This window comes from Sphaerospermopsis sp. FACHB-1094 (assembly GCF_014696195.1).
Taxonomy (GTDB): domain Bacteria; phylum Cyanobacteriota; class Cyanobacteriia; order Cyanobacteriales; family Nostocaceae; genus Sphaerospermopsis; species Sphaerospermopsis kisseleviana.
Genome location: NZ_JACJPT010000036.1, coordinates 1 through 44,242 on the forward strand (window position 1 = coordinate 1; position 44,242 = coordinate 44,242).

45 protein-coding genes, 1 tRNA gene and 2 pseudogenes are annotated in these 44,242 nt (G+C 38.8%); 14 read left to right on the plus strand and 34 right to left on the minus strand.

All coding sequences use genetic code 11. From position 1 onward, the window contains the following. Positions 1-93: 93 nt before the first annotated feature. Positions 94-222, minus strand: a pseudogene (locus tag H6F47_RS13040) (membrane protein insertion efficiency factor YidD); the annotation flags it as partial. 339 nt (positions 223-561) lie between these two features. Here H6F47_RS13040 and chlP point away from each other — a divergent pair. After that, positions 562-1,782, plus strand: a complete 1,221-nt coding sequence (gene chlP / locus H6F47_RS13045; protein ID WP_347237698.1) for a geranylgeranyl reductase — start codon at positions 562-564, stop codon at positions 1,780-1,782. Between the two features lie 372 nt (positions 1,783-2,154). Here chlP and queA read toward each other — a convergent pair whose 3' ends face one another. Continuing rightward, complete coding sequence (gene queA / locus H6F47_RS13050) at positions 2,155-3,279, minus strand: tRNA preQ1(34) S-adenosylmethionine ribosyltransferase-isomerase QueA (RefSeq protein WP_190346421.1); 1,125 nt, start codon at positions 3,277-3,279, stop codon at positions 2,155-2,157. 228 nt (positions 3,280-3,507) lie between these two features. Here queA and H6F47_RS13055 point away from each other — a divergent pair, with 228 nt between their 5' ends. Then, positions 3,508-3,897 (plus strand): hypothetical protein, encoded by a 390-nt coding sequence (locus H6F47_RS13055; protein ID WP_096565090.1) that lies wholly within the window; start codon positions 3,508-3,510, stop codon positions 3,895-3,897. A gap of 101 nt (positions 3,898-3,998) precedes the next feature. On the opposite strand, the gene H6F47_RS13060 is transcribed toward H6F47_RS13055, so the two are convergent. Continuing rightward, on the minus strand, positions 3,999-4,505 hold the full coding sequence (locus H6F47_RS13060; protein ID WP_096565088.1) for a YraN family protein: 507 nt from the start codon (positions 4,503-4,505) through the stop codon (positions 3,999-4,001). Between the two features lie 29 nt (positions 4,506-4,534). On the opposite strand from H6F47_RS13060, the gene H6F47_RS13065 reads away from it, so the two are divergent. Continuing rightward, complete coding sequence (locus H6F47_RS13065) at positions 4,535-5,038, plus strand: pentapeptide repeat-containing protein (RefSeq protein ID WP_096565086.1); 504 nt, start codon at positions 4,535-4,537, stop codon at positions 5,036-5,038. A 302-nt stretch (positions 5,039-5,340) separates the two neighbouring features. Here H6F47_RS13065 and H6F47_RS13070 read toward each other — a convergent pair whose 3' ends face one another. Beyond that, complete coding sequence (locus H6F47_RS13070; protein ID WP_096565084.1) at positions 5,341-6,276, minus strand: DMT family transporter; 936 nt, start codon at positions 6,274-6,276, stop codon at positions 5,341-5,343. Positions 6,277-6,579: 303 nt separating this feature from the next. On the opposite strand from H6F47_RS13070, the gene H6F47_RS13075 reads away from it, so the two are divergent. Further along, entirely contained in the window at positions 6,580-6,930 is a 351-nt protein-coding gene (locus H6F47_RS13075) for a hypothetical protein (protein ID WP_137668382.1), read from the plus strand. A 101-nt stretch (positions 6,931-7,031) separates the two neighbouring features. Here the strand turns inward: H6F47_RS13075 and H6F47_RS13080 are convergent, their stop codons facing one another. Then, positions 7,032-8,030, minus strand: a complete 999-nt coding sequence (locus tag H6F47_RS13080; RefSeq protein ID WP_137668381.1) for a cyanophycin synthetase — start codon at positions 8,028-8,030, stop codon at positions 7,032-7,034. Positions 8,031-8,424: 394 nt separating this feature from the next. Between H6F47_RS13080 and H6F47_RS13085 the strand changes: the two genes are divergently transcribed. Next, complete coding sequence (locus H6F47_RS13085; protein WP_137668380.1) at positions 8,425-8,661, plus strand: hypothetical protein; 237 nt, start codon at positions 8,425-8,427, stop codon at positions 8,659-8,661. Between the two features lie 189 nt (positions 8,662-8,850). Here H6F47_RS13085 and H6F47_RS13090 read toward each other — a convergent pair whose 3' ends face one another. After that, positions 8,851-9,531 carry a phosphorylase gene (locus H6F47_RS13090; protein WP_096565076.1) on the minus strand — a complete coding sequence of 227 codons (681 nt, stop codon included), beginning with the start codon at positions 9,529-9,531 and terminating at the stop codon, positions 8,851-8,853. 279 nt (positions 9,532-9,810) lie between these two features. Between H6F47_RS13090 and H6F47_RS13095 the strand changes: the two genes are divergently transcribed. From H6F47_RS13095 to H6F47_RS13110, 4 genes are all read left to right on the plus strand, one after another. Next, entirely contained in the window at positions 9,811-11,553 is a 1,743-nt protein-coding gene (locus H6F47_RS13095) for an asparagine synthase-related protein (RefSeq protein ID WP_190649521.1), read from the plus strand. Positions 11,554-11,557: 4 nt separating this feature from the next. Next, complete coding sequence (locus tag H6F47_RS13100) at positions 11,558-12,856, plus strand: AAA family ATPase (RefSeq protein WP_137668378.1); 1,299 nt, start codon at positions 11,558-11,560, stop codon at positions 12,854-12,856. Positions 12,857-12,870: 14 nt separating this feature from the next. Next, positions 12,871-13,455 carry a hypothetical protein gene (locus tag H6F47_RS13105; RefSeq protein WP_137668377.1) on the plus strand — a complete coding sequence of 195 codons (585 nt, stop codon included), beginning with the start codon at positions 12,871-12,873 and terminating at the stop codon, positions 13,453-13,455. A 272-nt stretch (positions 13,456-13,727) separates the two neighbouring features. Beyond that, positions 13,728-14,189 (plus strand): DUF29 domain-containing protein, encoded by a 462-nt coding sequence (locus H6F47_RS13110; protein WP_137666395.1) that lies wholly within the window; start codon positions 13,728-13,730, stop codon positions 14,187-14,189. Positions 14,190-14,205: 16 nt separating this feature from the next. Here H6F47_RS13110 and H6F47_RS13115 read toward each other — a convergent pair whose 3' ends face one another. The 17 genes from H6F47_RS13115 to H6F47_RS13185 form a co-directional block, all read right to left on the minus strand. Then, positions 14,206-15,504, minus strand: a complete 1,299-nt coding sequence (locus H6F47_RS13115; protein WP_190649523.1) for a hypothetical protein — start codon at positions 15,502-15,504, stop codon at positions 14,206-14,208. A 61-nt stretch (positions 15,505-15,565) separates the two neighbouring features. Further along, positions 15,566-16,801, minus strand: coding sequence for a decarboxylase (locus H6F47_RS13120; protein ID WP_190649525.1), 1,236 nt, complete (start codon positions 16,799-16,801; stop codon positions 15,566-15,568). Beyond that, entirely contained in the window at positions 16,768-18,483 is a 1,716-nt protein-coding gene (locus H6F47_RS13125) for an asparagine synthetase B family protein (RefSeq protein WP_190649527.1), read from the minus strand. The genes H6F47_RS13120 and H6F47_RS13125 overlap by 34 nt, the downstream gene beginning before the upstream one ends. 2 nt (positions 18,484-18,485) lie before the next feature. Further along, entirely contained in the window at positions 18,486-19,103 is a 618-nt protein-coding gene (locus H6F47_RS13130; RefSeq protein ID WP_190346427.1) for a DUF3859 domain-containing protein, read from the minus strand. 172 nt (positions 19,104-19,275) lie between these two features. Further along, the gene (locus H6F47_RS13135; protein WP_190649529.1) at positions 19,276-19,464 is read right to left on the minus strand and encodes a hypothetical protein; all 189 of its coding nucleotides are present in this window, start codon (positions 19,462-19,464) and stop codon (positions 19,276-19,278) included. A gap of 103 nt (positions 19,465-19,567) precedes the next feature. Beyond that, positions 19,568-20,329, minus strand: coding sequence for a phycobilisome rod-core linker polypeptide (locus tag H6F47_RS13140; protein WP_096565065.1), 762 nt, complete (start codon positions 20,327-20,329; stop codon positions 19,568-19,570). A gap of 147 nt (positions 20,330-20,476) precedes the next feature. Then, positions 20,477-21,220: a phycobilisome rod-core linker polypeptide gene (locus H6F47_RS13145; protein ID WP_137666390.1), complete on the minus strand. Its 744-nt coding sequence runs from the start codon at positions 21,218-21,220 to the stop codon at positions 20,477-20,479. After that, entirely contained in the window at positions 21,202-21,324 is a 123-nt protein-coding gene (locus H6F47_RS28520; RefSeq protein WP_272110720.1) for a hypothetical protein, read from the minus strand. Before H6F47_RS28520 ends, H6F47_RS13145 begins: the two co-directional genes overlap by 19 nt. A gap of 7 nt (positions 21,325-21,331) precedes the next feature. Next, positions 21,332-22,171, minus strand: a complete 840-nt coding sequence (locus H6F47_RS13150) for a phycobilisome rod-core linker polypeptide (protein WP_096565061.1) — start codon at positions 22,169-22,171, stop codon at positions 21,332-21,334. A 187-nt stretch (positions 22,172-22,358) separates the two neighbouring features. After that, complete coding sequence (locus H6F47_RS13155) at positions 22,359-22,967, minus strand: HEAT repeat domain-containing protein (protein ID WP_190649531.1); 609 nt, start codon at positions 22,965-22,967, stop codon at positions 22,359-22,361. 109 nt (positions 22,968-23,076) lie between these two features. After that, positions 23,077-23,901 (minus strand): HEAT repeat domain-containing protein, encoded by an 825-nt coding sequence (locus H6F47_RS13160; RefSeq protein WP_137666389.1) that lies wholly within the window; start codon positions 23,899-23,901, stop codon positions 23,077-23,079. 10 nt (positions 23,902-23,911) lie between these two features. After that, entirely contained in the window at positions 23,912-24,154 is a 243-nt protein-coding gene (locus H6F47_RS13165; RefSeq protein ID WP_096565055.1) for a phycobilisome linker polypeptide, read from the minus strand. Between the two features lie 50 nt (positions 24,155-24,204). After that, on the minus strand, positions 24,205-25,065 hold the full coding sequence (locus H6F47_RS13170; RefSeq protein WP_190346428.1) for a phycobilisome linker polypeptide: 861 nt from the start codon (positions 25,063-25,065) through the stop codon (positions 24,205-24,207). A 356-nt stretch (positions 25,066-25,421) separates the two neighbouring features. Beyond that, the gene (cpcA, locus tag H6F47_RS13175) at positions 25,422-25,910 is read right to left on the minus strand and encodes a phycocyanin subunit alpha (RefSeq protein WP_096565051.1); all 489 of its coding nucleotides are present in this window, start codon (positions 25,908-25,910) and stop codon (positions 25,422-25,424) included. Between the two features lie 103 nt (positions 25,911-26,013). Continuing rightward, entirely contained in the window at positions 26,014-26,535 is a 522-nt protein-coding gene (locus H6F47_RS13180; protein ID WP_096565049.1) for a phycocyanin subunit beta, read from the minus strand. Between the two features lie 561 nt (positions 26,536-27,096). Then, the gene (locus tag H6F47_RS28525) at positions 27,097-27,228 is read right to left on the minus strand and encodes a hypothetical protein (RefSeq protein WP_277877150.1); all 132 of its coding nucleotides are present in this window, start codon (positions 27,226-27,228) and stop codon (positions 27,097-27,099) included. Between the two features lie 22 nt (positions 27,229-27,250). Beyond that, positions 27,251-28,171 (minus strand): RluA family pseudouridine synthase, encoded by a 921-nt coding sequence (locus tag H6F47_RS13185; protein WP_187041670.1) that lies wholly within the window; start codon positions 28,169-28,171, stop codon positions 27,251-27,253. A 1,061-nt stretch (positions 28,172-29,232) separates the two neighbouring features. Between H6F47_RS13185 and H6F47_RS13190 the strand changes: the two genes are divergently transcribed. After that, the gene (locus tag H6F47_RS13190; protein WP_096565045.1) at positions 29,233-30,312 is read left to right on the plus strand and encodes a response regulator; all 1,080 of its coding nucleotides are present in this window, start codon (positions 29,233-29,235) and stop codon (positions 30,310-30,312) included. A gap of 59 nt (positions 30,313-30,371) precedes the next feature. Here the strand turns inward: H6F47_RS13190 and cobA are convergent, their stop codons facing one another. Together cobA and H6F47_RS13200 are read right to left on the minus strand one after the other, a co-directional pair. Then, on the minus strand, positions 30,372-31,118 hold the full coding sequence (gene cobA, locus H6F47_RS13195) for a uroporphyrinogen-III C-methyltransferase (protein WP_096565043.1): 747 nt from the start codon (positions 31,116-31,118) through the stop codon (positions 30,372-30,374). Continuing rightward, positions 31,111-31,842: a sirohydrochlorin chelatase gene (locus H6F47_RS13200; protein WP_190346431.1), complete on the minus strand. Its 732-nt coding sequence runs from the start codon at positions 31,840-31,842 to the stop codon at positions 31,111-31,113. The genes cobA and H6F47_RS13200 overlap by 8 nt, the downstream gene beginning before the upstream one ends. A gap of 48 nt (positions 31,843-31,890) precedes the next feature. On the opposite strand from H6F47_RS13200, the gene H6F47_RS13205 reads away from it, so the two are divergent. Continuing rightward, complete coding sequence (locus tag H6F47_RS13205; protein WP_096565039.1) at positions 31,891-32,079, plus strand: hypothetical protein; 189 nt, start codon at positions 31,891-31,893, stop codon at positions 32,077-32,079. Positions 32,080-32,195: 116 nt separating this feature from the next. Here H6F47_RS13205 and H6F47_RS13210 read toward each other — a convergent pair whose 3' ends face one another. Further along, complete coding sequence (locus tag H6F47_RS13210; RefSeq protein ID WP_137666386.1) at positions 32,196-32,576, minus strand: DUF4359 domain-containing protein; 381 nt, start codon at positions 32,574-32,576, stop codon at positions 32,196-32,198. Between the two features lie 117 nt (positions 32,577-32,693). Here H6F47_RS13210 and H6F47_RS13215 point away from each other — a divergent pair. Continuing rightward, positions 32,694-32,766, plus strand: a tRNA-His gene (locus tag H6F47_RS13215). 276 nt (positions 32,767-33,042) lie between these two features. Here H6F47_RS13215 and H6F47_RS28530 read toward each other — a convergent pair. Then, positions 33,043-33,177, minus strand: a complete 135-nt coding sequence (locus H6F47_RS28530) for a hypothetical protein (protein WP_277877151.1) — start codon at positions 33,175-33,177, stop codon at positions 33,043-33,045. Next, entirely contained in the window at positions 33,159-33,707 is a 549-nt protein-coding gene (locus H6F47_RS13220; RefSeq protein WP_096565035.1) for a peptidoglycan-binding domain-containing protein, read from the minus strand. Before H6F47_RS13220 ends, H6F47_RS28530 begins: the two co-directional genes overlap by 19 nt. Before the next feature lie 951 nt (positions 33,708-34,658). Between H6F47_RS13220 and glgB the strand changes: the two genes are divergently transcribed. Continuing rightward, positions 34,659-36,950: a 1,4-alpha-glucan branching enzyme gene (gene glgB, locus H6F47_RS13225; RefSeq protein ID WP_190649534.1), complete on the plus strand. Its 2,292-nt coding sequence runs from the start codon at positions 34,659-34,661 to the stop codon at positions 36,948-36,950. Here glgB and H6F47_RS13230 read toward each other — a convergent pair. From H6F47_RS13230 to tyrS, 5 genes and pseudogenes are all read right to left on the minus strand, one after another. Beyond that, the gene (locus H6F47_RS13230) at positions 36,910-37,608 is read right to left on the minus strand and encodes a hypothetical protein (RefSeq protein ID WP_242027393.1); all 699 of its coding nucleotides are present in this window, start codon (positions 37,606-37,608) and stop codon (positions 36,910-36,912) included. The genes glgB and H6F47_RS13230 overlap by 41 nt on opposite strands. Positions 37,609-37,814: 206 nt before the next feature. Further along, positions 37,815-38,528 (minus strand): orotidine-5'-phosphate decarboxylase, encoded by a 714-nt coding sequence (pyrF, locus tag H6F47_RS13235; protein WP_190649536.1) that lies wholly within the window; start codon positions 38,526-38,528, stop codon positions 37,815-37,817. Positions 38,529-38,979: 451 nt separating this feature from the next. Then, on the minus strand, positions 38,980-39,600 hold the full coding sequence (locus H6F47_RS13240; protein WP_190649538.1) for a Uma2 family endonuclease: 621 nt from the start codon (positions 39,598-39,600) through the stop codon (positions 38,980-38,982). A 99-nt stretch (positions 39,601-39,699) separates the two neighbouring features. After that, positions 39,700-39,828 (minus strand): hypothetical protein, encoded by a 129-nt coding sequence (locus tag H6F47_RS28535; RefSeq protein WP_277877152.1) that lies wholly within the window; start codon positions 39,826-39,828, stop codon positions 39,700-39,702. A gap of 371 nt (positions 39,829-40,199) precedes the next feature. After that, a pseudogene (tyrS, locus tag H6F47_RS13245) lies at positions 40,200-41,390 on the minus strand (tyrosine--tRNA ligase); the annotation flags it as partial. A gap of 182 nt (positions 41,391-41,572) precedes the next feature. Here tyrS and H6F47_RS13250 point away from each other — a divergent pair. Continuing rightward, complete coding sequence (locus tag H6F47_RS13250) at positions 41,573-43,495, plus strand: PBP1A family penicillin-binding protein (RefSeq protein WP_190649540.1); 1,923 nt, start codon at positions 41,573-41,575, stop codon at positions 43,493-43,495. A gap of 177 nt (positions 43,496-43,672) precedes the next feature. On the opposite strand, the gene H6F47_RS13255 is transcribed toward H6F47_RS13250, so the two are convergent. After that, the gene (locus H6F47_RS13255; protein ID WP_096565025.1) at positions 43,673-43,996 is read right to left on the minus strand and encodes a DUF1825 family protein; all 324 of its coding nucleotides are present in this window, start codon (positions 43,994-43,996) and stop codon (positions 43,673-43,675) included. Positions 43,997-44,242 lie beyond the last annotated feature (246 nt).

The following is a 44,242-nucleotide window of genomic DNA, read 5'->3' on the forward strand; positions in this document are numbered from 1 at the left end:
TGTCGTACTGGTAGTTGTTTTGAGCGCGTAGGGGGATAATTGACTATCCCTTTTGAGCAAGTCTTAAAGAATCTGCGTGTCTTTAGACCGCAGAGTGTCAACACCATACAAAACGCGATGAGCGCAAGCAAAACCTTTATGGGGAGAAAGGTATTTTTGATATCCGCTAATTGCAGAAACACTAATGTTTCTACTCACAGCATCCCATAGAGAAATTTGCATATAAAAATCCCGTTTTTATGTGGGGATATAGTGAAGAAGCAGGTTAGCAGGGAGCAGGGGAAATTATTTGTATTTTTCCCAGTTCCCAGTCCCCAGTTCCCAGTCCCCAGTCCCCAGCCTAAACCAGAAAACCAACAACTTAGTTAATATTAGAATTTTTTGTAGTTATCATTTACAAAAATCTACTCATAACCCCTGATTGAGTATTTTTACTTGCGTTTTTATGACGAAATGTTAAGGAATATTGCAATTCTGTCAAAACATTAAGCTTGAGCGTCATATCAGCCGAAACTCCATGATAGGATGCTTTCGGTAAATGTGAAGATTGGGAGTAAACCTTTGACATTACGGGTTGCTGTTGTGGGTTCGGGCCCAGCCGGTTCATGCGCTGCTGAGACATTAGCAAAAGCTGGCATTGAAACATATTTATTTGAGCGCAAGCTAGATAACGCTAAACCTTGCGGGGGTGCTATTCCCCTGTGTATGGTGAGTGAATTTGATCTACCTCCAGAAATCATTGACCGTCAAGTGCGGAAAATGAAAATGATTTCTCCCTCTAATCGTGAGGTAGATATCAATCTGGTAAATGAAGAAGAATATATAGGAATGTGCCGTCGTGAGGTTCTGGATGGTTTTCTCCGTAACCGTGCGGCTAAATTAGGCGCAAACTTAATTAACGGTACAGTTCAAAAACTGGATATACCCACCAATAACAATGATCCCTATACAATTCATTATTTTGATCATGCCGTAGGTGGTGATAGGGGAGAACCTAAAACCCTAAAGGTAGATTTGATTATTGGTGCTGATGGTGCTAACTCCCGCATTGCTAAGGAAATGGATGCAGGGGATTACAATTATGCGATCGCCTTCCAAGAAAGAATTCGCATTCCTGAAGACAAAATGGCCTACTACCATGACTTAGCGGAAATGTATGTAGGTGATGATGTTTCTACTGACTTCTACGCTTGGGTATTTCCCAAATACGATCACGTAGCAGTTGGTACTGGCACAATGCACGTTAACCAACGAGACATCAAGAAATTACAAGCTGGTATTCGCGCCCGTGCTGCGGAAAAATTAGCTGGTGGTAAAATCATCAAGGTAGAAGCTCACCCCATTCCTGAACATCCCCGTCCTCGTCGTGTAGTTGGCCGGATCGCTTTGGTTGGTGATGCTGCGGGTTATGTTACCAAGTCTTCTGGTGAAGGTATTTATTTTGCAGCGAAGTCTGGGCGGATGTGTGCAGAAACCATTGTTGAGGTTTCTAACAATGGTGCGCGTATTCCTTCTGAGAAAGAGTTGAAACTTTACATCAAACGTTGGGATAAGAAATACGGACTCACTTACAAAGTGTTGGATATTCTGCAAACCGTGTTCTACCGTTCCGATGCTACCCGCGAAGCGTTTGTAGAAATGTGTGATGACATGGATGTACAACGGCTAACTTTTGATAGCTATTTGTATAAAACTGTTGTTCCAGCTAACCCCATTACACAATTGAAAATTACAGCGAAAACCATAGGTAGTTTGTTACGTGGTAACGCACTTGCTCCTTAATGGGTGACTGGGGACTTGGGACTGGGGACTGGGGACTGGGAATGTTAATTTTTTATTTTTTCTCATTCCTGGATATCCTGATTGCTGTAGGGGTTTAGCAAAAGCTGATTTTTCTCAACTTGAGGTTAAAACCATCACCGGACTGGGAATAAATTCCCAGTCTCATAGTAAAAAGCATTTGGGTGATAATTTGACGGAAAAATAAGACATCTAGATAACCCAAGTTGCTAGTTATGGGGAAGAGCGATAGCTACGCTGCACTTCGTGAACGCTAGGGTGAAGTTTGGGAAATAATTAGGGAATAGGGAATAGGGAATAAATCAAGTCAAAAGTCAAAATTAATAAGTTTTGCCTCCTGCCTCCTGCTTCCTATCACCAATCACCAGCATTAATAGTTGCTTGAGGTAAGATCAGCATGGCATCACCAAAGGAATAAAAACGATATCGAGATGCGATCGCTTGTTCATAAATTTTTAACAATCTTTCTCTACCAATCAACGCACTTACCAGCATCAATAAACTAGAACGGGGTAAGTGAAAATTCGTAATCAAACCTTGTACCACTCGCCATTGATAACCAGGATAGATAAATAAATTTACCTTGCCCACATAAGGTTGTAAATCCCCTGATTGTGCCGCACCTTCTAACGCCCGGACTACTGTAGTACCAACGGCAATAATTCGCCCTCCAGCAGCCTTAGTAGCCTTAATTTGTTCTACTGTAGCATTACTAACTTCAATCCATTCTTCGTGCATTTGGTGAGTTGTTACATCTTCTACTTCCACTGGACGAAAAGTACCCACACCGACGTGCAAAGTTAAAAAAGCTTGATTAATGCCAATATCGCGTAATTTTTGTAAAAGTTCTGGTGTAAAGTGTAACCCGGCTGTGGGTGCAGCGATCGCCCCCTGTTCCTGGGCATAGACAGTTTGATATTGTTCATCAGCAGCAGAGGAAGCATTAATATAAGGAGGTAAAGGTATTTCCCCGAACTTCTCCAATACTTGCACCAAAGGCACATTTTCCGGTAAATCAAACTGCAATAACCGCCCCCCAGTGGCTTCATCTCTTTCTACAACTGTGGCTGTTAGTTCATTACCCGCAGCTAATTTTTGCCCATCAAAAATAATCTGAGTTCCTGGTTTAAAGTATTTTCCCGGCTTCACCAAAGCCAACCAACGGTTATGCTGTCGTTCTTCCAACAGCAAAACCTCTACCTCCGCACCCGTAGATTTGCGGCCATATAACCTGGCTGGAATAACTTTCGTATTATTCATCACTAACAAATCCCCAGATTTGAGTATTTCCACTAAATCTCGGAAAATGTAATCAAGTGCTGGTTTTTCTACTCCCGTACTCAGGGAATCTATCACCAACAAACGAGAACTATCTCTAGGAACAGCCGGGTTTTGGGCAATTAATTCCGTCGGTAGTTCATAATCATAGCCAGATAAAGAACGGTCTAAATCCACACCTTGATTTTCTAAGTTAGACATTTTTCTAAAAGGTAAACAGGGAATAGGTAATGGGTAATGGGCATTGGGCATTGGGCATTGGGTTATTCATCCTCCCAGTCACCAGTCACCAGTCCCCAATCACCAATCACCAATCATCAAAATTGGGTAAATCTCCCCATATAAAAACGGGGACTTTTACCCTAGCAGGAACTATCCTTGAACCAGGAAGATATAGATGTAGGATTAGATTTGATCCCAAACACCATCATGGAATATTTATATTACCTGGCAAATGCTAGTCTAACGCTCAGGGTAGTTCAACACCTGCACAACAGACCCCAAACTCCTGTTTCTTTTATCACCGTAATTCATCAAATTGATGGTTGGGTAGTGAGGATTAAACTTAGAGAACCGATCTCAGCCCAAGAAGACGGTGATTTTCGGGCTTTCTTCAATGAATTAGGAATTAGTTATGAGCCACCTATGAGGATACAAATGGCACTTTGGAGCTTGGAGGCGGGACAGTATCCCGTGGACGTAATGCGTCGCTACCAAGTAGCTATTGTATCTCATGGTAGTCCAGAAAAAGAAGAAATCGAAGCATTCAGACAACAGTTTGTCCAAGGTTTGGGCTATTGTCCAGAAACTTTGGCTTGAAAATAGGTGACAGGTGACAGGTGACAGGTGACAGGTGACAGGTGACAGGTGACAGAAGGAAGTTTACCAATTACCAATTACCAATTACCAATTACTAATTATCAATTTATGGTTGATAGATCAAAAGCTGCTGGAATGTATTCGAGCAGCTTAAAGTCATATCCTGGTATTGATAAATTAGCTAGGGTTTCTGGGGTAAATCTTGCCCCCTGAAGATTTTGGGACAAGGGTTGACAAAAGACAATAGCGACATCAAAACGACAAGAATAATCAGCTTTTTCAGGATACTGATCTAAAAATATTCCTGCTGTGTGACAGAGTTTTGCTTGTTTTTTTGGGGTGATAGCGTTTCTACCTCCAGCATCCCAACTACCAGCACTGCGGGTTTTTACCTCTACAAATGCCAGTATTGAGTTTTGATGATTGGTAGTTTGCTTGTTTGCTGTTTCTTTTGTATCATGGTACTGGGCAATAATATCAATTTCTCCCCAGCGACAAGAAAAGCGACGGTGCAGAATTTCCCAACCTGTAGATTTTAACCACTGTGCTACTAGGTCTTCTCCTATGTTACCAATATCAGCATAATTAGATGGAGGAGGTTTAGACATGAATTAATAAACCCAATACAAAAAATACCATGAATATTAAGTATCGTTTTTTGTCACTTATCCTCAGTTTACTGCTTTGGGCGCTCATTCCCATAACGGCATTAATAGGTTTAGCATCACCAGCTTTAGCACTAGAATACAACAAAGAAATTTTGATAGAAGCAGATTTTTCTGGACGTGATTTAACAGACTCTAGCTTTACTAAGGCTAACCTTCGTCAGAGTAATTTTAGTGGTGCTAACTTGCGTGGTGTGAGCTTTTTTGCTGCAAATCTAGAATCAGCAAATTTAACGGGGGCTGATTTAACTAATGCTACCTTGGATTCTGCACGTTTGATTAAAGCCAATTTAACTAATGCTGTTTTGGAAGGTGCATTTGCGGCTAGTGCCAAATTTGATGGTGCTATAATTGACGGAGCAGATTTTACTGATGTGTTGCTGCGTTCAGATGAGCAAAAAAAATTATGCAAGTTGGCTAAAGGTACTAATCCTGTCACGGGTAGGGATACAAGAGATACTTTATTCTGTCCGTAGTTACTACTATTCGGCTATCAGCAGTCAGGAGTTAATGGTCAGCTTGATCAAACATTGTGACTCCTGTGTAGGGGTTTAGCAATGCTCATTGGTGTCAACTCAGACCACAAATAGCTTTTTTGTTTAGCTTCCAAACCCGCCCGGAACTTAAGTTCCGGTATAAGCTAGAACGTCGATTCAGTAATGCTAGGTAATCTGTTTTTACCTTGTAGGGGCGAAGCATTCGGGTGATAACCTATCGCTGAAAGCAGTTCATATTCTGTCCGAATGCTATACGCCCTTACGATTAATAAATCGGTGTTCTAGAGAATGTTTCTAACTGAGATGGGTGAAGTGATGGAAGCTAATAAACTAATTCCGAAAATTGCAATTATTACCCCTATAATAGCTCTCAAACTGACTTTTTCACCCATAAAGATAGCAATGGGAATTACAAGTATAGGGCTGGTTTGCATGAGGGTTGAGGCAATACCCACGTTAGTTAATTTAATGGCTGTTTGTTGTAACCAAATTCCTAAATAAGTGCCTAAAAAAGCAGCTAAAAAACTGGCTAATATAACTCGTTTTGACTGCCAATAAGGATATACAAAGACGTTATTTCTCTGATTGGGCAAAAATGCCCAAATTAAAATTATTAATACTCCGGCAATTAATCTGAATAATGCTGCCCACAAAGGGGAAATATTCGTACCTGTAAATGCTGCACGGGAAAAAACAGCACCGATGGCGTTAGCTACTGCTGCTAACAAACCTAACCCTATTCCTGGCCATAGTTGTGTGGTTGCACCTTCACCATTATTACTGACTCTTTCGGTAACAACCCAAGCAACACCCAAAATAGTGAGTAAAATACCACACCAAGCATTGATGTTCAGACTTTCTTGGAGAAAAATTGTAGCAGCGATCGCACTCATGGGAGGGGCTAAAGTTCCCAACAGCAAAACCCGACGTGCGCCTAGTCTGTTAATAGCTGCTAAAAAAGCTGTATCTCCTAAACCAATACCTGCTGCACCACTGAGGAGTAGAAATAATAAGTTTAAGGGTGCAAGGGTGGGTAAAAAATCACCGCTGATGACGATTGTAATTAGCAACAGGGCGATCGCTATTATGCCTTTGATTAAATTTAGCTGTAAGGGCGGAATGCGTTGCCCTAATACTCCATATACCACGGAAGCGATCGCCCATAAACAGGCAGCAGACAAGGCTGCTAATTCACCTCTACCATTAGTTAAGCCAATAACTAAGAAACTATTAAAAATGATCTTAACTCCCCAAATAAGCCTGGAAACTATTTTTATAATATATCAAATATATATTAAATAATGGCACTCAAAATTAGCACTCTCAGTTCACAAGTGCTAATTTTTAAAAAAATTTTAAAAAATTTTAAAATCAGTAGATTGAACTTGTAATTTCTGTTTTTTGGCGTTATATTTGAATATATAGCAATCATATTTGATGCTGAAATCACTCATAAAAAATTAAATAGGTTACAGATTCCAGTCAATAGACTAACAACTCAACAGATTTGGAGGATGGGCATGAACTATACTTTTGACATTGTAGGAGTATCTCCAATTTTATACTTTTTCAATCACCAACAACAAAGTTTAGAAAAACCTCTACACCAAAAAGTTGAATATTTGGGAACTCAAACTTGTACATTAGATGCGTTTCTAGAATCTGTAGAATCAGTTCCAACTGCTGGTAGTTGGAATTTAGATCAAGTGGTAGATACAGTGATTGAATTTTGGTTGAATAATGCAGAGACTATTCAATATTGGAAAACTAGATTACAAGATGCTGGTAAAGATAATTTGCTGGTGGCTAGAGTTGGGGAAATTACAGCTTTACAAGCAGAATTTGAATCTCTGTTAGGTAAAAATTGGTGAGTCATTCGATTTTGGATTTTAGATTTTGGATTTTGGATTGAATCTACTCCTGACTCCTGACTCCTGACTCCTGACTCCTAACTCCTAACTCCTTACCACATTTATTCGTTTTCTAATGCTTGCAAAATTTTCCGATATAAATCTTCTACTTTCTGTATTTGTTGCTCTCCCAGTAAGGCATAATGAGCTAAACCAGGGGCGCTATTAATTTCCAACAGAGTATAATCTACAGTATAATCTACTATGGGTTGAGTAATATCAGCGGTGAGAATATCTACACCTGCTAATCTCAAACCCATATCTTTAGTGATATTAATCGCCAATTTTTGAAAATCAGGATGAATATTTTCCGTGAAGTCTATTGCATCACCACCTGTAGATAGATTTGCGTTGTCTAAAAGATAAATTAAAGTATCTTCAGCAAGTACACTATCAAAGCTCAGATTTTGTTTGTTTAATTTCTTGATAATGCGGAAATCTTCGACATCAATTAATATTTTTTCCCCTGTTTTGATTAACTGTTCACGTTTATTTTGTAGTAATTCTAAAATAGTAGATTTACCATCACCAGTGACAGATAAAGGTATTCTTTGATAAGCCGCTATAACTTCATTATCTAAAACTAAAATCCTAAAGTCATTACCTTGATAAAATCTTTCTACAATTAAGACAGACTGAGTAGCAAGTATTTTTTCTGCTACTTGATAATATTCCTGTTTATTATATACTTTAGTAACTAAAATTCCTAAACTGAGATTTAAAGGTTTAACAATTACAGGGAATCCTAATTCTTGGGCATAGTTCCAACCATCATGGATATTTCTGGGGTTGGCGACTTTTGCACACATTTTATCATTAAAAAATGTTTTTCCTTCCGTAACTTGATAACCAAGTTTACCCAAAAAATAATTAGAAAAGGCTTTATCTTGTGCTAAATTTGCCGAACCAAAACCATTAATATTGAATCTCGTGTTATCAAAAACGGTTATTTTCCCATTTTTAAACGTAATATGTCCAATTAGTTCATATTCAGGTTCTATTAAAATAGAAGCGCCCATTTCTGTAGCAACTTTTTTTAAAATTGATGCAGTGAATTTCATACAACATTCCTGTTTAATGTATCAGATGATTTCCCAGATTAGTAGGGGGCAATACGCAATATATATTCTCACAAATTGTAGATTCATGCTACAATGATTTACAAATTGATATGTAATTTTGTCTAAGTAAGAGGTAAATTTTTAACGAAAAATGTTGTTTTATTTACCAAGCATTCAGCACTGTTAATATTAACTTTATTTGTGTATCGTGAAAATTCTGGAAATAATATTTTCTAGGTTTTATTGCCTAGTAAAAACAAATTGTTGCACTAAGTATTGACAATCCAAGAATTATGTAATAACAAAGTGGCATCATCAATTAAAGGCGCTAGTGTTATTCCCCCTAAGAGACACACTAACGCCAATCAATCAAATTCATACGGATAATATAATCATGCCACAAAACACAGATGACAAAGATACCAAATCAAAAAATCCAGCAATTTCTTATAGAAATCGGCTGAATAGTTGGGCTATAGCTCGTGTGGTTGCGAATCAAGAGCGTATAATTATTGCCAGATTCCGTAGTCGTTCAGATGCAGATGGTTATATTCAGCACTTGCGTCAACTCATACCTGATGGTTCTTTCGAGATTTTCTTTGATTCTCAACGGGAAGCAGCAGCGATTTAAGCTTTGAGTTATCAATTGATAATTGTTTGATTCAACGTTTAAAAACTTCGCTTTACAGGGTAAAAAGCCAAAAATTTCGCTTTTTCAAGCCTCTCCTTTCAACGGAGAGGTAATTGTCAATTTTTCATTGTTAATTGTCCATTATTGAAGTGATCCTCAGATTCCCGACTTCGCAAAGAAATCGGGGATCTATATCCGAGTTGAGGAACTGGCTAAACAGTAAGCTACGGTTTCTAATATTTTGAGTGCTTGTAAGGAACTACGAATCAAGCGGGTAGCAGCTAGGGGTTTACGGATGAATGTTAAGGCCAGGGGTAGAGGTTGAAGTGAACCATCGGCACTAATGGCTGTTGTCAGGTCAGGTATATCATAGAGAGTATCATCACTAACGACTCGTAATATTGCGGTTGATATCCCCAGTGGCTGGAAAAATTCTAAGAATGTGAATCCTTCCATATCAACAACATCAGCGCCAGATTGTAGATGTAAATTTTGTTTTTCTGCTGCTAGGGATATGACGCGATCGCTCGTTAATCCCTGAACAAAAGCTACTTTATCCCCAAGTTGGTTATATATCTCTGTGATCAAGGTGCGATCGCACTTTTGCAGATTTCTTTGATACATACAATCTCGATAGAGAACTATATCACCAACCTTGTAATGCTCATTTAAACTGCCACATAAACCCATTAGCAGCACGCGTTGATTGAGTTGATTTAAATGTTGACAATTTTTTTCCAAAAACTGGTACAGTGATTTCATTCCCAGGGGTATTGCTATCACCTGCGGTTGCAAACCTTTAACACGACTTAAACCACGACAAACGGCTTGGTTTTCTGCTCCTTGGGGTACTAAAATTGTGTTAATCATTCCTGTTATTTTTAATAAGCTGTTACACAGCTAAATTGTATAATCCTAATATTCTGAACTCTTGTTTAACAGGCAAGATGCCTGTTCCACTTATACAAATTAAATGCACAACAGCTTACCCTTTGGTAATACCAATTCTGTATGAAGATGCGCTAAATTATATAACGAACCGCAAAGGACGCAAAGAACACAAAGAAAGAGGTCAGAAAATTTAGCGCAGCCTCATAAAGAAACTGTATAAACTGCTTTGTGTCTAAGTGCCTTCATAGTTAATTTAATATGTTTTTTAATCTTTTTCAAAATCCTCAATCAGTAAATTCTAATTTTCAAGTAATACCTAATTGGTATGTAGCTTATGGAAAATTAGATAATAATGTAGATGCTTTAAAAGCAGATTTTACCTGGCAAGATCAACAATTTGCTGTTATTTCTGCTTCCGAAAATTTTGCCATTAGTCTTAACGAAAGATTTGTATTAGTTGGTGATATATGGTTAAGTAATCGTTTAGAACTCCTCCAAAGAATAAATATTGATTCTACCCAAAAAATCAGTAATCAACAAATAATTGTACAACTTTGGGAAAAGTATAATTTTCAATGTTTAACCCTATTATTAGGGATGTTTAACTTAGTAGTTTGGGATCGAGAAAAGCAAGAATTATATTTAGTCAGAGATGCCATAGGTAGTCGAACTTTATATTATACAACTAAAGGTTCAACTTGCTGGATTGCTCCCAAATTAACCACCCTTGCACCTCATAGAAACAATGACTTAGATTTAATAGCATTAAGAGATTATCTTTATTGTGCATTTGTTCCAGGAGAAAGAACACTTTGGAAAAATGTTAAAGAAATGCGTCCTGGCACACTTATAGAAATGCCTTCAAATCAAGTTTATCATTATTGGCAACTCCAAGAAAAAGTAATAGATGTTAATCAACCTTTAGAATGGTATAGCGAGAAATTAAATGCTTTATTAAAACAAGTTATCAAAGAATATTTACCAGAAAATCAACCTTTAGGAGTATTTCTTTCTGGTGGTTTAGACTCTAGCAGTATTACCGCATTAGCAGCAAAATTACATAACGCACCAGTGCATACTTATTCCATTCATTTTGGTACAGAAACACCCAATGAATTAGAATTTTCTAGCTTAGTTGCACAACATTGTCAAACACAACATCACATTTTAGAAATTACCTTTCGGGAAATGTGGGAACGTTTACCAGAAACAATGTTATATTTAGATGATCCTATCGGTGATCCTTTAACAGTACCAAATTTATTAATAGGTAAACTAGCGAGAAAAAATGTAGAGATTACATTAAATGGAGAAGGAGGAGATCCTTGTTTTGGAGGTCCAAAAAATCAACCAATGTTGATTAATAGTTTATATAGTACAATTAATAATCAAGATGCTTTAACAGCTTATTTAATATCTTTCCAAAAATGTGCTTTAGACTTACCACAACTATTAAAACCGGAAATTTGGCAAAGTGTAAAAAACGAATCTTCTGTATTTTACCATGATTTAAATGCCGATATTAATTATTTAAATAGATTAATGAAATTGAATATTAAATTTAAAGGAGCAGATCATATTCTCACCAAGGTAAATAACTTAACTCAAGCAGCAAATTTACAAGGTTTATCACCCTTATTTGATCAACGAGTAGTTGACTTGAGTATGCAAATTCCCCCAGAATATAAACTTTCAGGAGTGGAAGAAAAAGCAGTTTTGAAAAAAGCAGTCAGTGATATTTTACCAGATACAATTATTCAGCGTCCTAAAAGTGGAATGATGGTTCCTGTACAATTAGGATTTAGGAAATATTGGCAAAAACAAGCGCGGAAATTGTTGTTAAATAGAAATAGTGAGATTTCCGCTTATATTAATCAGGATATTTTGCGAAACTGGTTAGATTTTAAAGGTGATATTTGGGGGCGTTATGGTGTTAAACTATGGTTATTGGTAAGTTTGGAAATTTGGTTGCAGGTAAATACATCAGTATTAAAGAAATAGTCAAATGTTAAAAGAACTTCATTTAAGGTCTGTTGGACCATCTGCTCAATTTGATGTTGAATTTGCCGATAGAGTTAATATCTTTACTGGTGATAATGGACTAGGTAAAAGCTTTTTATTAGATGTTGCTTGGTGGGTACTTACCGGAAATTGGGTAGAACAAATTGCTTATCCACAAAGAAATACAGAACAACACCCAGAAATTATATCCCAAATTGAAACTAAATATGGTTTAAAAGATTATCAAAGTGGATTTAATTTTTCTGAACAACAATGGTTAAAAAACCAGTTACCTCCTGAACTAAACGAGGTAGTTATTTTTGTTAGAGTTGATGGTAGTTTCTCAGTTTTTGACCCTCTTCGTAGTCGTGAGAGTGCTTATAATTTTACTACAGATACTCTTTGGAATGGCTTAAAGTTCAAAAGAAAAGTTATTTGTAACGGTATAATTCAAGATTGGGGAACATGGCAAAATAAACCACAAAAATCACCATTTCAAATTTTATCTAATGTAATCAAAAAACTTGCTCCCCATCCAGATGAATGGATAGAAATAGGAGAACCAACACGCGTATCTGTAGATGATGTGAGAGACATTCCTACAATTAATCTTCCTTACGGTAATATTCCCATTACCCAAGCATCAGCAGGAATGAAGAGAATTTTGGGACTTGCTTATTTATTAGTATGGACTTGGTATGAACACCTAAAAGCTGCTGAACTAACACAGCAAGAACCAATGAATCAAATAGTTTTACTAATTGATGAAATAGAGTCTCACCTGCATCCTCGCTGGCAAAGAGTCATCTTACCATCTGTTTTATCAGTAATCAATGATGTATTACAAGATATGCCTTTTGTCACTACTCCGCCTATTTTTATTCCTTACCGCATCGAAAATATACAACAAAATATGAAAATACAAACTTTAGTTACTACTCATTCTCCACTGGTTTTAGCTTCATTAGAACCACTTTTTGATGAAGATAAGGACAAATTATTTCTATTTGAAATGCAAGGAAAAGACGTTGAACTGAATGAAATTTTCTGGACTAAACAAGGAGATACAGTAGGATGGTTAACTTCCGAAATATTTGGACTAAAACAAGCGCGTTCTCAAGAATCAGAAATTGCTATTGAAGCAGCAGAAGCGTGGATGCGTCATAATGATATGAGCGATTTTCCCGAACATTTGAAAACACAATCACAAATACATCAAGAACTGCTAAAACTTTTACCAGGACATGATCCATTTTGGCCGCGCTGGATAGTCACAGCAGAAAGAATCAATTCAGGTTTATAAGACTTATACTAAAGATGTTAAAGTTTAATCCACCACTAGAACCGCAAGATTTTGATGAAAAAGTGCGACAACCTGGTAATAATTGGTTAGCAAAAAATACAGATCATAAAAAAAGACCTATAGATTATTGGTCAAAATTCAAAAGTGATTTAGCTGATGGTTTTAATAATCTTTGTGGTTATAGTGTCATGTATGAACCTGTAGGAACTTTAGAGCATTTTTTATCTTGTGAAAATCATCGTCACTTAGCTTATGAATGGAGTAATTACCGTTTTGCTTCTGGTTGGATTAATAGTAGTAAAGGTACTCTTGATCACCAAGTTCTTGATCCCTTTGAAGTGGAAGATGAGTGGTTTGAAATTTTGTTACCTTCTCTTCAGTTAGTTGTTACTGATAAAGTACCACCTGAGAAACTAGAAAAAGCAGAATTTACTTTAAAAAGATTACGTTTGCAAAATGGCTCACAAGTGATGCGCCAGCGTCAAGTATGGTATAATTTATATTGTGCTGGTAGTATTGACTTAGAAGGGTTAGAAAAAATGGCTCCTCTAATTGCTCGTGCAGTTAAAAAACAACAAGCAAATTCTGACAAAGAATAATTAATTAGGGTTTGCTGAATAAACCTAAAACCTTGATATATCAAAGGTTAGAGGCTGATAAACACAGAAATTAGTGCAAGGGTTTTGAAGGGTATACCGGAAAAAGTGTGCATTTTTTGGGATTTCAAGAGATGGCAAAGAAATTTTCAAATCTTCTCCTGACTCCTGACTCCTGACTCCTGACTCCTATGCCCTCACGGAAAGACTTTCTCAGCAACCCCTAATTATATATTTGAGAAAATCAAGTAAAAATCACTCCAGGAGTAAGAGTAATGATACAAAACATACCAAAACATGATATTTTATATGAAACCGATTTTCTTGCTTGGTGTGAAAAAACAGTTACTCAACTCAAAGCAAAAGATGTAGAAAATTTTGATTTTGAACATTTAATAGAGGAGATTGAAAGTCTGGGAAAAAGCGAAAGACGGGAATTAAGAAATAGATTATTAGTTTTGATAGCGCATATTCTCAAACGGATGTATGTTAACAGTTCTGAAAACTTCAATGGATGGGAAGTAACTATTGTAGAACAACGAAAACAAATCAAAGTTTTATTGAAAGAATCTCTTAGCTTACAACCTTATCTAGCACAAATATTTACAGAAGTTTATGCTGATGCTTTAGATATTGTTTCCGTTGATTATAAACAAACAGATTTTCCTGATACATGGCCATTTGATTTTGGTACAGATTTACTTTTATCTGCAAAATATTGGGAGCATAATCTGTAACTTGCATTCTAAACATTTAACCAAAACTTTCCACCATATAAATATCATTCCCCCCATCACCAACCACTATAAAACTACTATCATCATTTGTTAAATTCAAACTTCCATAAATACCACTTCTGAGAACTTTAATCAACATTTGTGGTGAAAAAGATTCTAATTCCACAAAATTACCCGCATCTAACCAAGTTAACTCTTCCGCAGTTAAACTCTGACGAATTTCTAACGGTAATTCTTTGGATTTTTTAGCTAAATACTCTGCATTTTGAATAAACATACCTCGCTTATTAGCAAGAATTTGACGCGGTAATAAACCCACATCAATAATAGTCACCTCACTATTTAAAAACCAATTTTCACTGGTGCGGAGATGATAGACCAAACTCACACCTTTAGGACTACAATCATGGAATGCAAAAACTTGTAAATTGGGGTTACGTCGTAGCATGTCCATTGTTGTATTAAAAATGCTTTGGGGATAACCATTAACACTAAGAATTGCACAGTTATTTTCAAAATGGAAATTATTAGCAATTAATAATTGTGCAATGTTAGCACTATCACAAACAACCAATCTATCAAAACTATAAGCAGTCACATCGGGGTTAATAGATGCAGGTGAAATTTGATTTTGTGGTTCAGGTAAAATTCTATCAATCATACCATTAACTGTTTGCCAATTTTCCAACCAACCATCTAAATTGGATTGAGTAACTAAAAATTCCTGTGGTAAATTTCCCACTCTTCCTAACTGTCTAGTTCCTAAAAATATTGACAACATTCCTAAAATGACCAACATACAAAAAATAGGAAACGAGTTTACGGTTAAACTTACCAATATTCCCAATACTAGAATTAATATTCCCACAATGCGTAAAGTTTTAGCACTTGCTTTGCGACTTGCAGTAGTTAATTTACTTGATTTGGTGTTATTAAATAAGTAGAAAATAGTCGCTGCTTGATAAACTAAATTAGCAACCAGAAAAGAATTAGGTAAAAAAGCACTTGTTATTCCTCCGACAAAGAGAGTAACCCAAATATTGAAAAAGAAATATAAAAACACAAAACTACGGGTTTGAAATGCTTTGTTTCGGATGCGATTATCTAAAAAATATAAAAGCTGCTTAGCTGTAAAATATAAAGTATGATTAGCAGAAATATCTGCCAATATTTTAGCAAACATGGGATCTGTAATTTTCAAATTCCCCATTGTTGTGGGTTCAAAAACAAAAGGATGATGACATTGTTTACATCTTCCGTTGTTTGCTGTTCTATCTTTTAAATTGTTATCAGTTCCGCAGTTAATACATTTCATAAGTTTTTTGGTAATGGGTAATTGGTAATGGGTAATTGGTAATGGGTAATTGGTAGGATATTTAAACTATTTGATTATTCAGTAAAACACTGTAATCTTCTCGTTTTCTAATTAACCGATGAGTACCATTTTCTAATAACACCTCCGCAGGTTTAGGACGATGTAAAAAATGAGAAGACATAGCATAACCATAAGCACCCACATCTAAAATAGCGATTATATCACCAATTTCTAAAGCGGGAAGTTGGCAGTTTTTAGCTAAATAATCCCGTGAATAAGTCGTATTTCCACAAACATCCGTGATATAATTTGTGATATACTTTTCATAAGTTTGATTTTTCCAACTTACAATTTCTCGATAACCTCCATGTACCGCAGGAACAGAAATATTAGCTACTGTAGAATCTACACCTAAAATTTGTTTATTACCTTGCCATTTTACAGATACAACTTGAGCTAACAAAGTTCCAGAACCAGCTATAGCAGCGCGTCCTGGTTCAATAATCAAATTAATATTTTTCCCTAAATTGCCAATTCTTTGACTTAACTCATCTCCAAAAAATTCCCAATTAAAAGCAATTTTATCATGATGATAGGGATAACCAAAACCACCACCAAAATCTAAATATTGCCAATCTGGTAAATTTTTTGCTATGGATATTACCTCATCAATAACATTAGTAAAAGCAGAAGTCGCATTAGTTCCCGTACCCCGATAAAAATGCAATCCTGTAATTTTTAAACCAGCATCTCTAGCAATAGCAACAGCCTGATCAAAATCTGCTATACTAACACCAATGCGACTATCTTCAGAAACATTCAACCTTAATCCAATCTTTAAATCTTCCTTCTCTTTGTGTCTTTGCGTCTTTGCGTGAGATAATAAAACCTCACACAACAAACGCAACTGAGAAATACTATCTAAATTTAAAGTATTTACACCCCAATTTAAAACCTGTTCCATTTCCTCCCGACTTAAATTACTACCGCTATAGACAATTTCTGAAGGTGTAAAACTAGCATTTAAACCCAAATAAATATCACCTGGTGTATTAGCATGAAGTCCCCAACCAGCATTTTTAAATATCTTCAATAACGCAATATTCCCGTTAGTGACACTAGCAAAATAAAACCGAGTTTGAGGATAATGGAAAGAGTTAGTAATATGGGAAATAGTTTGATTTAAAATATCACCATCATAAACATATAAAGGAGAACCGTAAATATTTAATAATTCCTCAGCAAGTTCTTGAGAAAATGGAGTTAATAATTTTGCAGTTTCTTGTAATGTTTCCATAAACCACGAGGTAATAAAAACGGATGCTTCCAAGACTTTGATCCTAGTTTTACACCAAAAACGTGAAAATACCAAAGTTCCCACATAATAAGTAACCAAAGTATCTCACCTATGCGTCGTCCTTGAATATGTCCTCCCAGTTCTCCGGTAATAATTTTTGTTGCTATATCAGGGTAAAAAATATTTTCCGCTTCTAGTATACCCGGATTTAACCAATTACCAAGATCATGCCAAAAATTATTTACACACCAAGAGGTTAGGGGAACACCCATACCCCGCTTTTGTCTCCAGACTATTTCCGATGGTAGCAAATTTTCTACAGCGCGTTTCAAGATATACTTTTCACAAGCACCTTGTAAACAGAGTTCACCAGATAGCTGAAAAGTCCATTTTGCTAAATTTAAATCACAAAAAGGCGATCGCACATTTAAACCATGCACAAAACTTAACGCAGTTGCACGGGGATGAATATTTTGCGCTCCCTTTAACATCAAACTAGCACGACGCAGACGATGTAACAACGAAGGACAAAAACGACTATCTAACCCATCCAACAGCCATTCCTGAGCATTTAAACCTTGAATCTGAGCATAAATATCCGGTTGATACACCCTAGATTCATAACCCCAGAGACGGTGAAAAGTTCGCAAATATTGTGAAATAAAATCTTCATTTTTATGGGGATGTTCACCTTGATAAATACCCGCAGCAATTAAAGGTTTATTAGTCCAACCGGCAAATAATTGATCACCACCCTCACCATTAAAAATCACTTTAGTTTCTTGAGAAGCAACTTTATTTAAAAGATATAAAGGAACAGTAACACCATCACCAAAAGGTAAATCCAAAGCTTTAACAGTAGGAACAATTGCATTTTTAATATTTTTCGGACTTGCATCAACCTTAATAATAGGAATATTCAAAAACTCTGCCACCTGTTTCCCATAACAATACTCAGAAACTCCAAATTCACCAAAATCTAAACTATAAGCGCGAACCTTCACCCCCAATTGTACCAACAAAGCAGCAACAATAGAAGAATCCAAACCCCCAGAAAGAAAAACCCCCACAGGTTCATCTTTTACATCAGCAACTTGCCTTTCTACCGCATTTTTTAATAAACTTTGTAATTGAGAAACTGCGGTATTTTCATCTGTAATTTGTTCCTGAGATTCATACCATTGATAATTGTAATTATTTATTACCTGATAATTACCAACGTTATCAATATTAAAAATCACCTCAGTTCCCGCACCGACAGAAAACACCCCACTAACAGAAGTTACAGGAGTAGGAACATAAGAAAAACAAGAATAACCATATAAACCAGAAATACAAACTTCCGGTTTATCCATTATTTCCAAAAGCAAATCTAACCGAGAAGCAAACCAAACAGTATTATTTTGACAACTCCAAAATAAAGGAACTTTACCAAAAACCTCCCTACCCAAAATCAAACTATCATCTTCCACCCTCACCCAAACATCAGCATCAGAAAAACCCGAAGCAGAAACAGCAGCAATAGTATTTCCTTCTATCTCCGGTACAGACTCACAACCCACATAAACCACATTCCAAACAAACCTTTCTCCCTCCCCTCCTCTCTCTGCGTCTCTGCGTCTCTGCGTGAGTTTTTCTTCCTTCTTCTCACCCCAATAACCGATAAAATGATAGGATAACATAACTATTGCACAACAAAAATTTCTTCACTAATTTTTCTCCCATCCAGCAACATTTCCACCTGCCAATTACCCACAGGTGCAGTAGAATTAATCGTATACTTACAATGAGTATTCCAAATGGAAGTAGTTATATCTTTAGTATCATAAGCATTTTGTTTCACAATTTTTCCACTAGGATCAATCCAATTACAACTAAGAGATAACCTTTTACCTATCGGTGCATCTTTCAAAGTTACACGATAAAAAACTTCACCATTAGCTTGACGAGAAACAGTTTTTATATCAACTTCATCAGCCAAAGTAATTCTATCTTGTTGAGCAGAAACATTAGCTAATAAGGAAGCTTGTTGTTGATTAAAAAATACTAAACTTCCAACAGTAATAATAATTGCCCCAACCACCCCAAAAGCTATCAACTTATTACGACGTTGTTGCACCTCTAAAGCTTGACGACGACGCAACTGAATCAAAGCTTCATCTAACAACTCTGGAGGTAAATTTAACTCTTGTAAAATTTGCTGAATTTGCTGTTGGTCAAATTCAGCTTCTTGACGTAATTGTAAACCTTGAACTTCAGCAATAATTTGATTTAACTGTTCCTGCGTTATTCGCTGGTTCATATTGCAATCGACTTACTTTTTTACTGGTGGATAAAAGATAATAGGATTTAAGTGTGATTTATGTCAGCAGTCAGGAGTCGTAGGAGCGAAGCATTCGGAAAATAACCTGTGATCAAAATTGATAAGCTGTTACACAGCTAAATTGTATAATCCTAATGTTCTGAACTCTTGTTTAACAGGCAAGATGCCTGTTCCACTTATCCAAATTAAATGCACAACAGCTTAATTTATCGCCTGAATGCTTCGCCCTTAACAGAGCTATTTTTTTATTTTTTTCATTTTCAGCAAGCATTATCTTTGTTTTTCCAACTTTCTGCCTTCTGCCCCTAAAACCAAGGGTCCAGTTTTCACCTAACACCATAACTAGCTAACATAGAAACCGCCAACTCGTTATCATATCAAAGTAAAAACCAGACCCAGTAGAAAGTTTAGGTAATCAATAGGTAATTAGAGAATTACCGATTTTAGCGTCTACCACGATAAGGAACTTCATTCAAGTAATCAATATCAAAAGAAGAGATTCTTTGAGCATAGTTACCCTTACCAGACAGAGAAGCGGCCATATCTGCAAACTTGCCAGGATCGCCTTCTCTGAGACGTTTTGTTTTCGCCTTTGCAGTGTAGAAGTTTTCCAACACAAAGCGCCAGTCGGTTCTGACTGTACCTGCTGTTTCTTGGAAGTCCACACCGTAACGAGGAGTAACCAAGTTATAGGGACGACCTTCCATGCGTTTACGTTGGTAAGGTACGGTGTTATCACCAAAGTTTTGGTTATATTCTTCGCTGTCTACCAAAGCATCAACAAAGCCATCAAAACCCTTAGTACCAATAACAATTGACCAAGCAATTTCTTCTTCTTTGTTGTAAGCAGAACGACCCAAAATCCGCTTGAGGGTGATATCTACTAAACGGTAGTTGTTGTTAACAGAAACAACTAAACGATAGAAAGCTTCGGATTTAGCTAAACCACGAATGAAGTCTTTAACAGACAAAGAACCATTTTTCAGTTGAGATTCTAAAGTAATTTGGCGGTTAAACTTCAAAATTTCATGTTCGCTGAAAACTTGGCGATAGGAAGCCCAAATGATGCTTTGAATGTCAGTGTAAGAACTAACATCTTCTAAACGGTAGATATAAGGAGTATCTTCGTTTTTATCAGCAACACCGAAACTGCTAACGCGGTGGTTTTGGGTAGATGGTTTGTATTGAAGTAATGGCAGTGCCATGCTGCGTCTTTCCTCTTGTTGATAAATTCGTTTCGTTTAAAAACAGAATTGGGTTTGTTTCAAAACAGAATTAGGTTTGATCACTAAAATTCCCAATTCGCACTTTAACTATTTTCTCTCATTAGGTTACATACCTAATTAAGAGATTTAACGAACTGGGAAACTAGCACTAGGACTGATAGACACAGGAACACCTGCGGGTACTGTTTCCCTAGTAGTATCGGGAATTGCAATGTTAGCTGTGCTAACTGGTGTATAAGTAACAATCCTGATATTAACAGCAGCAGCCATTTTCATGAAGTCACTGATACTACCGGGTTTGTAGCGTTCAGCTTCTAGCTTATCCCGCCAATAGTCAGCATAGCGGGGTGTGACTAAATTAAAGGGTCTATCTTTATAACGTCGGCGTTGGTAAGGAACAATATTTTCCCCAAAGCAGCTTTGATACTCTTGAGAATCTATCAAAGCATCCACAAAACCATCCCAGCCATCGGTAGCAATTTTGATAGACCAAGCGATTTCTTCATCTTTGTTATAAGGCGCACGACCTAACAACCGCTTGAGTCCAATTTCTACTAAGCGATAATTAGAATTGGTTTTAATTACCAAATCCTGGAAAGCGTCAGATTTAGCTAAACCCCGGATGAAATCACGGACAGTAATAGCTTTATTTTTTACCTGAGATTCTAAATTACTTTGGCGGTAGAATTTGAGGATGACGTGTTCGCTAAAAAGTTGGCGATAAGCAGCCCAAATCAATTCTTCAACTTCACCACCAAAAGCATAATCTTCAATGCGGTAAACTCTGGGAGTATCTTCGTTGGGTACTTCGTAACCAGCAACCCGTTGGTTTTGTGAACTGGGTTTATATTCTAGTAAAGGTATTGCCATATTTTATGTTGTTTGTAAGTGGTAATGGGTAATTGGTAATGGGTAATTGGTAATTGGTAATGGGTAATTGGTAAACTTTTTCCTGTCCACCAGTCACCAGTCACCTATGCCCTAATTTTTCGCGATCGCCGGGATATAGCTGTAAGGTAGAGAAACTGCTACTGGTTTAATGGTTACTTCTTCTGTGGTGACATCCCGTGAAGTGTCGGGAATTTCCAAAGTTTTCACTTGAGAAGTCACAGCAGCAATTGTTCTTTGGTAGTTGCGTTCAGGAGTGATGATGTTTCCAGCCATTGCCAAGAAGTTAGCTGGAATAGCTTTGCGGATATCTTCAGTGGTGAGAGTTCCCGAAGTGCGGATGCTGTAGAAGGAACGATAACCAAAAGAACGCATACTTTGGGTATCGCGCCAATTGGCATTGTAACGGGGGTTAACTAAGTTAAAAGGACGTGAACCAAAGCGACGACGTTGATAAGGTACGATATCATCACCAAAGTTGTTGAGGTACTCGTCAGAGTCTAACAACGCATCAATAAAGCCATGTACGCCTTTGGTAGCAATAACAATAGACCAAGCAATTTCTTCATCTTTGTTGTAAGCTGCCCGTCCCACAAACCGCTTGAGGATAATATCAACTAAGCGATAGTTAGAGTTAACCTCTGCTACTTGGCTGCGGAAAACATCTGATTTACCCAAACCCCGGATAAAATCACGAACAGTAATAGCCCGGTTTCGCAGTTGAGATTCTAAAAATTTTTGACGATAACTGCTTAAAATCAGATGTTCGCTAAAAATCTGCCGATATCCTGCCCAAATAATTGCATCAACATCTTGATCTGATGTGGCGTAGTTCAGTTTATAAACGGTTGGGGTGTCTTCGTTGGGAACTTCGTAACCTTCGACACGCTGATTTTGTGAAGAAGGAGAATATTCTAAAAGTGGTATTGACATCTTGACTTTTACCTTGTTTTATGGTGATGCTGAAATTTAAAATCCCAAACTGGTAGAAGCTAATTGGCTAGAGTGTCGATTCAGTAATGCTAGGTAATATGTTTTTACCTTGTAGGGGCGAAGCATTCGGACAAAATATGAACTGGTTTCAGCGATAGGTTATCACCCAAATGCTTCGCCCTGACGATTAATGAATCGGTGTTCTAGAAGCCAATTGAATGCGAGCGCAAACAGCTTTTTCACTATCATGAGCCAGCATTTCTTGGAATCGAGTTAAGATGATTTCTCGAACCTCTGCTATTTTTGCCAAAGACTGTAAACCAACAATGGCAGCATAACGAATTGACCAGTCTGTATCTTGACAAATTAACAGCAATGTTTCTAAAGCGCGATTGATAGCTGTTTGACGTTCAGCAATGCCTAATTGAGACCAGTTTAAATTTCCTAATCCTTTAGCAGCAGCACGGCGCACACTAGGCGCGAAGTCTGTAGCAGCAGCGGTGATTAACACATCTAAAGCACGGGGATCAGCGATCGCAGATAAGGTGCGGATCGAATAAGCCCGTGCGCCATAGTTATAATCATCAATTTGTTCTAGCAATTGGGGTACTGCTATTTCTCCCAATTCTGTGAGTCCTGCTACTGCCACCACCGCTGCTGCTGGGTTATTGTAACCAAAAACAGCGATTAAGGTAGAAATGGCCTCTGGATCTTTAGCTGCTGCTAGGTTCTTCACTGCTGTCACCATTTGCGCTGATGTTTCCGCTTGGTTGACAGCATTAATTAGTTCATTCATGTCTCAGTGGTCAGTAGTTGGAAGGTGACAGTAAGAAGGCAAGAGGCAAGAGGCAAAAGTTTATTCTTCCCAATCACCAATCACCAATTACCAATCACCAATCACCAACTTATAAAAGTGAATCCATCAGGTGCATGACTCGGACTGCCTGATCAGAAACGCAATCTAATCCATCCGCAAGTTGATGTTCTAACAATCCTTTAAGCGCCATGAGTTTAAAACTATTTTCTGCCTGAGCTTGGGCGATCGCATCAGCAGCAGCCATATACCCAATCGCTCCCAAATCCCCCAAAATAGAGCGCCGCAATTTCAGATCACTGCTTTGCATCATTGTCACCAAAAATTCCCCATACTGAGAATCTTGGGTGAGTTGATACATAGCCCTAGCTGCGGAGCATTGCACCCTTGTGACTGGATGCTCTAAAAAAGGCTGAATTAGGGAAATAGCCTCAGTTGCACCAATAGCTCCCAAGGCTTCTAATACTGCCTGATATGGTTGGGTAAGATGGGGGCGGCCTGGTACTTGCACGGCCTTGGCAACACCCCCATCTAGCATTTTGATCAGTGCTGCTAATGCTGCTTTAGCGTTCAGCATTGCTAAAGATTGGGCTGCTGCTTCCCGCACATAAAAATCTGAGCATTCCAAACACTGAATCAAGCCCGGTATAGCTTTAGGACTGCCCAATTTTCCTAATGCTCGGGCTGCATTTCTTCGGAGTGGATAACCTCCTAGTTCTGTTTTGTCAGCTTCATCCTCTAACGCTGTCATCAGTGCGTCTACGGCTTCTGGCTGACTGACTCGAAATTTACCCAACCACCAAGCGGCATAATAGCGGAGACTTAAATCTGATGATTGCAGGTTGGCGATCGCTTGCTCTGGTGTCAACTGCGCCCCATTTTCGGCAGAATATTCTGACGTACTGGGTTCTATCATGACCAGGGCTTTATGATTCTGCTACAGTCAAAGGTTCAATTTTGACAATTCTGCCACCTAAGCGGCTGATCCGCTGCATTTCTTCAGTCATCCGGCTGTAGGGTACGGTCATAAATACGCTACCGCTACGACGAATGCTGAAATTATTTTTGTCGGTTTCTTGGTTTTGCTTTAAGCCCACAACTTCATAACGAAATACACGGCTTGCAGATGAAGAAACGCTACTAGCACCAAGTGTAGTTTGACCGAACATTACTTCTAAATCTCCTCTTGATGGGGTATACCAACAAACAGCACTCTACCTTATGTGGATATAACGCTGACAATTTTGCCACCGGATCGGTGAATTTGCTGCATTTTGTCTAAAAGGCGCTCATAAGGTACAATGAAAGTTGTGCTGCTGCGGCGCACGCTGGGGAATCCTGGATTGCGTATGCCCGCTACTTCAATTCGGTAAACGCGATCCGATTGCCCTACAGCATTACCTAAGTTTTGTTTGGGAGCGTTATCCGCAGTGGGACGGAATGCCCAATTATTATTGCTACCGGATGGACCGACAACGGAGGAAGCTTTGTTACTTGCTAATTCCCTCGCCAAACGTGATTTGCTACCTTCTACCTGAGCAGTATCACTATTGGCATATCCACGGTACAAACGGAACATCCGGGTAAAACCAGCAGATGTTTGTCCTGGTTGAAAATCAAACCCGCGATAATATGGAACAACATTGTCGCCAAAGTTGTTTTGATACTCCATCGAATCTATATAAGAGTCGATTTCTGCATCGTAACCCTCGTTAATATATAAGTCTAAGTGGTATGTCACCTCAGACTCATCCAGAGGAGCGCGACCCAACAAATGTTTATAGTTGAGTTCAATCAACCGAGTTTGGAAACTGTTATAGAAGAATTTGGATTTGTAGAGTTCTGACTTAGCTATACTCCGCACAAACTCACGCACGCTCAAATTGCCATCACGCAAAAGTGACTCTGCACTCTTCAAGCGATCTGAAGCCAGAATATAGTCGTTTCCTAAAACTTGGCGATAAACGGCTTTGATCACCATTTCCACTTCTTCGCGGCTGGCTTTGGGGCGTAGTTCAACTCGACGTGAATCACTAAAAGGCTCAGTTCCCAGCCTAGACGCTGCTGCTGTAATTGCCATTGTTTTTCCCCTTTGATTAGCAATTTTGATTAGCAATACTGCTCTTTCTAACCAATTGCTGGTTGCATCAAGTTGGTTATTTGTTAGCTATAGCCACAGATAAGGTAATCAGGACATTAATTAACTGGTGATACAAACTTTAGTGATCAGAAAACTATTATCGCTGTCACCTGTCACCTGTCACCTGTCACCTGTCACCTGTCACCTAACATACATAAAACTATGCCCGGAGCGAGATCCAACTGCTAGGTGATTCAGTCTAGTCGAGTGAAAAGAGATTCCCCACGAAAACTGATTTAACCCCAAAGGGATAAACTTCATCCAGCACTTGTACCCTTCTCCGGGCAAGAAGCTATCTAGCTGAGAGCGTTGATAGCGTAGTCAATGTAGGTGTTAGCTTCGTTAGCAGCTTGGCCGCTCAAACCGTGGTTGCCTTTGATATATTTCAAAGCTTCAACATACCAGCTAGGAGACAAATCAAATGCGCTGTTGATTTCAGCCAAACCAGCAATTAGGAACTCATCCAAAGGACCTGTGCCACCAGCAACCAAGCTGTAGGTGATGATGCGGAGGTAGTGACCAACGTCACGAGCGCACTTAGACTTACCACGAGCATCAGCAGCAAATTGAGCGCCTGGTGTAGAGGTGGTGTAGGGAAATTTGCTGTATACGGCGTTAGTAGCACCATCAATCAGCTTTTGAGCGTTAGCTGTCAAACCACGAGCAGCTTCCATGCTGGCAGCAGCACGTACAAAACGACCGTTAACAGCTTGTAATTCTGTGTTGCTCAGGAAACGTCCTTGGGTATCAGCAGATGCGATAGCTTCGGTAATTGGGGTTTTCATGGTCTAATTTCTCCTTGATTGGTTTCGTATCTTGTTGGAATAGCTAGATTTTTAGCTGTGGACTACTTGTACTTGTTTGTACTTGTTGATTAAACAACGTTGATTAAACAACAGCAGCAGCAGCACGATCAAAGTAGCTTGCCAATTCAGAAACTAAAGAACTGCAATCACCTTTGGTGATACCGTTGGGATCGTTAACGATATTGATAGCAGCTTCTTTCATTTTTTGAACACCAACAGCTACGGAAGCACCAGGAGTACCCAAAGCTTGGTAAGTTTCACGTAAGCCATTTAAGCAACGGTCATCGAGAACACTAGCGTCACCAGCCAATGCAGCGTAGGTAACATAGCGTAAGATGATTTCCATGTCGCGCAGACAAGCAGCCATGCGACGGTTGGTGTAAGCGTTACCGCCAGGAGCGATCAATTGGGGCTGTTCTTCAAATAAAGCACGAGCAGCGTTGGTAACGATATCTTTAGCGTTGCTGGTGATGCGGTTAACAACGTCCAAACGCTTGCTACCAGCAGCTACAACTGCTGTCAAAGCATCTAGTTGTTCGGTGCTTAAGAATTCGCCTCTAGCGTCAGCTTGAGTAACAACCTTGGAAAATACATCTAATGTCATGGACTCTAATCTCCTAATTACTTAGTTGAGAGTTGTGTTGATTGAAACAGGTGCTGTTTTATCAATCAGGAATGGATGCTCAAAAACAATGAGTTAATCAAAGCTAAGTTGTTGTCTACTTCTTTTCTCATTTTCTCGTCTATCTTCCTGAAGGCAGAAATATGAGAATCAGAGGTAATTTTATGAGAAACCAGCCAACGAGATTGGATTGGTTGCCTCGTTTAACTTTGCTCTGTTTTTGAACCCCTCCAGATTAGTTTATACACTGCTATAGAGACTTTATTTGTTACAATTTATGAATAAATAAGATCAGGTAATAAGAAAAGCCTCAAGTCCTTTACATATAAGGGGTGTATACCCGAAAAGTTACTAATTTTCGTTACAAAACTTCATTAAGTTTGTAGATAAGAAGAAATTTTATACATTTTATATTAATTTAATGATTCTGAAACCATATACCAATACTCAACTACAGGTATTTTGGGATCATATCTAGACCCAGTAGTTTATATTAAAGAATGTAAAATTTACATTTCTAAATATTGTTGAGAACCTGTTAAATTAACCTCCCAGGGGGGATTTCAGGGAGGTGGGGACTGGGGACTGGTGACTGGGGACTGGGGACTGGGGAATGGGGACTAGGGACTGGGGACTGGGGACTGGGTAATGGGGACTGGGTAATATTATTCCCAATCACTAAATCACCAATCACCAATCACCTACGACGGAGGACTTCTAATAGCTTTGTAAAGGTTTGGGGCAGAGGTGCGGTTACTTCCACCCAATCTCCAGAAATGGGATGCTGTAACTTGAGTCGCCAAGCGTGTAATGCTTGACCGGGCAAATTTACCCCCACAGAACGACCAGAACCATAAACAGGGTCGCCGACTATAGGATGACCGATTTTGGCACTGTGGACGCGAATTTGATGAGTACGCCCTGTTTCTAACTGGAAATGGATCAAGGTGTAGTTCCCCAGCCTTTCTTTCACTTGCCAATGGGTTATGGCTGACCTACCCCCCTCTTCTATGGGGACTATGGCCATTTTTTTGCGGTCTTGGGGATGACGACCAATGGGTAAATCTACAGTCCCGCTTTCGGTTTTTGGCGCACCGTAAACCACCCCTAAATATTCTCGGCGTGCTGTTTTGGCTTGTAGTTGTGCTTGTAGGTGTTGATAGGCGATATCAGTTTTAGCAATAGCAATCGCTCCAGTTGTATCTTTATCTAATCTGTGAACAATACCAGGACGTTGCACACCACCAATTCCCGGTAAATTAGGACAATGTGCCAACAAAGCATTTACTAATGTACCATCTGCGTGACCAGGTGCTGGATGAACTACCAAACCTGCGGGTTTATTGAGAATGAGTAATTGCTCATCTTCGTAGAGAATATCTAAAGGGATATCTTCTGCTACCAGTTCCAACGGTTGAACTGCGGGAATTTCTAAACAAATGCGATCGCCAAGTTTGAGATTTATTTTTTTAGATGTACAAACTTGATCATTGACTTGAACATGACCCTGTTCAATTAACTGTTGTACACGGGAACGAGATAAATCAGGTATTGCAGATGACAGATAACGATCCAGACGTTCAGTTTTCTCTTGGACTAAAAGATTAATAGCGGTCACAGTTGGTTAATTTTAAACAGCTAAGTATATGAAAATTCTACTGATATCAGGGAATGGTGATTGGTGATTAGTGATTGGGAATAATATTACCCATTACCCATTACCCAGTCCCCAGTCCCCAGTCCCCAATACCCTAAATCATCCTGATAGTGAATTATGAAAGAGGAAAAGAATAAATTAAGCACTGTATGAGTAGAAATAGTCCGGGATATAGTATAGCTAATTTACAGTATATTTGCTTTGTAGTCATTAGCTTTACTAGCTTAAAAGGACTATTGATTTTAAGCACAAACATCTTGTTTGATCAGCAAAATCAGGTGAAACATAGTATTTTTCAAGAATGGACAATTGACAATGACCTCTCCCTGAAAGTCAGAGGATTGAAAAAGCGGATTTTTTTTGGTTTTTTCCCCTTCAAAGGGGAGGTTTTAAACCTTGAATGAAACAATTATCAATTGTCAATTGTCAATTATCAATTGATAAACTGCTATTTTCATTACTAATTTTTGTATTAACTTGAATTTTTTATATTAGGTTTAAAATAGTTTTTTATTTCCCTGTTAAATCTATAGTAACGTGAAATTAGTAGGTAATTACTGAGCATCTACACATATACCACATAATCATTCAAGGCTGGAATACAACAAATTAGAAGTAATGGAGAAGGTGTAACTTTTCTGAACTTAATGCTTCTAAATCTTTGCTATTCTCATGTCTTACACCTTTATCTTATTGGGGAAATTAAAGTCTATAACATCCAATGATGTCGTAGATTGAGCATTGCCAACCAGCCCTTATTGAAAAAGTGCAGGATGTGGATCTTGCCCATATGACTGCTGATAGGGGAATGCTTAGATAAATTCTGCTTTTTGCCCAGGTGAGGGGTGAGTGGGGTGTGGGGTGTTGGGTATTGTGTGTTTAGAGAAAAGACTTGCTATACTCACTCCCATGTAAACCGTTATCTTTATCTGGCATTAAGTTCAAAAAGACCGGTGTGAATCCTCTACAGGTGATTCACAAATTGTGATGTCAAATTTTTATTTGTATTCAAATCCATGCTAATGAAAACGCTTCCTATTAGTAGATACAGATTTTTCCAAAAACTACAACCTCTATCCCTGTTGAAGAAAATCACCAGTAAGTCGGTTACTGGTTGTTTAGAGGTATTTAGCACTTCCGGGGCTTGGTCAATATATGTACAAGAGGGGAAATTAATTTATGCTTGTTACTCAGAGAAGATGTTTGAGCCACTGTATCGCAACTTGCAGAGGTTGACCCAGAAAAATTCTACTCTTCCCAGAGGTATTAATGAGCAGTTACAAAGCATCTTTGAAAGAGGTGTGGAAAATCAGGCTATTCCCAATCCAGATTATTTAGCTATTTGCTGGTTGGTGAATGAGCAATATATTAGCTCTATGCAAGCGGCAATGCTCATTGAACAATTAGCTCTAGAATTTCTAGATTCATTTCTGCAAATCGAAGAGGGAAGTTATGAGTTTATCCATGAAACCTTTTTGGATGATTTACCCAAGTTTTGTCATTTGAATCTGCGCTTATTAGTGGAAAAGTGCCAGGCGGGGATAAAAGTTTCTCCTGAACAATTTTGGCAGTATAGTCAGCAATCTTCAGCAGGTGTCAGAGTTGCTACGGAGCAGTTTTGGCCAGACAATGAACCAAAGACACGCCCTAAAATTGAAGTACAATTGCCCCCAATTGGCAATAAACCACCAACTCCCAGCAAATATCAAAGATTTTATTCCCAACCCAAGGACAAAAAACATTACACAATTTTCTGTGTGGATGATAGTCCTTTGGTGTTAAATACTATTAAAAGTTTTTTAGATGAGCAAATATTTTCTGTATTTGGTGTTACAGATTCAGTAAAAGCTTTGATGGAAATTTTCCATACCAAACCAGATATGATTTTTCTGGATGTGACGATGCCGAATTTAGATGGCTATGAAATTTGCTCTTTATTGCGGAAACAGCCATATTTTAAAAATACACCTGTAATTATGGTGACAGAAAAAGCCAGCTTGATAGATAAAGCTAAAGCAAAACTCGTTAGAGCTTCAGCTTGCTTGACTAAGCCTTTAAATCAAAGTGATTTACTGAAAACGGTTTTTCAGCACATGATTTAAAGCAGATAATTGAAAGTAGATGATTGAAAGTAGAAAATATAAGTTTTTCTCGATCTAGATTACACTGGACGACAATTAGATAAAATACTGTGCATCTTGACTACTGCTCCAATGACTGCGATCGCTGGCGCACTAAATCCCGTCTCTTCAACTTGTTGCACAATTGTCCCTAACTCACCAATTAATTCTTCTTGTTCTGGCCGGGTTCCCCACCTCACCAAACCTATTGGAGTCTCTAGACTCAACCCAGATGAACTCAACTGTTCCACAATATAAGGTAGATTGTGGATACCCATATAAATAACTATTGTTTCTGAACCTTGGGCGATCGCTTGCCATTTTATAGTCGGTCGATACTTACCCGCCGCTTCGTGACCCGTTACAAATGTCACTGATGAACTATACAGACGGTGGGTTAAGGGAATACCAGCATAAGCCGCCGCTGCAATGCCGGCTGTGATCCCCGGCACAACTTCTACAGAAATTCCCGATTCTAGTAACTCTGCCATTTCTTCCCCACCACGCCCAAAAATAAAAGGATCGCCACCTTTTAACCGCACCACAATTTCATGATCTTGGGCTTTTTCAATGAGTAGTTGGGTAGTTTCTTCCTGTAAGAGCGAATGTCTCCCCATGCGCTTACCAGCGTTGATTTTTTCAGCTTGGGGATTGATCATTGCCAAAACCGGCGGACTTACCAAAGCATCATAAATAACTACATCCGCACATTCCAATAAACTTTTACCCTTGAGAGTCATGAGTCCAGGATCACCAGGACCAGCACCGATTAAATAAACCTTACCCAAAAACTTTTTCCCCTTCTGTTGCTAAATCCCAGATTATATCAGCTAGTTCTGCGCTGACTCCTAAAGGTGGTGCTAATTGCAACTTTACCCCAGGAAATTTTAATTTTAGCTTTTCTAAAGATTCGGCGATCGCATCAGTTATTCCCCCGGCGAATAAAAAATATGGCAAAATTGCAATCTGCTGATTACCAGCAGCTACTAATTCTTTTATCTTTGTTTCTAAACTGGGAGATACAGACCAATAAGCCGTTACTGCTCCCAAACTCCTAGCTATATCTTCTACTGGTTGTTGAGAACCAGAACGACGACTACCATGAGCTAAGAGAATTGATACTTCTGCTTTTATAGTAGCCATTGTTGAAGTCAGCAGTTTTGCTAAATTTCCATGACTTCCTACATAAGCTTTAATCTCAATCTGGATCTTTTCACCCAGTGCTGTTTGTGCAAGTTCCACTTCTGCGGGAATATCTGACATGACATGAACTCCCGGTAGCAGAAATAAAGGTATAATTTTTAGGCATTTGCAACCAAAAGCTAAAGCCTTTGGCGCGAAATCTTGAATTTGCTGGTTTAATGGTTGAGTATTTAGCTCTAGGGTAGCTATCCCTACTAAATGTTCACTATCTGGTAATTTCAGACTGAGCAGCTTTGCTAGTTGCTGCATAGCAATATTTGGACGCGGATCACGACTACCGTGAGATACTAAAAGATAAGCAGATGACATAGGCTGACGATGTGATTAACTAAAAATTTAGGTTAAGGAGTATTTATTATGAAAGAATTTATGCACTCTTTAGAAGAATTAGTGGACAAACTAACACTAGGTGCTATTTTAGAGATGTTAGAACGAATCTGCCACAAAAAAGCAGAAAATCTCAGAACTCACTGGAATGATGAAGAAAACGCCAAGTTATGGGAAAAAGCAGCTAAACAAATCGAAAATATCAATGTCGATATTTGAAAAAGTCATTAGTCATAGGGAGATGGGGAGGAAGGGGAAGTAGGGGAAGTAAGGGAGGTTAATAACCCAGTCACCAGTCACCAATCACCAGTCAGCAATCACCAGTCACCAATCCCCTATTTCTTTTCTGCTTTATAAGTATAAAAGTTGTCAAATGCGCCTACTGTTTCAAATTTGTAACCAGGTATTAAATTATCAATTTTTAAATCAGTAGTATAAAGACTAAAAATAATATAGTTCTGTCTTTTTGTGGTGGCAGAAATAATATCTCTAATTTTCGGTTGAGCGGAATCAACCAGCTGGTTGCAATTAAATTGTATCAGATTTTGCAAAAAATTCGGTGTTTTTTGACAAAAATCTGTTTTTAAGTAAGTTTTCAAACGTTGTACTGCATACTCTTCATATTTAGGCTGTTGTGGATTTGTGGTAGCCATCGTCACTCCCAAGACTGCTATTCCTGCTGCGCCTACAGATGCAATTAAAGTCAATACTTTCATATATACCAGGTTGTGATCTAATGACTACAGTTTAAAGACTACAAAAAAATTAGTCAATTTCAGTCAAAAAAAATCTTGATCATTTTTTAAAGTCGTGCTATGCTCAGAGAGTAAATGGCGAGCGTAGCCAAGTGGTTAAGGCAGTGGATTGTGGTTCCACCACTCGCGGGTTCGAGTCCCGTCGTTCGCCCTGGTAATAAATTATTATTTTCCGTGGGTTCAAGCAACGCGAGGAAAGAAAACAAAAAGGAAAGTAAATTAATATTGGCTCTGTTTTTACTCAGTGCTGACTAATACAATAGACCTCTCCAAAATAGAATGTATTAATTTGTCATAAGTTGTAGGGGCGAAGCTTATGGGTGATAATTTAACGGAAAAATCAGACATCTAGATATCCCATAAGCTTCGACCCGCCCCCATAAATAGGTTCCATAATTTCTTTTCTGGAGATACAGCATAAGTATCGTTAATTAGTAGGGGACTGGTGACTGGGGACTGGTGACTGGGGACTGGTGACTGGGGACTGGTGACTGGGGACTGGTGACTGGGGGGAATAAGATACTACTTCTTCCCTCCTGCCTCCTAAATTGACAACTCCCACCAAGTTTTTTGACCAACAATACCATCTACTAATAAATTACGTTGACTTTGAAAAGCTTTAATAGCTGCTTCAGTAAGAGGACCAAATATACCATCAACTCGAATACCATAGCCATTAGATACCAATAAACGCTGCATAATTCTTACAGACATACCAGAACTACCAAAACGTAAAGTTGGCATGGGTTGTCTGTTATGTGCTGGGTATCGTGCTAATAGCTGCTCTTTTGTAGGGATATCCTGAGCATCAGCTAACTCAAAAGATATTGAGGACAGGTGCTTTTGTCGAATTTGTTTTAATATATGATCCCGCTGATGTGCCAGTGCTGAAATTTGAGGTTTGTCCCTTCCGTCTACTGTCATAAATTCAGGTGGTGTGATTTGAGAAATAGAAGTTAATTGAGATAACTGACTATTTTTTGAATTATGCACGCCATTTTCCGTTGTCAATGGTCGCTGCTCCGGCAAATGGGGCAAATTTGGTTGTGTGGTGCTTAATACGCCCGTCATTAGCAGGCCAATTTCAGTCATTTTAGTTCATCTGATATTTTGTACCTATAAGGATAAACCAGGAGTAGACAAACAAATAGTGTGAAACTGTAACTCTCGTCCAACAAATTATTTTATGTAAGCTAAAGTAATAAAGGAGACAAATAATTACAGTGTAAAAACTTATTTATTGGGAAATTTGATTAATGATAGTAAACGATGATTCTATCGAAGAAAAGAGGTTTTTAGGTTAATTTACTTTTCTTTACATACTTTGGTTGTTTCCTGTCTTTCTACTTATCAATTGTCAATTGTCAATTATCAGTTGATAACAGTAATATCTAGGGGTTGCTGAGAAAGTCTTTCCGTGAGGGCATAGGAGTCAGGAGTCAGGAGTCAGGAGTCAGGAGGAGATTTGAAAATTTCTTTGCCATCTCTTGAAATCCCCAAAAATGCACACTTTTTCCGGTATACCCTTCAAAACCCTTGCACTAATTTCTGTGTTTATCAGCCTCTAACCTTTGATATATCAAGGTTTTAGGTTTATTCAGCAAACCCTATCTAACTGCAAATTGTCAATTTTTGTGTAGTATATATTACTATGTTGTATTTACACAATTAAGCTATTGCTGAGTCATATTTATAACGTTTTATCACTTTATCACTTTACCAGTCCAGGAATTATTAGTTAATTTTAGCAAAAAAAATATTGACAAAAAGTTTATTTTACCCATAGTACAGCAACATAATTGCAACAATTGGGTGTAAAACCGGGCTGAGTCCCGCAAAGCTAACACCTTTTCAGGCAAAAATTTTTTGAAGCGGTTATCATCACCGTTACCAAAATACCTCTTCCAGTCCCCATTTCCCAATAAGATACATTCTGGTGTTAGGATAACCGTGACGACAAAAATGCAAATAAATGTAAACAATATATATTAAGTTCTTAAAAACTGAATTTAGTTAATCACCTTATTTCCAGTAGGTAGCTTCATGTCCATCAGTACCATCGCTCCTGAGCAGGTTAATCGCATTGTTGGGAATCAGCATCATGATCCGTTTGAGGTACTAGGTTCACATCTTATAGAACAGGAAGGTAAAAAAGTCTGGGCTGTGCGAGCTTACCTTCCAAATGCCAGCGCAGTTTATGTAGTAGTTCCAGAAGGACGCAAAGAATATCCCATGACAACGGTGCATCATCCCCATTTTTTTGAATGCACCATAGAAACACCAGAACTTAACAACTACCAATTACGAATCAAAGAAGGAGAGCATGAGCGAGTCATTTATGATCCTTATGCCTTCCGTTCTCCCCATTTAACAGATTTTGATTTGCATTTATTTGCAGAAGGAAATCATCACCGCATTTACGAAAAATTGGGAGCGCATCTTACAGAAGTTGATGGTGTCAAAGGTGTTTATTTCGCCGTTTGGGCCCCCAATGCTCGCAACGTTTCTGTTTTGGGAGACTTCAACCACTGGGATGGACGCAAACACCAAATGCGGAAAGGACACACAGGGGTTTGGGAATTATTTATTCCTGAACTGGGTGTGGGAGAACATTACAAATATGAAATCAAAAATTTTGACGGACACATTTACGAAAAATCTGATCCCTACGGTTTCCAACAAGAACCACGTCCCAAAACAGCATCTATTGTCAGTGACTTAAATGCTTACAGATGGACTGATGAAAATTGGATGGAAACCAGGAGACATACTGATCCCCTCACCCAACCAATTTCCGTTTATGAAGTGCATTTAGGGTCTTGGTTACACGCTGCTAGTGGCGAACCAGCAAAATTGCCCAACGGCGAAACAGAACCAGTAGTTATTGCTTCAGAACTCAATCCTGGGGCGCGTTTCCTTACCTATCGGGAACTAGCAGCCAAACTCATCCCCTATGTCAAAGACCTGGGATATACGCATATAGAATTGTTACCCATTGCCGAGCATCCCTTTGATGGTTCTTGGGGTTATCAAGTCACAGGTTACTTTGCTCCCACTTCCCGGTTTGGCAGTCCTGAAGATTTCATGTATTTTGTAGACCAATGTCACTTAAATGGTATTGGTGTACTGGTAGATTGGGTTCCTGGACATTTCCCTAAAGATGGTCATGGTTTAGCTTTCTTTGATGGTACTCATCTTTATGAACACGCTGATCCCCGCAAAGGTGAACATAAGGAATGGGGAACTTTAGTATTTAATTACTCCCGCAACGAAGTTAGAAATTTCTTAGTTGCTAACGCCCTGTTCTGGTTTGATAAATACCATATTGATGGCATTCGTGTTGATGCGGTTGCTTCGATGCTTTACAACGATTATTGCCGTAAAGATGGCGAATGGCTACCTAACCAGTACGGTGGTAGGGAAAATTTAGAAGCGGCTGATTTTCTGCGTCAAGTAAATCACAACATCTTTAGTTATTTTCCCGGAGTCCTTTCCATTGCCGAAGAATCTACTTCTTGGCCTATGGTGTCTTGGCCTACCTATACAGGTGGTTTAGGGTTCAACCTGAAATGGAACATGGGTTGGATGCACGATATGTTGGATTATTTCAGCATGGACCCTTGGTTTAGGCAGTTTCATCAAAACAATGTCACCTTTAGTATGTGGTACAACCACAGTGAAAACTTCATGTTGGCATTGTCACACGATGAAGTTGTACATGGTAAGAGCAATATCATCGGTAAAATGCCCGGTGATAGATGGCAGAAGTTAGCTAATGTGCGGACTTTATTTGCTTATATGTTTGCTCACCCTGGAAAGAAAACCATGTTTATGAGTATGGAGTTTGGCCAGTGGAGTGAGTGGAATGTCTGGGCAGATTTGGAATGGCAGTTATTACAACATGAACCCCATCAACAGTTAAAAGCATTTTTTAAGGAGATAAATCATCTTTACCGTTCTGAACCTGCTTTATATACTCAGGATTTTGCGCGGGAAGGGTTTGATTGGATTGATTGTAGCGATAACCGTCACAGTGTAGTTTCTTTTGTCCGTCGTGCTAAAGATTCTGATGAGTTTGTAGTTGTGGTTTGTAATTTTACACCTCAACCCCATTCTCACTATCGCATCGGTGTACCAGAGAAAGGATTTTATACTGAGTTGTTCAATAGCGATGCGCGTAAATATGGCGGTAGCAATATGGGCAACTTAGGAGGAAAATGGACTGATGATTGGTCTTTACATAATCGTCCTTATTCCTTAGATTTGTGTTTACCACCTTTGGGAGTTTTGATTCTCAAACTGGATCAAGAAAAGACTGCGGAAGCACTGAGTTAAGGTTTAAACTGGGATGTTGCGGGGAGTAGTTTACACTTCCTGCTTCACAATCCCGTAACCAAAGTTTAACACCTTGAGCGATCGCCCCCTGACTACTATCTCTTGGTGGTGCTAAGGGTGGTTTTACTGGATATTCACCAGTTTGAGTAAACATCATCACCACCTGCCAACCCAAAGTAGTTTTCGTCAAAAACAACCTGTGGAACTGCTGTAACTCCACCGCCTTTTTATCTATATACTGTCGTTCCAGAGTTGTAAAAAAAACCTGCTCAACCCCTTGGGAAGCATAATTATTAGTATTATTAGCAGTATTATTAGCAGTATCAATACCAGGGTTTAAAGGTAAAGGTTGAAACTTCGGCTTACCTGCCACCAAAATATAAGGATAGATATCAACACTGCGACTCAGACGACGGGATCTTTGAATAACACGGTTAGCATAGCTAGGTAAATCTAACATCAACTGAGTAGTTAAACCTTCTAAACCTTGCTGAGAACAAGAACTACTCATTTTGGAATCAACAGGTTTAGGAGAGAGTTTTTTGGCGAAAACAGGAGATGTAAAGACAAAAGACAGAAAAAGCCACAAAGGAAAAAGAAATACTAAATCCTTAAAAACAAACCAGCCATTTTTTCTTCCTTCATCTTGAAAATTCATCAAATTCAAAAAATCACATCTTGTAAAAAATATTATCGCATAACTTGGGCGGGTAAGACTTGTACTAAGCTGATCGACGCTTGTACTGAGCAAAGTCGAAGTATGCCCACTCCACAAAAATCAGAAAACACCAGCAAAAAATCTCTTTAAAACTTCATCCTTCTGGGTTCTCTGCGCTTCTGCGTGAGATTTAACAAAGTTGTTCACTAACCCAAATTTAACTCCTCACAAATCTTATCCCAAGCCAGAACCGGATCAGCAGCAGCAGTAATAGGTCTACCGATCACCAAAAAATCAGCACCGGCTTGAAAAGCTTGAGAAGGGGTGAGCGATCGCTTTTGATCACCTTTTTCAGCCCAACTCGGACGCACCCCAGGACAAACCAGCAAAAAATTCTCACCGCAAGTATTCCGCAACTGTGCCGCCTCTTGGGGAGAACAAACCGCCCCATTCAAACCCGCATTTTTTGCCAAAAGTGCCATTTCTAAAGCAAATTCCGGCAATTCCAGAGGTATTTTCAAATCAAACGCCAAATCTCGCGCCGAAATGCTAGTTAACAGAGTAATAGCGATTAAATTAGGTGGTTTAGTTCCCGCTTTTTCCGCTCCCACCTGCACTGCTTCTACAGCAGCCTTCAAGCAATCATTACCACAAGTGGCATGAATTGTCAACAAATCCACCCCATAACCAGCAGCAGCACGACAAGCACCGGCGACAGTATTGGGGATATCGTGAAACTTCAAATCTAGGAAAATCCGCTTTTGGCGAGATTTTAGCACATCCAGAATAGCCGGACCTGTGCTAGTAAACAATTCTAAACCAACCTTCCAGAACGTGACTTGGGGAAGTTTATCCACAAGAGCGATCGCACTGTCTAAATCTGGTATATCTAAAGGTACAATAATTTTTTCATCATTCATAATTCTGGTTGTTACATTCAGTTATAGTAGTCCTATTAAGGGTGAAAATGTCAACATCTCATGATATCTTCCATCCGCAGAATTTATCTAACACGTAAAGACGGGTGTTCAAAACCGGATAATCATTTTTTGGCAAGGATTTGAGGATGTCTTTGACAATCTTGGGAAATGAATTTATAATCATGATCCAATCAATATTTTGATATAGCTTGCTCAAATTTTAATATATTTTGGGCTATTTTTATCACAGATTTCTTAACATTCAACACTTCTGACCTTAGAATTATCTTCCACTAATTTTATTAATGGGTTAGAATCTCTACAAAATGGGTTAGAATCTCTACAAAAAAGATATTTAATTAACAAAATTGTAGAAGATAACATATTGTTTGATTTATCTCCCATTTTTCCATTTTTAGGGAATATGTCAGAAATTTTTGTGAAGATTAATCTACATCATCCCCGCTTGAAAAATCTGATTTGCGGTTAAATTTAATTCAGAAAAAACTTGAGAAATAACCTGTTCATCATCTCTAAATTTACTGATTTGATATTCTCCATCTACCAAATTACAAACAGAAATAGTAGGTTGTTTGGGATTACCAATAAAATTACGTCCTCCTAAAGCTGCATAATCTATAATCCAATATTCAGCAATACCCATTTCTTCATAATCAGCGTACTTTAAATAATAATCATCACGCCAATTAGTGGAAACAATTTCAATGATTAAGGGAATGGAAGCACCATGACTAATAACTGATTGTTTTTTCCATAATGGTTCATTAGCTAAATTAGCACGATTTAAAACTAACAAATCGGGAAAATAACCAGAATCTTTACCTTCTGGTCTAACTATAACTTGATTAGGTATCACATACGGAAGATTTAAACCATCAATTTTAGCACTAATTTTGATAGTTAAAAACCCTTTAACTTCTTCATGATCTCCCACCGGTTGCCCCATTGTGACAATTTCTCCATGATGTAATTCATAACGTATATCGGAATTGTCAGGAAGCCAGTTAACAAATTCCTCAAAGGTGACAATTTTATTTAGGGTTTGAATCATGACTGTGAACAATTATTGATGATGAAAATATTATAACAGCAGGGTGCGTCAGATATCAAAAGTATATTTATTGACATGACTTCTACCGTCTGACGCACTCTACGAGTCCCGTACTAAATCTGAAACATCTAAAGGAACTATAATTCTCCCGGCATTAATAATCATATCAATGATGGGTTTGTTTTCATGGTGTTTTATATTTTTACGATTTAATGAGTTAATACTCATAATATTCAGTAAGGTGTGTATTTACTTGGAGTGACACACCTTATTTTCTGAAATATTTGGTTATCGTCTAGATTTGACTAGAACTTTACGCATCTCAAACTAAAATTTGTTTTTTCAGAGATTTCAATTGACCAGATAATTCTTTACGAGTTGAAAATCGCAATATATAGTACAAAAAGAAGTAAAGCAACAAATATTATTTGCCATTTAACCTCTGGTTTTGATACTGTTACAACTTCAGGTTGGGAAGGTGTTACAACTTCAGGTTGGGAAGGTGCTACAACTTCAGGTTGGGAAGGTGCTATTACTTCAGTTTGAGGAGTTGCTATCCCACATTCCGCTTGTGGTGTGAGTTCTTGAAAATCATAGCTAACTAAACGCACAAAATTCTTCTTACCCACCTGTAAAACCTTACCCGATAAATCCCCAGGGGAGTCAAAAGTCATATCCACATCAGTAATTTTCTCACCATCCAAACGCACACCACCCTCTTGAATTTTCCGTTTACCTTCGGCGGTACTTTTACACAAACCGGTAGCACCGAGAATATAAGCTAATTTAGCGGGAAATTGAGGAATAGCAGCCACAGAATACTCTGGTAATGCCCCTTCCTTACCACCACTTTTCGCCGCTTCTCTAGCCTCATTAGCCGCTTGTTCACCGTGATATTGACGGACAATTTCCCAGGCTAAAAATTCTTGGCGATCGCGTGGATTTTCTGGCAGACTATGCAAAGGTAAATCCGTCAACAACTCAAAATACTGTGACAGTAAATTATCTGGCACAGCTTGAAGCTTTTGGTATTTCTGGGAAGGGTGTTCTGATAAACCAACATAATTACCTAAAGACTTCGACATTTTTTGTACACCATCAGTTCCAATTAAAATAGGTAACAGCAAACCAAACTGAGGTTTTAAACCAAAATGACGTTGTAAATCTCGACCTACAGCAATGTTAAACTTTTGATCAGTTCCCCCTAATTCCACATCAGACTCCACAGCCACAGAATCAAAACCTTGCATCAGTGGATACAGGAACTCATGGAGGAAAATCGGATTCTCTTTCTTATAACGTTCAGCAAAACCTTCCTTGGCCAACATCTGTCCCACCGTCATCGTAGACAGCAACTCCAGAATTTTCCCCAAATCTAGACGGGAAAGCCATTCCGAGTTGTAGCGTACCTCCAACCTCCCAGGTGTGTCAAAATCTAAAATAGGACGCACTTGATCAAGATAAGTTTGGGCATTTTGCTTAACCTCTGTCTCAGTCAACTGACGACGGACATCAGACTTACCCGTAGGATCACCAATTCTTGCGGTAAAATCACCAATAATCAAAACCGCCGTATGACCAGCATCTTGAAACGCCCGCAGTTTTCTTACTGGTATACTATGACCCAAATGAATATCCGCACCCGTAGGATCAATACCCAACTTGATCCTTAAAGGACGGTCAGCATTGAGCAACCGCTTTTCCAAACTTTCAGTTTCACTATCAGCATCATGAGGTTGAGGAAAAATTTCTGCCACACCACGATGTAGCCAAGAGAAATTCTGCGCCATACTAGCCATACTATAAGATTCACTATTAACTACACTTTGCACTTTAGAAATTAGGTTGGTAAAGTCCACTGGCAAATTATCCGTTTTCTGTCCTGCCAAACTACTATAATTGCAAAAAATTAACCGACTTTTTTCATTTCATCAATTACATTTATATTTATTAGTGAGGAAGTAAAACCGCCGTGTCTTCTAGGACTTTTGTAAACAAGCAATCCCAAGACCAGGCTTCATCTGGGTTTGAATTTTTTAAAGGCGTAGGTCAGGTAACTGGCGCTACCCTACTATCGCTCACACTGCTGTCAAGTTCTATTGCAGCGGGGGGACTGGTGGGACTGGCCATAAGTTTCCGCAACTTGCCAGACGTGAGACAGTTACGCAGCTTTTCTCCCACAGAAACCACATACATATATGACATTAAAGGTAAACTCATATCAAGCATTCACGGTGAAGCAAACCGCGAAGTAGTACCCTTAAATAGAATTTCCCCGAACCTCAAACGCGCTGTACTAGCCAGTGAAGACGGTCACTTCTACAGTCACCAAGGCATTAACCCTTCTGGTGTAGGAAGGGCTGTAGTAGTAAACTTGGCAGCAGGTGGTGTAAAAGAAGGTGGTTCTACCATCACCATGCAGTTGGTGAAAAACCTGTTTTTGTCTCATCGGCGGGCTTTTACTCGCAAATTAGCCGAAGCAGTTTTAGCCATTCGTTTAGAACAAATTCTGGAGAAAAACGAAATTTTAGAAATGTACCTCAATCAAGTATATTGGGGTCATAATAACTACGGTGTACAAACAGCCGCCCGGACTTATTTTGATAAATCAGCCGAGTTTTTAACCTTGGGTGAGTCAGCAATGATGGCGGGTTTGATCCAAGCCCCAGAAGAGTTTAGCCCCTTTGCCAGTATGAAAAAGGCAAAACAAAAACAAAAAGAAGTGTTAGGGCGGATGTTAGACTTGCGGTGGATCACCCAAAAAGAATATGATGATGCCCTCAAGGAAGAAATTAAACTAGGGAGAATTAGGTCATTTCAAGGTAGCGCCCTACCTTATATTAGCAATACCGTAGCCCAGGAACTGGTGAAAAAGTTTGGAAGGGATACAATGCTTAAAGGCGGGATGCGGGTACAAACCACCGTGGATGCCAAATTCCAGATGATGGCAGAATCAACTGTGAGTAAGTGGCACAAAAATTTACTAGGTCAAGGGTTGCGTGGAAATCAAATTGCTTTAGTTGCAGTTGATCCCCGCACACATTTTGTCAAAGCTCTAGTTGGTGGGGTAGATTCTAGAGCAAGTGAATTTAACCGCGCTACCCAAGCACTCAGACAACCAGGTTCGGCTTTTAAACCTTTCGTTTATTATGCTGCCTTTGCCACTGGTAAATATGCTCCAGATAGCACCGTATTAGATACCCCTGTTAGCTACCGAGATGGCAATGGTTGGTACTTCCCCAGAAACTACGATGGTGGGTTTAGTGGTGCAATGTCTATTCGTACCGCTTTAGCTCAATCTCGCAACATCCCTGTAATTAAGCTTGGTAAAGCCATAGGGATGAATAAAGTTGTTGAAACCTGTCGGACTTTGGGTATCATGAGTCCAATGGAACCAGTTACCTCCCTGCCTTTAGGTGCTATTGGTATGACTCCCTTGGAAATGGCCAGTGCCTACGCTACCTTTGCGAATTATGGCTGGCAATCACCAGCAACAGTAATAGTCAGAATTACAGATAGTAGTGGTAATGTGTTACTCGACAACACACCAAAACCCCAGCGAGTGCTTGATCCCTGGGCATCAGCAGCAACTATAGATATTATGCAATCTGTGGTTAGTAGCGGTACGGGTAAGGGTGCAGATATAGGCAGACCATCAGCAGGAAAAACAGGAACAACTTCCTCAGAAAAAGATATTTGGTATGTGGGTACTGTGCCACAACTCACAACTGCTGTCTGGGTGGGAAGAGATGATAACCTACAATTATCCAGTGGTGCTACAGGTGGTGGTATGGTTGCTCCCATCTGGCGTGATTTTATGGAGCAAGCCCTTAAAGGAGTACCATCAGAGAAATTTAAAACACCTTCCCAGTTTCCACGTCCTAAAGCAAATTAGAGTGAGGTAATGGGTAATGGGTAATGGGTAATGGGTAATGGGTAATGGGTAATAGGTGATACAGTGAGTGGATTTAGGATTTTGGATTGTATTTCATGAACTCCAATCTAAAATCTAAAATTTAAAATCTAAAATTTTTCCCAATCACCAATCACCAATCACCAATCACCAATACCCTCATACCTGTTTTTCCAACTCAGCTTTCATTCTTTGCAGAGTCATATTCATCTGCTCAAACATTTGTTGTGGTGTAACACCAAACTGATTTAGCTGAGTTTTTAGTTGCTGTATGGTCATTTGCGCCATAAAATCTTCTGATAGCTCGAACCGCTTCATAAAGACGCGATATCGGTCCATCATAGATTCCATCTGCTCAATAAACAGCTTTTTGCCCTCGCGGTCAAATTTGCCGTAGTTGTTGCCAAGTTGAATCAGTGCTTGGTAATCTTCAAAAAGCTGTTTGGCTTCGTGTTGAACTATTTCAGAGTCAAAGAATCCCATTTTACTTATATTCAACTGAGTGCTTGTACTCAGTAGCTGAAAGTTTTGTCTCTAGTCTTATTTTAGTCTAGAGGACTAATCTAGAGAACAAAATTCGCTGGAAGTACGGTTTTTTACAGAAATTTCACTACTTGACTGGGGATTGGGGACTGGGGACTGGGGATTGGGGACTGGTGACTGGTGACTGGTGACTGGGGACTGGGGACTGGGGACTGGGGACTGGGGACTGGGGACTGGGGACTGGGG

Coding starts and splice junctions, on each gene's coding strand:
- H6F47_RS13155 (WP_190649531.1), bottom strand. CDS start 22,967: ATGAATGAACTAATTAATGCTGTCAACCAAGCGGAAACATCAGCGCAA.
- H6F47_RS13140 (WP_096565065.1), bottom strand. CDS start 20,329: ATGGCACTGCCATTACTTCAATACAAACCATCTACCCAAAACCACCGC.
- H6F47_RS13230 (WP_242027393.1), bottom strand. CDS start 37,608: ATGAATTTTCAAGATGAAGGAAGAAAAAATGGCTGGTTTGTTTTTAAG.
- H6F47_RS13055 (WP_096565090.1), top strand. CDS start 3,508: ATGGAATATTTATATTACCTGGCAAATGCTAGTCTAACGCTCAGGGTA.
- H6F47_RS13165 (WP_096565055.1), bottom strand. CDS start 24,154: ATGTTCGGTCAAACTACACTTGGTGCTAGTAGCGTTTCTTCATCTGCA.
- H6F47_RS13170 (WP_190346428.1), bottom strand. CDS start 25,065: ATGGCAATTACAGCAGCAGCGTCTAGGCTGGGAACTGAGCCTTTTAGT.
- H6F47_RS13130 (WP_190346427.1), bottom strand. CDS start 19,103: ATGAACCAGCGAATAACGCAGGAACAGTTAAATCAAATTATTGCTGAA.
- pyrF (WP_190649536.1), bottom strand. CDS start 38,528: ATGAATGATGAAAAAATTATTGTACCTTTAGATATACCAGATTTAGAC.
- H6F47_RS13065 (WP_096565086.1), top strand. CDS start 4,535: ATGAATATTAAGTATCGTTTTTTGTCACTTATCCTCAGTTTACTGCTT.
- H6F47_RS13210 (WP_137666386.1), bottom strand. CDS start 32,576: ATGAAAGTATTGACTTTAATTGCATCTGTAGGCGCAGCAGGAATAGCA.
- H6F47_RS13150 (WP_096565061.1), bottom strand. CDS start 22,171: ATGTCAATACCACTTTTAGAATATTCTCCTTCTTCACAAAATCAGCGT.
- H6F47_RS13085 (WP_137668380.1), top strand. CDS start 8,425: ATGCCACAAAACACAGATGACAAAGATACCAAATCAAAAAATCCAGCA.
- H6F47_RS13115 (WP_190649523.1), bottom strand. CDS start 15,504: ATGAAATGTATTAACTGCGGAACTGATAACAATTTAAAAGATAGAACA.
- H6F47_RS13255 (WP_096565025.1), bottom strand. CDS start 43,996: ATGGGATTCTTTGACTCTGAAATAGTTCAACACGAAGCCAAACAGCTT.
- H6F47_RS13180 (WP_096565049.1), bottom strand. CDS start 26,535: ATGACATTAGATGTATTTTCCAAGGTTGTTACTCAAGCTGACGCTAGA.
- glgB (WP_190649534.1), top strand. CDS start 34,659: ATGTCCATCAGTACCATCGCTCCTGAGCAGGTTAATCGCATTGTTGGG.
- H6F47_RS28535 (WP_277877152.1), bottom strand. CDS start 39,828: ATGAGTATTAACTCATTAAATCGTAAAAATATAAAACACCATGAAAAC.
- H6F47_RS13095 (WP_190649521.1), top strand. CDS start 9,811: ATGTTTTTTAATCTTTTTCAAAATCCTCAATCAGTAAATTCTAATTTT.
- H6F47_RS13160 (WP_137666389.1), bottom strand. CDS start 23,901: ATGATAGAACCCAGTACGTCAGAATATTCTGCCGAAAATGGGGCGCAG.
- H6F47_RS13220 (WP_096565035.1), bottom strand. CDS start 33,707: ATGACTGAAATTGGCCTGCTAATGACGGGCGTATTAAGCACCACACAA.
- H6F47_RS13100 (WP_137668378.1), top strand. CDS start 11,558: ATGTTAAAAGAACTTCATTTAAGGTCTGTTGGACCATCTGCTCAATTT.
- H6F47_RS13125 (WP_190649527.1), bottom strand. CDS start 18,483: ATGTTATCCTATCATTTTATCGGTTATTGGGGTGAGAAGAAGGAAGAA.
- H6F47_RS13060 (WP_096565088.1), bottom strand. CDS start 4,505: ATGTCTAAACCTCCTCCATCTAATTATGCTGATATTGGTAACATAGGA.
- H6F47_RS13080 (WP_137668381.1), bottom strand. CDS start 8,030: ATGAAATTCACTGCATCAATTTTAAAAAAAGTTGCTACAGAAATGGGC.
- H6F47_RS13145 (WP_137666390.1), bottom strand. CDS start 21,220: ATGGCAATACCTTTACTAGAATATAAACCCAGTTCACAAAACCAACGG.
- H6F47_RS13090 (WP_096565076.1), bottom strand. CDS start 9,531: ATGATTAACACAATTTTAGTACCCCAAGGAGCAGAAAACCAAGCCGTT.
- H6F47_RS13190 (WP_096565045.1), top strand. CDS start 29,233: ATGAAAACGCTTCCTATTAGTAGATACAGATTTTTCCAAAAACTACAA.
- H6F47_RS13205 (WP_096565039.1), top strand. CDS start 31,891: ATGAAAGAATTTATGCACTCTTTAGAAGAATTAGTGGACAAACTAACA.
- H6F47_RS13105 (WP_137668377.1), top strand. CDS start 12,871: ATGTTAAAGTTTAATCCACCACTAGAACCGCAAGATTTTGATGAAAAA.
- H6F47_RS13135 (WP_190649529.1), bottom strand. CDS start 19,464: ATGGTGTTAGGTGAAAACTGGACCCTTGGTTTTAGGGGCAGAAGGCAG.
- H6F47_RS13240 (WP_190649538.1), bottom strand. CDS start 39,600: ATGATTCAAACCCTAAATAAAATTGTCACCTTTGAGGAATTTGTTAAC.
- H6F47_RS13075 (WP_137668382.1), top strand. CDS start 6,580: ATGAACTATACTTTTGACATTGTAGGAGTATCTCCAATTTTATACTTT.
- H6F47_RS13200 (WP_190346431.1), bottom strand. CDS start 31,842: ATGTCATCTGCTTATCTTTTAGTATCTCACGGTAGTCGTGATCCGCGT.
- queA (WP_190346421.1), bottom strand. CDS start 3,279: ATGTCTAACTTAGAAAATCAAGGTGTGGATTTAGACCGTTCTTTATCT.
- cpcA (WP_096565051.1), bottom strand. CDS start 25,910: ATGAAAACCCCAATTACCGAAGCTATCGCATCTGCTGATACCCAAGGA.
- H6F47_RS13120 (WP_190649525.1), bottom strand. CDS start 16,801: ATGGAAACATTACAAGAAACTGCAAAATTATTAACTCCATTTTCTCAA.
- H6F47_RS13110 (WP_137666395.1), top strand. CDS start 13,728: ATGATACAAAACATACCAAAACATGATATTTTATATGAAACCGATTTT.